The organism is Algoriella sp. (assembly GCF_036647415.1).
Classification (GTDB): Bacteria; Bacteroidota; Bacteroidia; order Flavobacteriales; family Weeksellaceae; genus Empedobacter.
On the sequence record NZ_JAVXKG010000004.1, the window covers coordinates 57,672 to 115,342 of the forward strand.

Below are 57,671 nucleotides of genomic sequence, written 5' to 3' on the forward strand. Positions count from 1 at the left end.
ATTTATGTTCAATAAATTGAAATTCTTTACGATTCTCTATAAGTTAGGTTTGGCTGATAATCAAACAAAACGTAAATATTGGATTCTCAACTCTATTTTGATGGGAATATACAACAAAGAATATTGGTTGTATATGTGGAAAGATTCTGTCAATTTGTTAGATGAAAAAATTCAACTTCGTAATGCTGGTGTATGGTTTGGTAAACATAAAACTAACAAAAATATAGTGGTTAGAACAAAGCAGGAAAAGATGAAAACGACATTCAAATCCTCTGCATCTGGTCATTATCATGATTATGAACTTAATTTATCAATTGACAAAGTGAATCACATTCTAAACGAAGCTTGGTTAAGAGAAGAGTTTGATGTGATGGAAAATTATCCAAAAGATTTTTCGGATGTTTATATCAAAAAGTTTTTAGAGCAAGAAAATCATCCTGATGCTCAATATGTAGAATGGGTAAAATGGGCAGATAAATTTCGCCAACAATACCGTAATTTAGGTGCAGAAGTAGAATAAAATATGATAAATAATAATAAAAATTTTATACCTGCACTGACAGGTTATAGAGCAATAGCAGCTTGGATAATTTTTATCTATCATTTTTTTCCATTCGCTAAAACTACTATACCAGATATAATCCGAAATGTAGTATCACAATTTCATTTTGGTGTTGATTTATTTTTTGTTTTAAGTGGATTTTTGATTACATATAGATATTATAATCAATCTAAAATTGATTTCAAACAATATATGGTAAATCGATTTGCTCGTATTTATCCCATGTATTTTTTGTTGACAGTTTTGGTTTTTTTAGTAGGATTTATTAAAACAAATACTTGGACTTTAGAGCAGACTAAAGAACTTATCTTTTCTGTTACAATGACAAAGGCTTTTTTTAGTGAATATTTTTTAGTAGGTGTTCCACAAGGCTGGACATTAACATTAGAAGAGATGTTTTATCTTACAGCACCAATATACTTCTTGTTCATCAAAAAAAATATGAAATGGCTTTTTATATTACCTGTTTTAATTTTTGTTTTAGGTTTTATATTAAAAAATATTACAGCTATTTCAATTAATGAGATTGGTTTTTTACAAACTGGTATTCATGTTTTTATATTTGAATTTTTTGCAGGTATTTCTTTAGCAGTCTTAATTCTACATAAAAAAATTGAGTTTAAATACTATTGGGTTACATATTTTGGACTCGGAATTATTATGATATATTTATTTGGAAAATCCTATATTGGTATGATAATCAATTCTAATTCATCTATTATAAGAGCAATAGAAGTTATATTTCTGTCTTATTTAGGCGTAATTCCATTACTGTGGGGGTTAATAAATGAAAAAACTTTTATTCAACGATTTTTAGCAAGTAAGCACATGGTTGTTCTAGGTAAAAGTTCTTATATATTCTATTTAATACACAAAGGTTTCATTCCTGTTTTTATTAATGATTATGTGATTGAAAATAAATTTATTTTATTTATAATTTTAAATCTACTTTCGGTGATTATGTTTTATACATTAGAAGAGCCAATTAATCGATATATTAGAAAAAAATATAAAAGACCTTAGGATTTTTCTAAGGTCTTTTATAATATTTAAAAAGAATGTAATGTTCTTATTCTTGTACCAAAAGGCGGAAACCTTCACCGTGAATATTCACAATTTCTACTGCAGGATCTTTCTTTAGGTATTTACGTAATTTCGCAATATAAACGTCCATAGAACGAGATGTAAAATAATTATCATCATGCCAAATACGCGTTAATGCGATTTCACGTGGCATTAAATCATTTTTATAAACAGCTAATAAACGTAATAACTCGTTTTCTTTTGGCGAAAGTTTTTGCGACTTACCATCAAAAATTAATTGTCTCAATTTAGCATTGAAAGTAAATTTACCAATCTTGAAATCTTCTTGTTCAAATTTTTCTTCTTCACCAGAATTACGTTGTAAAACGGCTTTTATTTTGTACAATAAAACTTCAGAATCAAATGGTTTTAATACATAATCATCTGCTCCAATTTTATAACCATTTAAAACATCCTCGCGCATGTTTTTTGCCGTTAAAAATATGATTGGTTGTTCGCTTTTTAATTCTTTGATCTCTTTACCTAATGTAAACCCATCTTTTTTGGGCATCATTACGTCTAAGATACATAAATCATAATCACTTTCTTTAAATTTGGTAAGACCATCCTCACCATCGATTGCGTGCGTTACGTCATAATCGTTTATAACCAAATAATCCTTTAATACGCTTCCAAAGCTTGGATCATCTTCTACTAAAAGTAATCTTTGTTTATCACTCATTGATTTATGATTTTAAAGGAATTTTAATGAAAAAGGTACTTCCTTTTCCTGGAGTGCTTTCTGCCCAAACTTGTCCGCCATGTAGCTGGACAATTTTTTTAACATAAGCCAAACCAAGTCCATGACCTTTTACATTGTGTACATTTCCTGTTTCTTCTCTATAAAATTGTTCAAATATTTTTTTCAGAACATTCGGGGACATTCCCATTCCTTTATCCGAAATTTCGATTATAAAGTTATTTTCCTTGTTATAGGTTTTTACTTTAATATCGGGTGTGTTTGGCGAATACTTTCGGGCATTATCCAACACATTAATAACGATATTTTCTAAATGAAAAGGATCTCCTTTAACAAATGAATGTTCTGCGTTGTATTCTTCAAATATTGTACCATTTCTTTCTTCGACAATAAATCTTATCGGCTCAACACTTTTTTGAACAACACCATTTAAGTTAACTTCCTGAAAATTCATATCCATTTGATTACGATCAAGTTTCGACATGCGCAAAACCATCTCTACGTGAGCATTCATACGCTTGTTTTCTTGTTTTATCAAATCGGCATAATATTTTACTTTTTCAGGATCATTGTATATTTTTTCGTTTCGCAAGGCATCTGATGCAATATTAATTGTCGCAATAGGTGTCTTGAATTCGTGTGTCATATTATTGATGAAATCCGTCTTTATTTCCGAACTCTTACGCTGTATTTGCATATAGTAAATGGATAATGAAAATACGGTAATAATAATCATTGTCAAAATAAATGTTAAAGAAATAACAGGTACAGTAGGTGCAATAATGGCTAATTTTCTGTTTTTGAAATTTGCAGCAAGATAATATTGTACATGGTCGTTACGGTCTAAAAATAAAGGAACCATAAATTCTACTTTATTTGGATCAAAATCTTTTGACTTAACAACTGTAATTGCCGAATCTTTTGTAAGAACTGCAAGTTGTGGATCTGCTTGTAAAATTCCTCTATTTTTTAATTCAATTTTAAAGATAGAGTCTAACATTTTATATGAAACACGCTTATCTATAGGTGTTGTTCCTGCATCCCAACGAGCTGCACTTTCTAGTGTAAATGTACCATCTTGTAAAGATTGTTCTAAATTAAGGTTAAGATTTGGAATTCCTTTAGAAGTTGAATCTTTATTTATTTTGAATACTCTCTCTTGCGAATAAATATTAGCTCTAGTTAAACTATCATTGTATTCGCCCGAAACTGGTAACATAGATTTTTCGACAACATAGCGTGTGACATACGCATAAGTAGTTCCCAAAGAATCTTTTATCACATGGTTTGTAACAACTTGTGGTTTATCTTTATTTGATTTTAAATCAGTTTGTATATTACTGAATTTCTTGTAATATTTATCTAATTCGTTTTTATTAACTTTCTCAGTTGTGAAATTCATGGCTTGATATACGCCATTGCTAAAATTATCTGTTCCTGTTTTTAAGGTTAGGTTTAACCAATAAAACTGAATGATAATTAAGCCGATAAGTGCAATACTCATCACTACAATTAAGATTTTATAAAATCCTTTTCTCATTTATTTAATTTGAATTTATAAAGTTATAGTAGTTTTTTTATTTTGATGAATGTCTTTTCAACTTCATTTTTTAAATGTGCCAAATCGTCATTATTGTCTATAATAAAATCTGATTTTTGGATACGTTCTTCATCCGAAATCTGATTATTAATTCGTGCCATAACTTGTTCTTCCGTAAAACCATCGCGCGCCATTATTCGTTGAATTCTTTTTTCTTTATTCATAAGAACACTAATTACGACATCACAATCTTTATAACTTCCACTTTCTATTAATATAGCAGCTTCTTTCATAATAATTTTACTTGTTTGCTTTTTTTTCCATTCTTCGAAATCGTTGAAAACAGCTGGATGAACAATTTGATTTAATTGTTTTAGTTTTTCATTGTTATTAAAAACTTGTTTTGCAATATAATCACGATTTAAACCTGATTCGTTATACGCTTCATGACCAAAAGCTTCTATAATTTTAACTTTTACTTCAGAGTTTTCGTTCTGAATAATCTTTGCTCTTGTGTCCGAATTGTAAACAGGTACACCTAATTCTTCGAAAAACTTTGCCGCAGTTGTCTTACCAGAGCCTATGCCTCCTGTGATTCCTGCTATAAATGGTTGATTGTTTTTCATGGTTTGAAGTTAAAAAAATGCCGAAGAATAATTTCTCCGGCATTCAGTTAAATATATGTTAACCTTATAATTAGTTTTTTTCCTCTACTGCTTTTTCTACTTTATCAGTAGTTTTAGCATAACGAGCAGCTGTTAATTCTCTAGAAATTGCAGCTTTTTCAAATTTGATTTTACCAGCTCCAGTCTCAATAACTACGGCATCATCATAAATTTCGTTGATTTTTCCGTGAATTCCAGATGTTGTTACAACTTGGTCACCACGTTTTATATCTGTTTGAAATAATTTTTCTTGTTTAGCTTTCTTTTGTTGTGGACGAATCATGAAGAAATACATAATTACGAACATACCACCAAACATTAAAATCATAGACATTCCGCCACCTTGAGCACCAGCTTGTAAAAAGATTGTTTGAATCATTTGTATATTTTATTGATTAAAATTATTGTCCAAATGCTTGTTGCGCATTTTGATCACTCGCTGTAGCACCAGTTACGTTTGCTGTAATGTCAAATTTTTCGTGACCATTTACAGTATTTGTAACTAAAGTAACAGTTTTTTGTTGTTTTCCATTCATATTACCAGCTGTGTATTGTACTTTGATAGAATCTGTACCACCAACTGGAATTGGTTTTGTAGGAAATTCTGGAACTGTACATCCACATGTTGCTGATGCATCACGAATAACTAATGGTGATTTACCATCGTTTTTGAATTTGATATATGTTTCTACTTTAGAATTTGCTGTTACATCTCCAAAATCATGGCTTGCTTCCGCTAATGTTAATACAGGAGCTGTAGCTGCGTCTACTACGTTTTCAGCTTGTTGTGCTGTTTCATCAGCAGTAAAAGATTCGCTTGCTTTTTTTTCTCCACAAGAACTAACTGCGAATGTTAATGCAATTGCACCTAAAATAAATAATTTGCTTTTCATTTTTATACTTATTTGTCTTAGTCAAATTTAAGAAAAATTAAGGACTATAATAAACCTCTACCGTATTTTGGTAAATTATTATTGTCTTTTAACTCTTTTAAAGTTTTATCTAAGATTCCGTTAACAAAAACACGCGATTTTTCTGTCGAATAATTCTTCGCTAATTCAATGTATTCGTTGATTGTTACTTTTGCTGGAATGTTTGGGAAATGTAAAAATTCTGTCAAAGCCATTTCTAAAATAATTAAATCGATTGTTGCAATACGATCTAATTCCCAGTTTTGTGCTTTTTCATCAATCATATTTTTTGTTTCTGATTGATGACGAATTGTTTTACGAAATAACTCTTCTGTAAATCTCTTATCGTCTGTATCTTTATATACTTTAAACAAAGAAATTAATGGAGAACTACTTTCACGGAAAGATTTTATAGTCGTATGTACCATTGCATTAGCAATATGAACATCATCTGCCCAAGTAATTTGTATACCTTCTAAGTAATCGTATAAATCTTCGTATTCTGCGATTAATTCTACAAAAAAGTTTAATACAAATTCTTGATCTTCTTCATAAGAATTTTTTCCGCTGTTCATGTAATCTTTGTAAAGATCACTTTCTATCAAGCTTTTGTAGATATTGTTAGGATAAGAATCATAAACATCCCAAAGTAAATTCTTGTTATCGCTTGAGTAACGATTTAACTCAAGATTACTTTCTAAAACTCTAAAAACTTTGTTATTCACAAATTTTAGATTTGGATTTAAATCCTCTTGTGTTGGAAAGTTTTTTGATTGTGCAAGTTGAATTCTGTGCTCAGCAATTTCTTTTTGAACTTTGATCAAGTTTAGTATGTAAATGTACAAATCATAGATTTGATCGATACTTTTCATCATATTCTTTTCGACCATTCTTTCCTCGCCTTCAGTTCCTAAACAATTGTAAGCATAGATATTCTGCATTACTTTTTCGCGTAGTTGTCTTCTTCCCAACATAATTTCAATAATATAACGTCTAATAAATTGATGCAAAGGTAAAAAAAAGAATGTAATTTTGTTTTGTGAAATCATTACAAAAATTAAATAAATTTTTATGGAAGTATAAATGGAGAATTATTTTGGGCTTCATTTTTACAATTTGTGCCAATTTTGTACAAGTTTTTTCTGTAACATACATTCGCGAAGCGATTAATACTGTAGAAGAATTATTAAGAAATTATAACCAAAAAGGTACTGATAATCTTGATTTACTGAAAAAAGGTTTGATGTATGCGAGTTTAGCTTTTTTTGGATTTAAAGTTCTTGGTGGAGCTTTGACGGTTGGTACACGACAAATGATAATTGTTGCATCTCGTTATATTGAGTTCGATTTAAAAAATGTGATTTACGATAAATATCAAAAATTATCGTTGTCATTCTACAAAAAACATAAGACTGGCGATTTAATGAATCGTATTACCGAAGATGTAGCGCTTGTCCGTATGTATCTTGGTCCTGGAATTATGTATCCGATTGATTTGGTTTCTCGGGTAATCATAATTGCATATTTTATGATTCAGATTGATAAAGAATTAACGCTTTATACATTGGCGCCTTTGCCTGTTTTATCTTTATTAATATATGGTGTTGCGCGAAATATTAATAAGAAAAGTAAACATGTACAAGAACAACAATCTACGATTTCGTCATCTGTGCAAGATACATTTGCAGGAATTCGTGTTATAAAATCATTCAATTCAGAAGAGTTTATAAAATCAAAATACGAAGTAGAAGCCGATGAATACCAAAAACGAGCACTTAATTTAGCTCAAGTTCAAGCTGCTTTTGGTCCATTGATGGTGGTTGTAGTTGGGGTAAGTAATTTGGTCATTTTATATTTAGGAGGATTAAAATACATTGCAGGAACAATGGATATAGGTTCTATAGCTCAATTTTTCTTATACCTTAATATGTTAATTTGGCCATTTACATCGCTTGGTTGGATTACGATGGTTGTACAACGTGCCGAAGCGTCTATGTTTAGGATTAATGAATTTTTAAATTTTGAATCTGAAATTGTAGAAGGAGAAACAAAAGATTTTCAGATAGAAGGAATAATCGAGTTCCGAAATGTAACATTTGTTTACGAAAATACAGGAATTAAAGCCTTAGATAATGTTTCTTTTATATTAAATAAAGGAGAAACATTGGCTATTTTAGGAAAAACGGGTTCAGGAAAATCGACGATAGCATTGTTAATAACTCGATCGTTAGAACCAACTTCTGGCGAAATTTTAATTGACGGTAAAAATATTCATGAGCTAAGTGTAGAATCTATTCGAAATAAAATTGGTTATGTACCGCAAGAAGCTTTCTTGTTTTCAGACTCATTAACCAACAATATATTATTTGGTTCTGATGAAGTAAACGAACAAATTGCAGAACAGTTTGCCAAAAAAGCTGTTGTACATGATAATATTGATAATTTTAAAGAACGATACGAAACCGTGGTAGGAGAGCGTGGTGTGACACTTTCTGGTGGGCAAAAACAACGTGTATCTATTGCTCGTGCATTGGTAAATGATCCGAGTATTTTAATTTTTGATGATAGTTTATCTGCCGTAGATACAGAAACTGAAGAACAAATTCTGAATAATCTTTCATCAGAGATAAAAAATAAAACAACAATAATTATCACGCATCGTGTTTCATCTGCTAAAAGAGCAGATCAAATTTTGGTGTTAGAAGACGGTCGTGTGCTTGAAAATGGTTCTAATTCTGAATTATTAAACAAACAAGGTTATTATTACGAATTATATAATAAGCAGTTGTTAGACTAAGCTTAGAATATTATTTTAACAAAAAAATAGAATTAAATTGCTTAAAGTGTTGTTATTTTCTTAAATTTTTTTAGATTTGTTAGGAAACATTTAACAATTAAACTCTATTTAGACTTATGAATGAATTAGAAAACCAGGAAAAGGTGGATGCAGAAGGAGTCTTTTCCAAGGTATTAAGAGCTGGCCGCAGGACCTATTTTTTTGATGTGCGCGAAACACGAGCTGGAGATTACTACTTAACAATTACAGAAAGTAAGAAAAACACACAAGATGATGGTGCGGTTTATTATAAAAAACACAAAATTTATTTATACAAAGAAGATTTTGAAAGTTTTAAAGAAATGTTAGACGAAACAACTGATTTTGTTTTTGCACAAAAAGGACAAGAAGTAATTTCGGAAAGACATCAAAAAGATTTTGATTTAAAAACTAAAGTTGAAAGTAAGGAGGACACGCAAGTAGAATCTTTTACCAATATCGATTTTGACGATATTTAGACTTATTAATATGCGTAAAATAAAACCTCCGTTCAAAACTGAACGGAGGTTTTTTATTGATTTATCGTAGAATGATATTTAGTATTAAAAATTCTTGAGGAAATTTCTATTTTATTAAGTAAAATATCAGCTTCAATTTTTAATTTTTTCCATTCATCATGAGTGTCTATATATTCCCAATCCCAAATTTCATTAGGAATTTTATCAACTTTTTCCTTAAATTGTAATAAATCATTTCTGAAAGATTCATCTATTAGATTATTATAAAAAACTGTTTCAAATAAAATAGGAATAAAAGCATAATCCAATTCTTCATATAGTTCGGTTAATGGATCAAATAATATAGGTGCCATTAAATCTAATTTACTTGTATCATAAGTAAAAAGTATAATCGAGTTAATTAAATTAGTGTAATAAAAATCAACATGTTTATCATAATTTTTTAATTCTTTGTTTGTGAAATTCGATCGAATAGAATTATTATCTATTTTCTTTTTATTAATGAATAAATTAAATATTTTCATATAGTTGATTTTTATAAAGATAAGGTTTGTTTATACAAATGTCAAGCTGAATTCATTTCAGCTTCGCATGTTGTGAGATTCTTCGATAAGCTCAGAATGACAATAAAACACAAAAAAACCTCCCAAAGAAATCCTTTGGGAGGTTTGATATTATTATAAATAAGTTAAATCTTAACCTACTAATTCTTCTACTTTATCAGCAGCATCTTTTAAAGTGATTGCAGAGTGAACAGCGAAACCTGATTCATCAATCATTTTCTTAGCGATTTCTGCATTTGTTCCTTGTAAACGAACAATAATAGGAACATTAATTTCGTCACCCATATTGTTGTAAGCATCTAAGATACCTTGAGCAACACGGTCGCAACGTACAATACCACCAAAAATGTTAATTAAAATAGCTTTTACGTTTTTATCTTTTAAGATAATACGGAAACCTTTTTCAACACGTTCAGCATCAGCAGTACCACCAACATCTAAGAAGTTAGCTGGATTACCACCAGATAATTTGATAATATCCATAGTTGCCATTGCTAAACCAGCTCCGTTAACCATACATCCAACATTACCATCTAATTTTACAAAGTTCAAACCAGCTTCACCAGCTTCCACTTCTGTAGCATCTTCTTCTCTTGTATCACGTAAAGCAGCGATATCTGCATGACGGAATAATGAGTTATCATCGATAGAAACTTTAGCATCAACTGCGATAATTTGATCATCAGAAGTTTTAAGAACTGGGTTAATCTCGAACATAGAAGCGTCAATTGCAACATAAGCATTGTATAATGCCGTGATAAATTTAACTCCATCTTTGAAAGCGTTACCTGATAAACCTAAGTTGAAAGCAACTTTACGCGCTTGGAAACCTTGGATTCCTACAGATGGATCAATTTCCTCTGTAAAAATTTTATCTGGAGTGTGCTCTGCAACTTCTTCGATATCCATTCCACCTTCAGTAGAATACATAATCATGTTTTTACCAGTTGCACGGTCTAATAATACAGAAACGTAATACTCTTCTGTTTCAGACTCACCAGGATAATAAACATCCTCAGCAACTAAAACTTGGTGTACTTTTTTACCTTCCGCAGAAGTTTGAGGTGTAACTAATTGCATTCCGATAATATCGTTTGCTCTTTCTTTAACCTCGTCCAAGTTTTTAGCAAGTTTTACTCCTCCACCTTTTCCACGACCACCTGCGTGTACTTGAGCTTTGATTACGTGCCAACCTGTACCTGTTTGTTCTGTTAATTGTTTTGCAGCTTCTACAGCTTCTTCTGGTGTACTTGCTACGATTCCTCGTTGCACTTTCACACCATATTTACTAAGAATTTCTTTTCCTTGATATTCGTGAAGATTCATTTTTTTTGATTTTTCAATTACAAAAATAAAAATATTGTTGATGAATTCTAAATTTTGACATATTAAATTTATCAGCTTATGTAAAATAAGCTAAAAAATTTATTTATTTAGAGAGTACAATATACGATAATTAATGATTTAAGAACGCAAAACAAATGTTATATAAATTTTAAATGGTACTTCATACACTAAAACTAGTTTAATTTAGGCATTTCTATTTTGAATTTATTTTTAAAAAACTTAGAACTTAAGACTTAGAACATAAAACTTAAATTATATATTTACCTCATGATAAAAGCAGAAAATATTGTAAAGAAATTTGGAGATTTAGAAGTATTGAAAAGTGTGTCTTTATCTATTTCTGAACGTGAAATTGTTTCGATAGTAGGCGCTTCTGGTGCTGGAAAAACAACATTACTTCAAATTTTAGGAACATTAGAAAAAAGTACTGATCCAAGAAAGTACAATACAAATATTTCTATTGCAGGACAAGATGTGACAAAATTGAATGACCGTGATTTATCTAAATTTCGAAACGAAAATATTGGTTTTATATTTCAGTTTCATCAATTATTACCAGAGTTTAATGCATTAGAAAATATTTGTATTCCTGCATTTATAAAGAAAACAAAAAAAGCCGAAGTAGAAAAACGTGCAAAAGAATTGATGTCATATTTAGGATTAACAAATAGATTAACGCATAAACCAAATCAACTTTCTGGTGGAGAACAGCAACGCGTTGCAGTTGCTCGTGCATTAATCAATCAACCAAAAGTTGTGTTTGCGGATGAACCTTCGGGTAATTTAGATTCTAAGAATGCAGAAGAATTACACGAATTATTTTTTAATTTACGTAATGAGTTTGGTCAAACTTTTGTCATTGTAACGCACAACGAAGAATTAGCAAATATGACAGACCGTAAGTTGGTAATGGCAGATGGTTTGTTTGAAAGTTTATAACAAATAATTATAAAGCAACAAAAAATAGCTATCAATATTTGATAGCTATTTTTTTATGTTATTGGTTAAACTCGATGATTAAATGTTCCCAAGGTCCACTCCATCCAGTAACTGCAGATGTACATGGGATATCGTTCCAATTACGATTAGAACTTTGATTTTGACTAATTATATGCACGCAACCTTCGTTGTTGTTTGAATTATTAGGTTCTCCATTATTAAAGAAATGTTCTGTCATTAAAGTTTCCCAATTTGTTTTAGACTTTTCACCTGTAACCCAAGTAAATTCTGTCGGATTTCCAGCGAAATCTACTTTGTTATATCCAATCCAAATACTTGTGTTTAGGTTATAACCAGTTGTATTATTAATCAAATTTGTTTTTACCCAATTCCATTCGTCAAGTGATGTGAAAGTTACTAAATATCCTTTTTGACTTTTAGAGGCATTAAAAGCTTCTTCCCAATTGAAAGGAGTATCACCTTTATAAGCACAATAGGTATGTCCATTTTCTGTCCATTTTTTACAACCTAAGGCTGTAAAAGTTTTAGTTCCTGATGTGAAATTGGTTGGTGTTTGCGGTGCAATACCAGTAGCTTCGTATCCTAATAATTCTACCAATTTTCCATTTGTTGTAACTTCTAAATTAAGAGTTGGATTAGAAGGCGTCCATTTATTGATAATCCAAACATAATAACCTGGCTGTAAGTCAGAGGTTGTATTGGTGTTGTAAACTAATAATCCGTCTGCAGGATTTGGAATAGTTGTTTTATCAGTGATAGATTGTAGAGAAATATGAGAGCCAGAAAAACCTTTTTCTGTTGAGACAAGATCAACCATTGCTGATTCTGATGGAGTTTCTGTTCCGACACCAATTTGTCCGAAAACAAAAGTGCTTAAACAGAATGTAAGAAAATATATTATTTTATTCATGAGATGCTTATTTACTAAATTCGATAATAAAATTTTGATGGTTTGTTGTAGTAGTACAATCAGAAGAACTCCATTGACGGTTAGCATTTATAGTTGTAGGTAAAATGTAAGTACATTTAGAATTTGTATTTAAACTCGCATTTTCTGGCTGATTTGCAATAAAACGCGCTTGTACATTAGATTCTAATCCCCAATTATAAACTGATTTTTCGTTGGTAATCCAGTTGTATTTTGCTGCATTTCCAGGAGTAGCTATTTTGGTATATCCCAACCAAATTGCATTGTTTAATTCTTTTCCTTTTGCTTTAATAATGTTATCATTAATAAAATCCCATTCTTCATCAGAAGTAATTGTGACAACATATCCACCATTTGTTTTGGCTGCATTGTAAACTTTTGTAAATGTTAAGTTAGTTGTTGCATTATTGTAGCCACAATAAGTATGTCCATTTCCACCATTTTTTATTTCCCATTTAGCGCAAGTAGTTAATTGTGCATTTTCTAAAGTGTTTGGAGGATTAACGGTTGTACCTAATTTGTATCCTAAATATTCTTCGTTAACATTCTGAATAATTGTGGCTTTGTTTTGTACAATTCCCATCTTATTCCATTGATTATTGCTCCAATAATATAGTCCTGAACTAAGCTCAGTATTATTCGTTGTATTATAAACTAACAATCCATTGATAGGTTGTGAGATAATTGGCGAATAATTATTGATTTTTGTCAAGGCTACTTGAGGCATTGCAAAACCTTTATTTTCTGAAGATATCTGAAAATCCGCAGAAGCTTCTATATTTTCATCTGCAACATTTAGTGTTACTTGTGCAGATGTAAAAACAGAGAATAAACATATTACTAAAGCTATAAATTTTATATTATTTTTCATATAGTTTTATTTTTGAAATTCTACGATAATGTAATTTAGATTAACCTTATAATCACATGTTTTACTTGTCCAAGTTTTATTGGTATCGTTCGAAATGTAGACACATTTATCTTTTAATGTTCCATCAAAATTTGCATGTAAATTAGAAGTGTTAGACCAATCAATCATAGATTTTTCTCCAGAAATCCATGTATATTCAGGATTGTTTCCTGGTTCGGTTATTTTATTATAACCAATCCAAATATTACTATTACTTGCTTCTGGTTGATCTATAAAATTAGATTTTATATTATTCCATTCGTTGTTGGTAGTAATAGTAGTTAAATAACCTTTTAGGCTTTTAGCAAGATTAAAGGCTTGCGACCAATCAATGTTATCAGACAATTTATAAGCACAATAAGTATGTTCTATCGCATCTTTATAAGTATCTGTATATTTTACACATGGTTTTACTTTTTTTGCTGTTACATTTTCAAAAGCAAACTCATCTGGTGTACTATTTCCTTCGCCACTTGGGTTATATCCCAATGCAGAAGCATGAATACCAGTTGATGTAAATTCGGCTACAGCGCGTTGTTCATTAAATACAGGCTCCCATTTGTTATTGTTCCAAACATAGTAAGTTTCATATAGACTATTGTTTTTAGTTGAATTATAAACAATTAATCCGTCTTTTACTTCTTTTACAGGTTCACTTGCTTGTGGAGTTTTTAATTCCATTTTAGATAATAAAAATCCTTTTGAGGATTTAGACATATCGAAAATAGTAGATTCGTGTGGGACTGTATTAATTCCTAGTTGTGCATAAGAAATGCAAGATAATAATCCTCCAACCATTACTAAGTAATTCTTCGTCATATTTTTTATTAATTATCATTTTCGGTCATTTTGTAGTGAGAGGGGGGCAAAATTACAAATTTCATCTACTTTGATAACATCATCAAGTATGATATAAGTCGCATATTTGAATTTAAAAATGAGTCTATTAACATGAAGAATAGTTATTTGTTTAGTGTTTTTGATAACTAATACTCGCGAAATAAGGTTTAACTCTGAATTATATTTTTAAGTTTTTATGTTTAATTTTGTACAATGAATCAACAAGAATTAAAAGATTTTTTAGACGAAAAAGTTCTTCAATATAATACACTCGATTTTATTGATTCTGATCCAGTTCAGATTCCGCACCGATTTTCGATGAAAGAAGATATTGAAATAGCTGGGTTTTTAGCTGCAACAATTGCATGGGGAAATCGTAAAATGATTATCAACAATGCAAATAAAATGATGAGTTTGATGGGAAATTCGCCTTATGATTTTGTGATGAATTTCTCTGAAAATGATTTAGATAATTTAGATGGATTTGTGCATCGTACATTTAATAGTGATGATTTAAAGTTTTTTGTGAAATCACTTCGTTATATTTATCAAAATCATGGAGGATTGGAACAGGTTTTTGCTCAACATCAATCTTCAGATTCTATGCAAGAATCAATCTCGAAATTTAAACAAACTTTTTTTGAAATAGAACATTTACCAAGAACAACCAAACACGTTTCTGATCCATTAAATAATTCGGCTGCAAAAAGAATCAACATGTTTTTGCGTTGGATGATTCGTGACGATCAACAAGGTGTTGATTTAGGAATCTGGAAATCACTTCCGACTTCTATTCTTTCTTGCCCGTTAGACGTACATTCTGGTAATGTAGCCCGTAAGTTAGGTATTCTGACTCGTAAACAAAACGATGCAAAAGCTTTGAAGGAACTCGATACAAAACTTCGTGAAATGGATGTGAATGATCCTGTAAAATATGATTTTGCTCTTTTTGGATTAGGCGTTTTCGAAGGGTTTTAATATGATTAATTCATAATTTTAAGAATAACTTATATCTTTTTTAACGGAAAAATTTAAATAAAAGCTCTAATTTCGATAAATATCTTACTTAGAAAAATAACTACTTCAAAGAAAATCTATAAAAAAATAATAAATGGTAAAAATACTTGTTGGGGAAGAATTTAGAGAAGTGAGCTTATTAGGAAATTTAAGAAATTTTTATGCAATTTCAAATTTTGGACGTTTAGTAAGTTTTTTATCTGGTATAGAAGAAGACGGAAAAGTTTTGAAAGGAAGTTATATAAACGGATACAAGATTTTAAGATATAGCTATAAAGATGAATCTGGACGAAAAAAATATACACAGAATTTAATATATCATTTAGTTGCCGAACAATTTTTACCAGCACCAACAGAAGATCAAACCTATTTATTACATCTCGATTTTGTAAAGGATAATGATAATGTAACAAATTTGAAATGGGCTACGAAAGACGAATTCCGAGATCATTTTATGAAAAGCCCACTGTATAAAGATGGAATAAAAAAATCGCAACAGACACGTCAAAAAATGGACGGAAATAAGTTGACTTCTACAGATGTAATTCGAATTAAAAAAATGTTAGCTAATCCAAATCGTAAGACTCGATTAAGAATTATTGCAAAACAATTCGGAATTAGTGAAATGCAATTATACAGAATAAAATCTGGAGAAAATTGGGGACATATTAAAATCTAAAATAAAATTAAACAAAATATAAATTTGCAACGTTTGTAAGTGAAAAACGGTATTCAGTTCTATTGAATGCCGTTTTTTTATTTAGAAATTAGAATTAAATTCGCTAAAAATAAGTTACAATGAAAGAATTAAATGAAATAAAATATATAGAACGTTTACCAGTTACAAAAACTGAAAAAACGCCTCTTTTTGTGTTGATTCATGGTTATGGGAGCAATGAGGAAGATTTATTTTCGTTTGCGCAAGACTTACCAGAAAATGCGCATATTGTTAGTGTGCGTGCGCGTTACGACATTCCTTACGGTGGTTTTGCATGGTATGACATCAATTTTGTGAATAATGAAAAATGGATGGATGAAGATCAAGCAATAGAGTCTCGAAATAAATTGGTTGATTTTATTGATGCAATTACGCAACAAGAAAATTTGGATGTGGAAAATGTAACATTAATGGGCTTTAGTCAAGGTGCGATTTTGAGTTATGCTATTGCATTGAATAATCCAGGAAAAATAAAAAATGCAGCTATTTTAAGTGGTTATCCAGAGCATAAAATCATAGGAGAATTTGATCAAACAAAAGATTTTTCTAACTTGAATTTCTTTGTTTCTCACGGAACAGAAGATGTTGTTTTACCAATAGAATTAGGAAAAATGGGAGAAGAATTTTTGCGAAATTTGAATATTAAATTCGAATACCACGAATATAGAAGTGGACATGGAATTGTACCACAAAATTATCATGATTTGATGGCTTGGATCAAGAATTTCTAAAACAATTAGATAAATTTTACTTCTATGGCGTCGCCGTGATATTCTTTTAGTGGTGCGTCATAGAACTCTATGTTGGTATAGCGGTATAGTAATTCTGTTAATTCACGTTTTAAAACACCTTTTCCAAAACCATGAATAAAAACTAATCTAATCTGACTCTCAAACATTGCACGTTCTACTTCATTTCGCGCAACATCTAGTTGTGTTGTAATAATTTCTGCATTATCCATATCACGCCAATTATCAACTAAATTTTCTATATGTAAATCAATTTCACGGGTAACGTATGGATGACGATGAGATTTTCTGAAAGTTTTGAATTTTGGTTTCGAGAAAATTTTCTTTTCTTCTTCTCGGTATTCATCATAATCAATATCAATATCTTTGATTATTTCGTCTTGTTGATATTCATATTCAAAACCAAATTCATCGTTAAAATAGATACAATCTCCCTTTACTTTGGTAATTGTACCTGAAATATTGTCATCTATTACTTTAACTTTTGTTCCGATTTTGAACATTTCTTCTACTTTTTTCCAAAATTAAGAATTTTTTTATGTGTTTTTAGATTATTGTATTATTTAGTTCAGAATCAATAGTGTATTTTTGCTTCTTCAAACTAACCAAATGTCAAATCAACCTAAAAAAATAAAAGTACTTTTTAGGCTTCGCTCGTTAGAAATGGGTGGAGTTCCGAGAGTAGTTTTAGATTTATTACGAAACTTACCAAAAGATAAATTCGATTTTACTTTGATGCTCAATCTGTATCAAGGCGAATTGATAAAAGAAATTCCATCTGATATTAAATTAATTGTAGTTGAAAAAGGAAAAGAACAAATGAGTTCTAATCCATTTATTCAAAAAATACAATTGATTTGGCGACGATTGAAATTAGAAGTTTACGAAAAATTTCCTTCAATTTTATATCAAATAAAAGTTCCAGAAAAATATGATATTGAAGTTTCTCCAGGTTATGCAGAATTTGATATGGTATTAAATTCTCCAGATAAGAATTCGAGAAAAATAGGTTGGTTCCATACAGATGTTGGTTATGATAAAGATCAACAGCGTGTTTTGAGTAGAATTGAGAAAATGAAATGTTTTGATTTCATGATTTTCGGATCCAAACAAACACGACAAGTAATTGATGATTTGTATCAAGTGAGCTATCCAAAATCAACGGTTATTTACAATGTAATAAAAGTAGATGAGGTGTTGAAAAAAGCAGAACTTTTTGAACACTCTTTTCAAACAGATTTACCTGTTTTTTCTTCGATGGGACGTTTGCATCATCGCAAAGGTTATCATACGTTAATGAAAGCTCACAAACGATTATTAGTTGATGGTTTTCCTCATAAAATTGCTGTAATTGGTGGTGGAAATGAAATGGAAAATTTAATCAATCAACGTAAGGAATTAGGAGTAGAAGATACTTTTTTATTATTAGATTCTCAGACAAATCCTTATCCTTATATCAAAGCTTCAAATTATTTTATTTTGCCAACGCAATCAGAATCTTATCCACTTGTAATAGGAGAAATAATGTGTATGCGTAAACCAATTATTTCGACAAATGTTGGTGGAATTGCAGAAATGATAGAGGATGGTATTGATGGAGTTTTGATAAAATATGACGAAGATGAAATGTATGATTCGATGAAAAATTTTATGACTAATCCAGAATTGGTGCAGAAAATAATAGATGGAACGGAAACAGCTTACAATAAATTTGATGAAAAAGAAATTTATCGTCAAGTTTCAGAAGTTTTTGAACAAGAATATCAATTAAAACTTGAAAATGAGCGAAATTAAAATTTCTATTGTAACACCTTCTTACAACCGTGCACATACATTATCTCGTGTTTATGAATCGTTAAAAAATCAAACTTTTAAAGATTTTAAATGGATTATTATGGATGATGGCTCTACAGATAATACAAGTGAATTGGTAAAATCCTTTCAAGCTGAAAATGTATTCGAAATTGATTATTTTTGGAATGAGAATCAACATAAATTCATCACTGTTTTTGAGGGAATAAAAAAGGTTACGTCAAACTATTTTATGATTGTAGATTCGGACGATTCTTATCCAAATAATGCATTACAAAATTTATTTGATGAGGTAGAAAAAATTACGAATCAAGATGAATTTATTTCTGTAATGGGATTATCACAATACACAGATGGGAAAATTGTTGGTCATCAATATCCTAATAATGGGTTTGATGGTTCTATTTTCGATATGCGTTACAAGTACAAAGTACGAGGCGATAAGTTCGGGATTTTTATAACAAAGACTTATCAACAATTGTTGAAAAACTTTGATTATTCACCTTACAAAAACAAAGGATATATTCCACAAGCTGTATTTTTTAATACTTATGATGCTAACGGATTGAAAACTAGATTTGTTAATAAAGTTGTTCGTAACTATCATTTGGACGATGATGATGCAAACTCAGTTTCTAATACACGTTTTACAGGAAAAAATACGTTTGGATTGATGGAAGGTTATCGCTCATTTCTAAATTCGTATGGTTCAAAACTTTTTGATTATCCAAAAGCTTTAATTCGTAATTTGGTTGGGTATCATACTTATTCATTGATTAATAATCGAAGTTTTTCAGAAATAAATAATGGTTTGACAAATTTCAAACTATTATCAACATTGATTTATCCGTTGTCTTATCTATATTATAAATTGAAATAAAATATGCTATTTAATTCTATTTCTTTTGCGATTTTTTTACCAATCGTTTTTGCGCTTTACTGGTTATTGAGAAAGAATTTGAAATTTCAAAATATCTTACTTTTAGTAGCGAGTTATTATTTTTACGGTTGTTGGGATTGGCGTTTTATGTTTTTATTGGGGTTTTCAACATTTTTAGATTATTATTCTGGAATTAAAATTGAAGAAGCAACTTCTCAACATCTAAAAAAAATCTGGTTAACCATAAGTATCGGAATTAATTTAGGATTCTTAGGTTTTTTCAAATACTATAATTTCTTTGCAGATTCTTTCGCTGAAATGCTGAATGGATTTGGATTTGAAGTTCATCCATGGACCTTACAAATTATATTACCAGTAGGTATTTCGTTTTATACTTTTCATGGTTTATCATATATTATTGATATTTATTATGGAAGGCTGAAAGCAGAACGTAATATAGTTGATTATTCAGTTTTCGTAAGTTTCTTTCCGTTATTAGTTGCAGGACCTATAGAAAGAGCGACGCATCTTTTACCACAAATTAAAAAGAAAAGAGTTTTTGATTATTCGCAAGCAGTAGACGGAATGCGTCAAATTCTTTGGGGATTATTCAAAAAAATGGTTATTGCAGATAATTGTGCAATTTATGCCAATGAAATTTTCTCAAATCCCGAACCACAATCAGGATCTAACTTAGTTTTAGGAGCTATATTCTTTACATTTCAGATTTATGGAGATTTTTCTGGATACTCTGATATTGCGCTTGGAGTTGCCCGTTTATTTGGAATTAATTTATTGAAAAACTTTAGTTATCCTTATTTCTCACGTGATATTGCAGAATTTTGGCGACGTTGGCACATCTCTTTATCTACATGGTTTCGCGACTATTTGTACATTCCGTTAGGTGGAAGCAAAGGAGGAAATTGGATGAGAGTTCGTAACACATTTATCATTTTTATTGTGAGTGGATTTTGGCACGGAGCCAATTGGACATTTATTTTTTGGGGATTCTTAAATGCACTATTTATAATGCCTTCAATTTTATTGAAAACAAATCGAAATAATTTAGAAATCGTTGCTCAAGATAAAATTTTACCAAATCTTAGAGAACTTTTTAATATGATTCTTACGTTTAGTTTAACCGTTTTTGCATGGATATTTTTCCGAGCAAATTCTGTAACTCATGCGTTCGAATATATTGGAGGAATTTTTCATCAATCACTTTTTACATTTCCAACATTACGCAAAAGTGCATTAGCAACATTAATTTTAGTAGCGTTTTTATTGGTTATAGAATGGATTGGAAGACAGAATAATTACGGTTTAGAAAAATTTTTAACCTCAAAACCAAGATGGATAAGATGGAGTTTTTATGCATTTGTTATCATGTTAATAGGTCTATTTTTACAAACAGAAGAAAGTCCATTTATTTATTTTCAATTTTAGATGATGAAGAAATTTTTAATTAATATAAGTTTATTTGGGCTATTTGCAATTGTATTTTATCTTGTAATCATGCCTCTTTGGAGTTCCGTTTTACCATTTTACATGTCCAAAAACGTCAGAAGTTGTATGGGATGTTACGGGCATACATTTACACGAATGCAAGACGCTCAGAAAACCAAAAATGTAGATGTTTTAATTATTGGTTCTTCTCACGCTTATCGTGGAATAGATCCAAGAATTTTACAAAAAGACGGAATTTCAGCGTTTAATTTAGGTTCAAGCGCACAAACACCAATTAATACAAAAGTTCTTTTACATCAATATTTAGAACAAATAAAACCAAAATTGGTTGTTTACGAAGCTTATGCAGGAACCATGAATATTGATGGTGTTGAATCTTCTTTGGATATTTTGAGTAACAATAAAATAGATATTAATTCTATAAAAATGGCAAATGAAGTTCATAATTTATTAGCATACAATACGCTTATTTTTTCTGGATTTCGCCAAACTTTTGGCTTAAATAAAACATTTAATGAAGTCGCTAATCAAGGTGTAGATACGTATATTTCACCAACGGGTTATGTAGAAACAAAGTTTAGAAATAATATATTTAATAATGAAAATATTTCGAAATGGGATTTGCGAGAAACTCAAAAAGAAGAATTTGAAAACAATATTCAATATATTAAAAGCAAAGGAATTGACGTTTATATTATTCAAGCGCCCATCACAAATACACTTTACAAATCCATCAATAATAATAAAGAAATTGACCAATTTTTAAGTAAATTGGGACACTATAAAAATTATCAAAACTTAGTAGAATTAAAAGATTCTACCGATTTTTTTGACAATAATCATTTGAATCAAATTGGAGTAGAAAAATTTAATTTAATTTTAAGTAAAGATTTAAAAAATATTCTAACGAAAAAATAAAATGACCAACCAATCACCTAAAAAAATACTATTTGTTTATTATAAACTCTTCAAGGCAGGAGGCGTTTCACGCGTTTTAGTGTCTTTAGCAAACGAGTTGGTTGCAAAAGGAAACGACGTTTCTATTGTGATTATGATAAATAATACGGACAGTTTTTTTGAGTTAGATAAACGTGTTAAAATTATTGTAATTGATACTTTTTCACATTGGGGATTTCAGAAAATAAATGTTAATCTGAACAAATATTTACCCAAATTACCATATAAGAATAACATCAAAAATTATGTTTACGATTTTGGTCAATGGGAAATGTTGAATAAATGGATGAATAAAAACCATCAGAATTATGATTTAATTATTTCTAGTTGGTACAAATTGTCTGCACAACTGGCTTTGAATAAAAAAGTACGAGATAAAACTATTGCTTGGGAACACGCAAATTTTCAAGTAGGAGGTAAACTTTGGTTTGATGTTTTACGAAAATATTATAAAAATTTAAGAGCTGTAGTTTGTATTAATTCAAACTCTTTGCAACATTATAAAAGCATCAATAAAAATTCATTTTTGATACCAAATCTTATTGGCGAACCTTTTGAATCTTTTGATCAAAATTTAATCAGTCAAAAAGAAAATACATTGATTTATGTTGGTAGATTGGATAATGATAAAAATGTTGCAGAAATTTTAGATATTATAAATCAAGTAGATTTAAACAATTTTCAATTGAAAATTATTGGCGATGGACCATCTAAAAATGACTTAGAGAATAAGTTAAATTCTATTGAAAATCTAAAAAATAAAGTTCAATTTTTAGGAAGTAAAACAATTCCTGAAATATATAATGAGTTAGAAAAGAGTAAAATTTTTCTTTTTACAAGTAAAACAGAATGTTTACCAACCGTTTTGATTGAAGCAACTTTGATGTCAAATGCCCTGATTTCTTATAATTGTAAATATGGACCATCTGATATTATTGATGAATCGAATGGATTTTTAATTCCGATGTCAGATAAAAATCAATTCAAAGAAAAATTACAATTTTTGATTAATCAACCCGAAGAATTGAATAAAATTTTATTTTCGAGTAACGATAATTCGTACAAATGGCGAAAAAAAGAAATTTTAGAACAATGGGATTTAATTTTTAATGAAAAATGAATCAAAAATTAAGATTAGCAAAACTAAAATTTAGACGTTTTCGTTATTTAATTAAATGGTTTTTACAGTTCAAAACCAATAAAATTAAACCATATCAAAACATGAAAGAAATGAATGTTGATTCAGTTTCTAAATCACTTGTTTTGGTTCCGCACGCAGACGATGAGTAGATTGGAAATAGTCAGATTTTAAGAAAAACGAATGCAACGGCTTACTATTTTCAGTTTTTAGGAAATAATTATAATCAGGCTAATAAAACAATTCGTAGAAATGAATTGGAAAATTTGCAAAAAGAAATCAATTTTGATTTAATTATTTCGGACAATTATGATGATTATTCAGATTTAGAGAAGCTAATTTCAACAAATAATTTTACAGATGTTTTTATTCCATTTCCAGTTGATTGGCACGAAGAGCATATCAAGGTAAATACGATTTTTCATTCTATTTTATCAAAATTAAAGAAGGATTTCAACTTGCATTTTTACCATATTTCTGTTCCTTTACCAATTGATATTAAAGGAAATTATTTAGCTTTATCAGAAAATGAAACTAAGTATAAACATAATATTTTTTCGCGAATTTATCAATCGCAATATAATACACCAATTAGTCGGTTAAATTATCAATTACGATTAAACGCAAAAAATAAAAATATTTTTGCATGCGAGAATTTTGCAGAATTAACATTTGTAGAATGGACAGATTTATTAGAATTTGTGACTCAAAATTATGAAACAAGAATGAAACCACTCATTTACAATATTGACGATTTGATTTTGATTAGAGAAAAGTCAAACCAAATTTATCAAGATTGGAAAATGAAAAACTAACTAATTAATTAATGCTAAACTATTTAAAACTTATACGTATCAATCAATGGATAAAAAACTTATTTGTTTTTTTACCCATATTTTTTTCAGGAAATTTACTCAACTCAGATTATTTTATTCAATCTTTTTATGGATTTTTAATCTTTTCTTTTGTTGCGAGTAGTATTTATATTATCAATGATTATGTTGATATAGAGAAAGATAAAAAACATCCAGAAAAGAAAAATCGTCCACTTGCAAGCGGTAAAATTTCAAAAAATAATGCACTTGTTTTATTTTTTATTTTAGTTATTATCACATCTATTTTAACTTATTTCTTTGCGAATAAACAAGTAGCAATCCTTGTTGCAATTTATTTTTTCATGAATTTAGCTTATTCATTTAAGTTGAAACAAATTGCAATTTTAGATGTTATGATTATCGCATTCGGATTCCTATTAAGAGTCTTTGTAGGCGGTTATATGACTGGGTTGGTTGTTACAGATTGGACAATTTTATTGGTGTTTGATTTAGCTTTAATTCTTGCTTTAGGTAAACGTCGAGGAGAATTGGTAAATGCAGATTTGGAGGGTGTTACACGCAAATCTCTTGACGGTTATAATCTTAATTTTCTTAACGCAGCACTATCTATCACATGCACAGTTGCAGTTATGTGTTATTTGATGTTTATTTTGTCACCAGACACACAGCAGAAATTTCATCATTATATTATCTATACCTTTGTCTTCGTTTTCGCTGCTGTACTACGTTATATGCAGCAAACTTTTGTATATTTTAAAACAGAATCTCCAACAAAATTAATTTTAAAAGATCAATTTTTACAATTGTTAATTATTTTGTGTGGAATCAGTTATGTATTATTGATTTATTATAAATAATGGAAAATAATAAACTTACTCCAGTTGCAAACTGGGGATTGTATCCATCTATAAAAGCTAAAATTATTTCGCCAACTTCGATTCTTGAATTTCAGGAAGCGATTTTGTCTAATGAAGAATTAATTACTCGTGGAAATGGTCGTTGCTACGGTGATGCATCATTACAGAATACAATTATTTCGACTGCTAAATGGAATAAATTTATCAATTTTGATCGCCAAAATGGTTTGATTGAAGTAGAAGCAGGCGTAAAATTGGACGAAATTTTAGAGGTTTCTATTCCTTCAGGATTTTTTATTTCTGTAACACCTGGTACAAAATTTATTACCGTTGGTGGTGCGATTGCCTCTGATATTCACGGAAAAAATCATCATGTTGATGGTTGTTTTTCAGATCATCTTATTTATTTTGATTTGATGATAGAAAATGGAGATATTTTACGTTGCTCTCGTCATGACTATCCCGAATTATTTTGGTCAACAATAGGAGGAATGGGACTTACAGGAGTTATACTTTCGGCTCAATTTATGTTAAAACCTATCGAAACGGCTTATATTAGAAATGAAGCAATTCAAGCAAATAATTTAGATGAAATATTTGAATTGTTTGATTCTTCAGAATCTTGGACGTACAATGTCGCTTGGTTAGATTGTATGCAAAAAGGAAAAACTTTAGGAAAGTCAATTATGTTGCGTGGTGAACATGCTACTTTAGACGAATTACCAAATAAATTGAAAAAATCTCCGTTGAAAATTAAGAAGAAATTAAATCTTAATATTCCATTTTTCTTTCCAAATTTCGCCTTAAATCCTTTATCAATCAAGATTTTTAATTGGATATATTTTAATAAACAAGGAAAAAAACATCTGAAGAATTATGTAGATTACGAAACATTCTTTTATCCGTTAGATGCTGTTCATAATTGGAATAGAATTTATGGAAAAAATGGATTTATTCAATATCAATTTGTAATTCCAAAGGAGCAAGGAAAAGAAGGAATGCGTCAAATTTTGGAGACGATTGCAGCAAGTGGAAATGGTTCTTTTTTGGTTGTTTTAAAATTGTTTGGAGAAAACAATAAAGAAGCCTATAATTCTTTTCCGATGAAAGGATATACCTTGGCTTTAGATTTTAAAGTAAATGATAAATTAGAGAAATTAATTGCCAATTTAGACCGGATTGTAATGGATTTTGGCGGACATATTTATCGTACAAAAGATGCGATGTCAAATCCAGCTCTTACAGATTATTTACAAAATGTTGATTCACCTAAATTTGAGTCAATGCAAAACGAACGTATCAATAGATTTAAATAAAAATGATAATATTAGGATCCAATTCAGATGTAGCAATAGCCTTTGTAGAAAAGGTTTTGAGTGAAGGACAACGTTTTCCGGAAGTTTATTTATTTACATCAAATGTTGAGAAAACAGAAAAATTAGCTCAACATTTTTTCGCAAAATATGAGCAAAAATGTGAAATTATTCATTTTGATTTAACACAAGAAAATGATTTTTCTAAATTAGATTATATCAACTCAGAATTGCTTTTTTGTGCATCTGGTTTTCTTGGAAAAAACTCTGAAGAAGGCTTGTATGATGATTGGAATACAAAGCAAATTGTAGAGATTAATTACTCAAAATTAATTGTTTTGATTAATTATTTTGCAAAGAAATTCGAAACGAGAGGTTCAGGAACTATAATTGGTTTATCATCTGTTGCAGGAGAACGTGGACGTCAGAGTAATTTTATTTATGGTTCTGCGAAAGCTGGTTTTACGGCTTATTTGGCAGGATTAAGGAATTATTTATTTCATAAAAAAGTACATGTTATGACTGTTATTCCAGGTTTTATGGATACGCAAATGACAGCTGATATCGAAACGCCAAAGCCTTTGACAGCGCAACCAAATCAAGCAGCAGATATTATTTACAAAGCATATCTCAAAAAACGAAATGTAGTTTATGTGACGTTTGTTTGGTGGGGAATTATGATGATTATTCGTAATGTGCCTGAATTTATTTTTAAGAAAATGAAAATGTAATGAATCGTAATTTATATTTATTCGATTTCGATGGAACATTGACAAGTAAAGACACCTTATTCGATTTTTTAAAATTCTCTTTTCCTAAAACGTATAATTTTAATTATCTTATATTTACTCCATTATTTGTCGTTTCTAAATTAAAGCTAATTGATGCTGGAAAAGTAAAAGAAAAGTTTATTTCGAAGTTTATGAAAGGTCTTTCCGTTTCAGAAATTGATAATTTGGCTCAGAATTATTTTGAACAAAATCATCAAACTTTAATTAATAAAAAAGCAAACGATTATATAAAACAAATTAGTAATTACAATGATAAATTTATCGTTTCCGCTTCTGTAGATTTTTGGGTAAAACCTTTTGCAGATTATTATGGAATGGGATTGATTTGTACCAAAGCAAAATTTGATGAACAAGGTATTTTTACTGGAATTTTTGCCACAAAAAATTGTAATTACGAAGAAAAAAAAGTTAGAATAGAACAAGAAATTGATTTAACTTTTTATGATGAAATTATCTCTTTTGGCGATACAAAAGGAGATGAAGCGATGTTTTCTATTTCTACAAAATCTAATTTTAGATATTTTAATTAAAGGTCTATATTTGCACAACCAAACTAATACTATGAAAGATACTTTGAATAAAAGTCAAATCTTTATTGCCTCAATTCTGATTATTTTATTAAAATCAGTTTTTTTCTTAACAAAACATATACAAGAAGATGCGCTTATTTCTTGGCGCGTTGCACGAAATATTATCGAACATGGTGTATATGGTTACAATGGAGTTGAGAAAATTTCAGCTTCTACAACACATTTGTATGTTTTTGTAGGTGTTATTTTTCAAACAATTTTTCCTGATAATTCTTTTATTTACCCATTATTGATTTTTAATACGATATTATTAACAATTGGTATTTATTGGCTGGCTAAATTATTTTTTGATAATACGACAAAAGTTATTTTATTTCTATTATTTGTTAGTTTTTTACCTCCAGTTATCAAAATGTCAATATTAGGAATGGAGTTCGGAATGCTATTTTTCTTTTATATGGCTTTAATCAAATTTGGTTTTGTAGAGCGTAGAAATTGGGCGTTTCTTTTATTACCTGTTTTGATATTATGGACACGTATAGACACAGTAATATTCCTAGGTTTATTATTTATATATGATGTAATTCAACAACGTAAATGGAATACAGTTTTTATGTTGGGAGGTATTTTAGCAGTTGTATCTGTCGTTTCATTTAATTGGTTTTATTTTGGAGAGATTGTAAATAATACAATAACCTCTAAAAAGAATAATTATTCAAGTCCATCTATTATTGAGAGATGGAATGCGTTTAAATTTTTTGCCCCAAATTATTTTGGAATGGTAAAATTTCCTACATCAATTTATAATTTTTCAACACTAATTCTTTTCATTATTTCTTTGATTAGTTTATTATTTTTGAATCGTAAATTGACGGTTGATAAAAGAAAAGTAATTACGTTTTTATTCCTTTTCGGACTTGTAAAATCTATTATTTTTGGCGCTGCAAATTCATGGTTCGATTGGTATTATTGGATTCCTCAAATATGTCTTTTTCTGCCAATTATTTTGATTATTTTAGATTCAGAAAAATATAAAATTTTATCAATAGCTTATCTTTTCATTTTTGGTTTCCCGTTTACTGCATATCAAGCCGTGCATTCTATTGCAACTGGTCATGGCGAGTGGAATCATGCGCGTAAAATTGGTTTATATTTAGACTCTATCGAGCCAAATAAAAATAATTATATTTTCTTAGAGCCAGCGGGCTATATTCCTTATTTTTCTAAACTTAAAGTGATAGATTATGTAGGTTTGGTTGATAAAAGGTTGACTGACGAAAATATTGCGAAAAATGGACAAGCAGTAGGTTTTTCTAATTTGATAAATAAAGCGAAACCAAAATATATACTTGAAGATCATCAGCCGATGTTTGAAGGTAAATTAGAGGATAAATCAATTTATCAAGAGTATGAATTGATAAAAGAATTTAAGATTGCAGATGTTACGAAATCTGAGAATACTATTTTAGATAAAATCTATAAATTCAAACCATCTGGCCGAGATTTTTATTTGTATAAACGCAAAGATTCTGCTAAATAATGGAAGCTAAAAAGAAAATATTAATACGTATTGGCTCGCTACGTCATGGCGGTGCCGAAAAAGTATTAGTGACTTTTTTGAAAAATTTATCGCCAGAGAAGTATGAAATTGATTTGTTATTAAATCTTTATTCGGGTAAGTATTTAAAAGATGTTCCATCTTGGGTTAATATTTATTATTTGAATAAAGGCGAAATGATAACTACAAATCGTCCACAAGATATCCCAGAAAAGACTTTCAGAGTAATTTATCAAAAAATTTTAAAGAAATTTCCCAAATTACTTTACAGGTATATTTTACCAAATAAAAAATACGATATAGAGTTTGCGGCAATTCATGGAATAAGTGATGAAATTCTTAATTCGCCTATCAAATCTTCCAAAAAAATTGTTTGGATACACAATGATTTATCAAATGTTTCTGGTTATACAGAAGAAAAATTAAAAAAGTTTTTTGAATTTGATAAAATATTAGTGATTTCTAATAAAATAAACGAATTATTTTTAAGTTTAGCAGATTCTGAAATAGAAATGCAAAAAATTGCTCGTATTTATAATCCGATTGATGTTAAGGAAATAATAAATTTAGCTAAAAAAACAGCTGAGATTTCTAAAAAAGAAGGAATTAAAACGTTTGTTTCAATCGGAACAGTTTTTCCACAAAAAGGGTTTGACCGTTTATTGCGAGTTCATCGACGTTTGATTGACGAAGGTTATCAACATAATCTTTGGATTGTAGGTGATGGCTATGATTTTCCGAATATTCAAAAATTATTTCACGAATTAAAAGTCGAAGAAACTGCTAAATTAATTGGGTTCAAAGAGAATCCATATCCCTATTTTGTACAAGCAGATTATTATATTTTATCATCTCGTTACGAAGGTTATCCTACCGTTTTGTTTGAGGCAATGGTTTTGGCAAAACCTATCATTGCGACTGATGTTTCGGGTGTTCGAGAAATTTTGAACGATGGAGAACTAGGTTATATTATTCCAAACGATGAAGATGATATTTATAATGGAATGAAATATTTTCTTGAAAATCAACAACAAGCCGAAAATTACACGAAAATTATTCAATCAAAAAGCTTACCTTTTGAATTGAAAAACGCTGTAGAATCAATCGAAAAACATTTTTAAATTATTTCTATGAAAACAATTATACAACAAGATTTTTATAGAAATTTTGGTTATTGGACAAATACTCCTTTTCTGAAAGGATTTATGAGTCCAGGTTTTCGTTTTATTTACTTTTTGCGTAAAGCTCAAAACTATTCATCAAGACATCCTTTAGGTTTTTTATATCGTTTGTTATTAAGAAGATATTCGATAAAATACGGTTATCAAATTTCTGCAAAAACAGAAATAGGAGCTGGTCTATATTTAGGACATTGGGGAACTGTGGTTGTAAATCCGAAATGTAAAATTGGGAAAAATTGCAACATCGCTCATGGTGTAACTTTAGGACAAACCAATAGAGGGAATAAGCAAGGTTTTCCGGTGTTGAAAAATGATGTTTGGGTAGGAACTAATGCGGTAATTGTAGGAGGAATTACGATTGGAAATAATGTTCTTATTGCGCCAAATAGTTTTGTGACGGACGATGTTCCTGATAATTCTATTGTGACGGGAAATCCGATGACAATTATTCCAAACGAAAATGCAACAGAGAGATATATTAATAATAGAATTGATTAATTGAAAACGATACTTTTTATATTGCCAGACCTTAATCAAGGTGGTGCGGAGCGTGTAATAACAACGCTTTGCAATGAATTGGATCGTACAAAATTTTGTCTGAAATTAGTCTTGTTCAAAAAAGAAGGATATTATCTGAATCATTTAAAAGATGATGTAGAAATTATAGAGTTAAATATTTCTCGAATACGATATTCTATTTTTAAAATTATTCCATTAATTAATAAGTTAAAACCAGATATTGTATTTACTGGTTGGGGAGAAATTTCGGCATTTTTATCACCTTTGATTCCTTTTTTCTCTAAAACAAAGTTTGTAACGCGTGAAACTAATGTTGTTTCAAAACATGTAACGCGTAAAGAAATCTTATTTTTTTATCGTTTTTATAACAATTTTCATCAGATTATTGCACAAAGTGATGATATGAAAAATGATTTGATTGATAATTTCAAAATTCATTCTTCTAAAATAATAAAAATCAATAATCCTGTTGATTTTGAGATGATTAATCGATTAAAAGAAGAAAATATAGAACAAGGTAATAACACGAGCTATAAAAATATTGTTTCGATTGGAAATCTTTCACAAAGAAAAGGTTTTGATTTATTATTAAACGTTTTTAGTTATCTGAAAAATGAACCGATTAAATTAACCATTTTTGGAGATGGTCCAGATAAAGAACAATTATTAATTCAAAAGAATGATTTACAATTAGATAATGTTTCGTTTTTCGGAAAAGTAAATAATCCATTTCCATTTGTAAAACAAGCAGATTTGTTTATTCTGTCCTCAAGATATGAAGGTTTTCCAAATGTTTTGTTAGAGGCTGGTGCGTGCGGAACGTATAGTTTGGCAAATAATGCGCCTGGAGGTATAAATGAAATTATACAAGAAGGGGTAAATGGAGAAATTTATGATATAAATGATACGGAAGGTTTTGCATCAAGAATTAAACAAATTTTGAATAAATCGTATCAAAAAGAACAAATTATAACAAGTATAGAATCAAGATTTAGTAAAAAAGTTATTATGAATCATTACGAATCATTATTTGAAAAATTGTGAATAATCAACCTAAAATATCAGTAATAGTACCAGTTTATAATACCGAAAAATATCTTTCGAAGTGTTTAGATTCTATTTTGAATCAAACGTTAAGAGATATTGAAGTGATTATTGTGAATGATGGTTCTACAGATAATTCGCAACAAATTATTGATGATTTTGCAAAAAGAGATACTCGAATTTCTTTTATTATGAAAAAGAATGGAGGTTTGAGTGATGCAAGAAACGTAGGAATTGAAGCGTCAATAGGTATGTTTTTAGCTTTTATAGATTCTGATGATTATATTGATCCGATAATGTTCCAAACGATGTTTGATTTAGCTGAAAAGCATCAGTCAGAAATTGTCATGTGCGATTTGGTAAAAGTTGATGAAAATGGAAATGAGTTTAGAGATTTACGACAATCTCCGCAATTGCCAGATAAAATTATTTTGAAGGAGAATTTTACAATTTTTGGAGAAATGAGTTGTTTTGCGTGTAATAAAATTTTTAAAAAATCGTTATTTAATCAACATAAATTTAAGAAAGGAATTCATTTTGAGGATATAGAATTGATACCGAAATTAGTACTCGATTCTACAATTATCTCGAAGATTAATCAACCTTTTTATAAATATTTTGAACGCCAAGATTCTATAACAAAAACACATACGGTAAAAGGTTTGGATATGTTCTTTGCTGTGGATGCGGTTTCAGATTATTTTAAGTTAAGTAATTACAATACATTTGCCGTAGAATTGGAGAGATTTCAGATTTTACAAGGCTATTATTCGTATTTAGCGTATGTTGCTTATGTAAAAGATAAAGTATTGAAGGATGAAATGATTTCGGAATTGAAAAATTTTCTAAAAAAATACAATATTTCTAAAAAATCTTTAAAAAACTATAAACGTTTTAAAGAAAACTATTTAAATTCATTATCACCAAAGAAAAAAATATTTTATTACATGTCTTTTATCAACCTTAATCTCCTAAAAAAAATATAAGTTAAGTGAGTTTAATCTATCTTTTGATATATGCGTTTCTTATAGTAGCATCTTTTTTGGAATTTTCTAAGAAAGAAGTTAGTAAACAGTTATACATTATGGTTGTTATCATAATGGCTTTAACTGCAGGCTTAGGATATGCTTTAAGTCCTGATTGGTTGGCTTATTTTAGGACATTTAGGATGTTGTCTGATGTGAGTTGGAGTGAGTTTAGTCGATTTGCTGAAATGGCAGGAATGGAAGAAGGATTTTTAGGTTTAAATAAAATTCTTGTTGATTATGGATTCGATTTTGGAATGTTGACTTTAATTGTAGCTACAACTTCACTAATCCTTAAAACCACAACATTTTATAAATATGGAGGTTTACCATTTTTAGTTCTTTTCATTTACTCAATGCCAAATTTTTTGTTCGAGGAGCATGTACATATTCGTCAAGGTTTAGCAAATGCGATAGCATTATATTCTATACGATATGTTATTGATAGAAATTTGATTAAATTTTTGATTTGTATAGCGATAGGTTATCAATTTCATGAATCTATTATTATTTTTATTTTGGCTTATTGGATTGCCCCAATGAAGTTTGATGAAAAATTTATTGGTTGGTTAGTGGTATTTGCTATTATAGGCTTTTACACAGGTTTAAACTCTGTAATAGAAGTTATAATGCAATACATGCCGATTGGAGGTGATAAATTTGAAGACTATCAAAGTCAATTATATGATCAAGGAGATGGAGTTGCTATTGGTGATTTTGTTAAAATTATATCCATCATATCCATTATTGTTTATAATAAATATGCAGTTGATGATAAGTTCTATAATTATTTCAGAAATTTATTTGTTTTTGGTGTCTTGTTATATTTTTTCTTAGGTAAAGGAATTTTCGGAGTACGTTTGCCTGGTTTTTATTTAGTTTTTCTTGGTTTAACTGTAGGAAGATTAGTTTATTCATTTAACGGAGATAAATTTAAAAGAAACTTTGTGTATTTAAGCTTTGTATTCTACACTATTTTTCTGATTTTTTGGTTTCAAATAAAACAGGGACATAAATCAAATTTTGGAAATTATCGTACTATTTTTAATCAAGAAGCAGTTTACGGATTATGGAGATGGGATTAGTTTCAATAATTACACCTTGCTATAATTCGGAGAAGTTTATAGCCGAAACATATCAATCAATAAGAAATCAGATATACACAAATTGGGAATGGATTATTGTAGACGATGCGTCTATAGATAAATCAGTAGAAATTATTAAATCTTTCAATGATGATAGAGTTAAATTACTTGAACAAAAAGTAAATAAAGGTGCTTCAGAAGCTCGTAATAAAGGATTGAATTTGGCAAATGGCCGTTTCGTAACTTTTATTGATAGTGATGATTTATGGTTACCAAATTTTTTAGAGAAAACAATTAATTATCTAGCTAATACAAAAGAAGAATTAGTTTATACAAGTTATAAAAGAGTAGATGAAGATTTACAACCATTGTTAACCGATTTTATAGCGATAGATTATATTGATAGAAATAGAATATTGTATAATTGCCCAATACCTATGTTAACATCTGTTTATGATACTGAAAGAATAGGTAAAATTACATTTCCAGAAGTAGAATTAAGAGAAGATCATGCGATGTGGATCGATTTATTGCAAAAAGTGAGATACGCAAGAGCTATTAAAGAAACATTAGCAATTTATAGAATTCGAAATAATTCTGTATCAAGAAATAAATTGAAAATTGCGCTAAAACAATATGAGGTTTATCGAAAATATCTTAAAATGAATTTTTTAAAATCCTCATATTACACATTTTTTTGGGCGTTAAATGGAATGAAAAAATATGGAAAACTTTAGAATATTAGATTATTTATATAGTTTAGATATTTCTCCAATCTATATAAATATGATTGGTGCATATTTTGTAGGATTAATACTAACATTAATTTCTATCCCTAAAATAATCAGGATATCTTATAAAAAACAATTAATGGATGTGCCAGGAGAAAGAAGCTCGCACATAGATAAAGTACCAACTTTGGGGGGAGTTGCTTTGTTTTTTGGTATTGTAGTATCAACCTCTATTTTTGCAACGGACTTAGGTGTTAATTATTCATTTTTCCTTTCTGCAATTACTATTTTATTTTTTATAGGTTTAATGGATGATTTGTTAGTTGTAGCACCAGATAAAAAACTATATGGACAGTTAATAAGTACAATTTTAATAATTTTTGGATCAGGAATAATGATTAATTCATTTTCTGGACTTTTTGGGATATATGAGATACCATATTGGGTGGGTGTTATTCTAACATTATTTGTATTTGTAGTATTAATAAATGCCTATAACTTAATCGATGGGTTAGATGGTTTAGCATCAGGATTAGGTATTGTAATATCTCTTTGTTTTCTTTATATTTTTTATCGAATATTTGACTTCGGTATTGGTATTTTAGCAATAAGTACAATAGCTGTATTAATGGGGTTTTTACGATATAATCTCTCAAATAAATTTAAAATTTTTATGGGAGATACAGGTTCTATGGTTATTGGTTTTATTTTAACCTTTATGGCTGTACGCTTTTTATATGTAAGTGAAAATTCTAATTTAGGTATAAAAACAGGTCCTGTCTTATTACTTTTTATTTTTGTCATACCAGTATTAGACACAATTACTGTTTTCACAATTCGTATACTTAAAGGCAAACATCCTCTAAGACCAGATAAGAATCATTTACATCATCAAGTATTAAAATTAGGATTTAATCATTTACAAACTTCTATGTTTTTAGTATTGATTAATATAATCTTTGTTTTTGTAGCTTATTATTTTAGAAATTTAGAAATTAATAAACTATTTTTGATATTCGTCATATTATCATTTAGTTTTGTATTTTCGCTTAGATATATTGTCAATAAAAAACTTAAAAATAAAATACAATAATATAAAATATGCATAACTTAAAATCAACTTTAACCAAAACTTTATTTTTTTTAGTGATTCTGAATTTATTTTCATGTATCTCTTTAAAAGATGTACAACTTATTCAACCTGATCAAAATCTAAAATTAGATAGTAAAGGAAAAATTGCTTTTAATAAACCTGAATACAGAATCCAAAAGGATGATCAGATTTTGATTAATGTTTCTTCTGTAGCTGGTGCATCTATGGGAATTTTAAGCGATTTTATTTCTGGAGGTAATAGTACTGACGGAGGAAATAGCGTATATGTTCGCGAAGATGGAAATATAGAATTGCCTCGTATAGGAAAAATAAAACTAGAAGGTCTTACACTTGAAGAGGCTAGAAGTGCGGTTCAAAAAGAGTTTTATAAAATATATGACGAAAAAGGAACATATATTGACGTAAATATTGCAGGAACAGAATATACAATTATAGGTGAAGCTGGACAAGGTGTTTTTCGTGCTCCAAAGAAAAATATTACTTTATTAGATGCTTTCGCTCAGTCGGGATCAAATAATATTTATGCAGACCTAAAAAATGTAAGAATTATTAGAACTGATGTTGATGGAACAAAACAAGTTTATGTAGATTTAACAAAAGAATCGATCATGAATTCTGAATATTATTGGGTACAAAACAATGATATTATAGTTGTAAATCCTCGTAAAGAAAAAGTATGGGGTGTTGGTTTAAATCCTTTAACAGTTGTTACTACAGTTATGGGAGCAATTGCTACAATTTTAGGTGTATACTTATTTTTTGATAATATTTAATAATGGCAAACAATAATATAGAACAAAAAACTAAAAAACGTCAATCAGATTTTATTGATATAGAAAGACTTATTCCTCGTATTTTAAATGCTTGGCCTTTGTATATAATATCTATTTTAATTGCATTATCAGTTGCTTTTTATCTTAATAATTGGAAATTAAATAAAATATACTCAGCAAATACAACTTTTAAAATAAAGGAAAATAATGCGGCTAATAATAATTTAGCATCTAATTCTATTAATTTTATTTGGGGAGGAAATGCGAATAAAATAGACGGCTTATCGTATACATTAACATCGCGTATACATAACGAAAAAGTTGTAAAGAAAGCGGAGTCTTATATTTATTATTTTGAAGAAGGAAAGCTAAAAAAGTCAAATGTTTATAAGCTTGACGCTCCTTTTCAGGTTCATATCGATACACTTCATACGCAAATAGCGAATGTAGAAGTTTTGGTAGAACCTAAAGATCATAATTCTTTTTATTTAAAAATAGAAAATAATTCTGGAAATTTATATAATTTTTCTAAGGATAGTTTGATGAATTCTGCTCAATTAAATTTACCGAAAATTGGATATTATAATCAATGGATTATTGGTAAAGATTTTAAGTTGATGTTGAAAAAATTGAACAATCAATCTTCTGGAAATAAATATTCATTCAAATTAGTTACGATAAAAGACGCTACACAAAGAGCTGTACAAAACTTCTCTGTTACTAATCCTTCTAAAATTGCAAGTATTATTTCTGTCTCTAAAAATGCAGAAAGTCTAAATGAAGCTGTTGATTTATTGAATAACTCAATCAGTGTATTGATAGAAAATGAACTCGCAGAACGTAATTTATCAGCCTATCAAACCAGAAAATATTTAAAAGATAGAATTGCATCTGTAAAGGTTAAATTAGATAGTGCAACAGATAATTTACAAGAACTTCAGAAAAAATCTGGTATATATAATTTCGATACAAAGAAAGGTGAGTTAATAGGTAAATTAACTTCATTAGATAAAGAGCGAATAGAAATTGAAGAAAGAATAGCAGCTTTACATCGTTTAATGCCTAAAAAATCGAGTAGTGTAGATAACTTGATTGCTTTAAATATTGCAGGACTAGAAGTTTCTTATTACATGTCTAATGTTGATAAATTAGATAATCTAGAGATTCGTAGACAAGAAATGTTGAAAGTTTACAAATCGAATACAGACGAAATCAGAGACATTGATAGACAAATAGGCAAAACACGAAACGACATTTCAAATGTTGTTAATGCACATTTACAAAAACTAAGTACAGACCTATCTCAAGTCAATGCGAAATTAGCAGAATCTGAATTCGAAGCAAAAGATTTACCATTTCAAGAAATAGAATTTGTAGAAGCAAATAGAGGTTTTGAGCTTAATAGTGTATTGTATTCTAATTTAATTAATCAATTAAATACAACAGACTTATCATTAGCATCAATTGTATCGGATATATCGATTATTGATCCTGCTAAAAATCAAGGACAAGGTTCTATTTATCCAAATCCACAGAGAAATTATTTAATTGCTTTAGGAATTGGTTTGTTGATTCCTTTAGTTTATGTGATAATTAAAGAGTTGTTAGACTTTAAAGTTCGTGTACTAAAAGACATTACATCACGTACAGGTATTCCAATTATTGGTTTAGTAGGTCCATTGGGAGATAATTCACCATTAGTCGTTATTAATAATCCAAAATCGGGAATATCAGAATCCTTTAGATCGATACGTTCTAATCTAAAATTTATTTACAAAGATCCGGGACTTAATCAATCTAATAAAACAATCTTAGTAACATCATTTATTGGTGGTGAAGGTAAAACATTCAATGCCATGAATATTGCAAGTTCATTGGGATCAATGGATAAAAAGACTGTTTTGATTGGTTTGGATTTAAGAAAACCAAAGATTTTTGACGATTTTAATATTAACAATAAAGTTGGTGTTACAGATTTTGTTGCAGGAGATTTAGAACTAGATCGTATTGTACAACATACTATATTACCTAATTTAGATATTATTACAGCAGGACCAATTCCTCCAAATCCATCAGAATTAATTCTGAGTAAGCGTATGGAACAATTGTTTGCTGAATTAAAAGATAAATATGAATATGTGATTATAGATTCACCTCCAATTGGTCTTGTTACAGATTCGTATGATCTAATGCGCTATGCAGATTGTACATTATATGTAACACGTTATAACTACTCGGAGAAAAACTTTATCACAGCTATTTCTAATAAATATGACGAAGGTGAAGTATCTAATGTAGGAATTATCTTTAACGATTTCCAAATCAAAACTGGTTATGGCTACGGCTATGGTTACGGCTATGGTTATGGCTATGGTTACGGCTATGGTTATTTTGCTGGTGACGAAGATTTTGATAATTCGTTTATAGGTAAAATAAAACGTTTAGGAGAAAGAATTAAAAGTAAATTCTTTTAATTAAAATGTTAATAAAGAATCTTTTCGACTATATACTTGCATTAATCCTACTAATTTTTTTAGTGGGATTAATCATTTTATTAATTACGATTAGTTCTATTGATACCAACCAATTCGGACTTTTTACACAAAATAGAGTAGGGAAGAATGGGCGAATTTTTAAAATTTATAAAATTCGATCTATGAAAGGTTCTCAAACATCTAGTATAACCACTAAAGAACATAATATAACTCCATTTGGACAATTTTTAAGAGATTATAAGTTAGATGAATTACCACAACTTTTTAATATTATAAAAGGAGAAATGAGTTTTGTAGGACCACGACCAGATGTTATTGGTTATGCAGATAAATTAGAAGGAAAAGATAGAATTATTCTTAGTGTAAAACCAGGAATTACAGGTCCAGCCCAACTTAAATATAGAAATGAAGACGATATTTTATCTAAAGTAGAAGACCCAATCAAATACAATGATGAAGTTTTATGGACAGATAAAGTTAAGATAAATGTAGATTATGTAATGAATTTGAGTTTTACAAATGACTTAAATTATATTATTAAAACAATTTATTCAAAATAAAAAATCGGTCATCTAAATGTAGATGACCGATTTTGCTTTATGTAATATTTATTCTTTTTTAAACTTGAATAACACCTAAATTAAATTGTTTTTCGATTGGAGCATGATTGGCTGCTTCAATTCCCATAGAAATCCATTTACGTGTATCTAATGGATCAATAATACCATCAGTCCATAATCTTGCAGCAGCATAATAAGGACTTGTTTCGTCATTATATTTAGCCGTAATTTCGCTCAATAATTCTTGTTTTTTCACTTCATCAACTTCTATTCCTTGACTTTTCAAAGAGGCTTCTTTTATCTGAAAAAGTACTTTTGCAGCTTGTTCACCGCCCATAACAGCCAATTGTGCCGATGGCCAAGCAGCAATCAAACGTGGATCGTACGCTTTTCCACACATTGCATAATTACCAGCACCATAAGAGTTACCAACAATTATTGTAAATTTTGGAACAACTGAGTTAGAAACTGCATTTACCATTTTAGCACCATCTTTTATGATTCCTCCATGTTCAGATTTAGATCCAACCATAAATCCTGTTACATCTTGTAAAAATACCAATGGAATTTTCTTTTGATTACAATTTGCAATAAATCGAGTTGCTTTATCGGCTGAATCTGAATAGATAACACCGCCAAATTGCATTCCATCTTTTTTAGATTTCACAATTTTACGTTGATTAGCTACAATTCCAACCGCCCAACCATCAATACGTGCGTAGGTACAGATAATAGATTTTCCGTAATCTGGTTTATATTCATCTAATTCAGAGTTATCAACAATTCTGTTAATAATCTCATACATATCATATTGTTCTGCTCTAGATTCTGGTAAAATACCATAAATTTCTTTTTCGTCTAATGCAGGTTGTGCAGCTTCGATACGGTTATATCCTGCCTTATCAAAATCACCAATTTTTCCTACAATAGATTTTATTCTATCTAGAGCATCTTTATCATCTTTTGCTTTGTAGTCTGTAACTCCTGATATTTCTGTGTGAGTAGTTGCTCCTCCTAAAGTTTCATTATCAATTTCTTCTCCAATAGCAGCTTTTACCAAATAACTACCCGCTAAAAATATAGATCCAGTTTTATCAACTATCATTGCTTCGTCGCTCATAATTGGCAAATAAGCGCCACCAGCAACACAACTTCCCATAACTGCAGAAATCTGAGTAATTCCCATCGAAGACATAATTGCATTATTGCGAAAAATTCGTCCAAACATTTCTTTATCAGGGAAAATCTCGTCTTGCATAGGTAAATATACACCTGCACTATCTACTAAATAAATGATAGGCAATTTGTTTTCCATTGCAATTTCTTGTGCACGCAAATTCTTTTTTCCTGTAATAGGAAACCAAGCACCTGCTTTTACAGTTGCATCATTTGCAACAACAATACATTGTTTACCAGAAATATATCCAATTTTTACAACAACTCCACCTGATGGACATCCACCATGTTCTTTGTACATTTCGTCGCCCGTTAAAGCACCAATTTCTATTGCAGGTTTTTTGTCATCTAAAAGATAATCAATTCTCTCACGAGCCGTTAATTTACCTTTGCTATGTTGAGCCTCAATACGTTTTTTACCTCCACCCAAATAAACTTCATTCAATTTATTGCGAAGTTTTGATAGTAAAAGTTTGTTATGATCCTCTCTTTTATTAAAAGTTAAATCCATTTGTGGTTTTCTGTTTGTTTACAGCCCTAAACTAATGAATTTTATCCAATTGTTAAAAAGAAATTTACTCGTTGATTTCGATAGATAAAAACTTTTTACAATGTGTAAAAAGTTGAGGGAAGAAAATTAAAAAATCATTTTCGAGTTCTGTATAATTTTTTTCAAATTCTGGAATAATTTCATGTAGATTATTCGAATATTTAGCTCGACTACCAATACCTTTCAGTGTTTGTTGAACGCCATCTATTGTCGAATAATTTTGAAACCAATCATATTTTAACAAATAGAAAATAGTTTCTTGAAGTTTTTTTGGAAGATTAGTTTGTTCGTCTTCGAAAAGTTGATAACATTCTATTTTGAATTCTTGAAAAGGTGTATTAGAAAAATTATTCCAATGTTTAATCAAAAAGTAATCGTAAATAACATCAATTATTATTGGAGAAAATTTATGTTGAGTAGCATGAAAATAGCTCGAACTTTGTTTTACAATTTCGTGAGAATCTGTAAAAGTGTCAATTTCTCTGTGCAATAAAATACCCGTTTGTATATCTTCTGGATAATTCAAATATTGATTTCCTTTGACAGTTTCTCCAAGTAAATTACCAATTTGCAAATTCTTTTTCCCGAAAGATAGATATTGATGCGCTACTAAATTCATATCGATTTGTTGACAATTAAAGATACATTATTTTTTTCTTGTCCTTGTATAAACTGAGATGAACTTATTGTCAACAATTTTTGATTGTTTATTTTAAATTTAATTGTGTAATTTTTTCTTGTAAAATAGGATAATTATCTAACATAGATTCTTTTAGAGATTTATTCAATAAAAGAGCATTTGTAAAGGCTTCATCTCCTAATTTATTTTGATCAGTCAGATAGTAAACATTACTTAATTGATAGAAAAGTTCAGCACGATTAAAATTTCTTAACGCTGCAATAATGATAGGTATTGCTTGCTCATACTCGCCAATTGCGATTAAAGTTTCGGAGTAAGCATACCAAGAATTAAAAACCAAGGGTTTCATTTCTACAATAATTGCTAAGTTTTTGATGGCTTCTTCAAATTTTAATTGTTTTAGATAATAATATGTTGCAGAACTGTAATATTCTACATTTTTATCATCTAAATCAATCGCGCGATTGATGTAATATTCTGCTTCTTCAAAATTTCCTAATTTATCATAAAGTGAAGCAGCTTTTGCCCAAGCTTTATCTAATTGTGGATCTTCTTTAATCGCAATATGATATGACTTTAATGCTTTTTGAGGTTTTTCTAATTGCTCAAAATTTTCACCAATTTTAAGATGTGTTACAGCTGGTGAATCATCAAAACTTAAAGTTTCTTCGTAGGTATTTATAGCATCACTAAATTGACCTAAACCTTCTAAAGCACTTGCTTTATTCGTGTGTCCACTAATGCTATTAGGGTTAATTGCGATAACATATTCAAATGCATTTATAGCATCATCATATTTCTTTTGATGTAAGTAAAGTAGACCTAATTGTAACCAAGAAACCTCGGAATAAGGATTATCTTCTATATAATCTTTTAAAAATTTTATACAATCTATATCATCGTGAATATCTTCATAACATTGAATGATTGAATAGAAAGAATAATCATTTTCAGGATTGAATTTTAAAGCACGTTTAAAGGCTTCTAAAGCCGATCGTATTTCATCTAGATTTAAATATTCGTTTCCAATACAATTGCAGATGAAATCTGTTTCTTCATCATCAATTTTTAAAGCTTCTTCGTAAAAACGAATCGATTTTCTGGGCATATTTTTCATGCCCCAATAACGTGCTTGGACTAATAAATAATCTAGTTCTTGCGCTGCAATTTCTTTAATTTCTTGTATTAATTTTCCGCCACGTTTCAATTCTCCAATAGAAAGTAGATATTCAATTCGTTTTATCTTGATATCTAAATTATCGGGATGCATTTTTTCTGCAAAATCTAGCGCACGCTTCGCGTATTCACTATCATTTACTTCGATGTAAAACTCAATAATTTCGCACAAATCTTCAGAATCGTAATAGGTATATTCACGATTATCAAGCATTTGCTCAAATTTCTCAATCAATTCGTTGTTAAAAAAATCTTCGTCCATAGTAACTAGACTAAATTACAAAATAAAATGTGCAAAATTCCTAACAAAATGTTAGAGTTTTGCACATTTATTAAACAATTAAAAATTTATATATTAAATAATATTTTTGATGCTTTCTATCATTTTATCAGCCAATTTATTTGCATTTTCTTCAGAAGTACTTTCTGTATAAATACGAATAATAGGTTCTGTGTTTGATTTGCGTAAATGAACCCATTCTGTTGGGAAATCTATTTTTACACCGTCTACAGTATTGATTTGTTCGTCTTTGTAAACTTCCTGAATTTTAACTAATAATTCGTCCACATTAATTTCTGGCGTCAATTCTATTTTCTTTTTTGCCATAAAATAAGCAGGATATGAAGCTTTTAATTCTGAAACCGATATATTTTGTTCTGCTAAATGTGTTAAAAATAAAGCAATACCAACTAAAGAATCGCGACCATAGTGTAGTTCTGGATAAATGATACCTCCGTTTCCTTCACCACCAATTTTTGCTCCAACATTTTTCATTTCTACGACAACGTTTACTTCACCAACTGCAGAGGGAGAGTATTTTTGACCATATTTTTCTGTTACATCACGTAAAGCTCTTGATGATGATAAATTGGAAACCGTAGCTGAAGGTGTTTTAGATAAAACGTAATCTGCAACAGCAACTAATGTATATTCTTCGCCAAACATTTCGCCTTTTTCATCAATAATTGCTAAACGATCTACATCTGGGTCAACAACAATTCCGAAATCTGCTTTTTCTTCGATTACTTTAGCACAAATATCTCCTAAATGTTCTTTTAAAGGCTCTGGGTTATGAGGAAATTGACCATTTGGTTCGCAATACATATCATAATGTACAACGTTTAGACGATCTAATAATTTTGGAATAGCAATACCACCTGTAGAATTTACAGCGTCGATAGCAACTTTGAAATTATTTTTCTGAATTGCTTCAACATTAACCAAAGGCAATGCTAAAATTTTGTCTATGTGAAGATCAATTGCATAATCAAAGGTTTCGTATGAACCTAAATCATCAACTTCTGCGAAATTATAATCATCTTGATCCACATAAGCTAAAATTTGCGCACCATCGTCTGCTGAAACAAATTCACCTTTTGCATTCAATAATTTTAATGCATTCCATTCTTTTGGATTGTGAGAAGCCGTTAAGATAATTCCACCGTCTGCGTGTAAATCTGTCACCATAACTTCTACGGTTGGAGTAGTTGATAAGCCAAGGTCGATAATATTAATTCCTAAACCTTGTAATGTAGAACATACCAATTGAGATACCATTTGCCCTGAAATACGAGCGTCACGACCAACAATTACTTTATATTCTGTTTTATCTGATTGATTTTTTAACCAAGTTCCGTAAGCTGCGGCAAATTTAACGGCATCAATAGGTGTTAAATTATCTCCTGGTTTTCCGCCGATTGTTCCACGAAAACCTGAAATTGATTTAATTAGAGACATATTTTTTTAATTTTTATAGTGATACAAAGCTACAAAATACGGAATATTATTCTTATCTTTTTGGTATGATTTTAGTTAAGATTTATTTAACAACTTAAAATGCTTAAAAAACAATTATTATGATGACAACAGGTTTTATTTTATTGGGAATTACAGGAATTTGGAGTTTCTTGGTTTATTTGGTTTTCGGACTTATTTGCGCGGCGATTGCTAAGGCTATTATGCCTGGACAAGATCCTGGAGGGTTTTGGGTTACTGCTTTAATTGGTATTGTTGGTGCTTATTTAGGTGCTTATATGAGAACACTTATAGGAATTTCTCATGATGGTGAAGTAAGTTTCTTTAGTCCGTTAGATTGGATATTTTCTATTTTAGGGTCTTTAATTTTATTATTTATCTGGAAAAAGTTAATTGCTCCGATGCTTAATAAATAATTATAAGAATGCGTTAAATTAAAAAATCCCTTTAGCTAAAATAGCTAAAGGGATTTTTTAATTTATAATGGAAGAATGTTCTTCTCATATTTTTTGTTAATCATAATTGCAGAAGCTTCATAAAACGCTATAAAACCACAAACAATTCCTGTGTAACCAGCAACGTGAATTATTTGTTCACTTCCTGTAAAGTTACCTGCGGCTAATAAAAAGAATAACAAGGTAAGCGATGCGAATAATAATTTACCAGTTAGATTTCCTTTTAATGTTTGTATAAAATTGATTAACGTAAATAATCCCCACATTCCTAAATAACATCCCATTGCATTACCATCTGGTTTTTCTACTCCAAACATTGGTGCAATCCATGTAAATACTAATGTTAACCAAAAAGCGCCGTATGCCATAAATGCAATACTTCCAAAATCATTTCCTTTTTTCCATTCCATAACTCCAGCTATAAACTGAGCTCCTCCACCAAAGAAAATACCCATTCCCATAATCATACTATTTACAGGGAAAAAACCTGCATTATGTATATTTAGAAGAATAGTTGTCATTGCAAAACCAAATAATCCTAATGGACCAGGATTCGCAGTTTGATCTGTAATTTTGTAAAAATCATTCATCTTTTTATTATTTAAAGACAATGATAATCTGAAAATAATAAATAACAAACTATTTATCAATAAAAAGTGTATGTTGTACACTAGTTAGCTGATTGTAATTGGATAAATTATTAATAATAAAATAATTAAATCAATAAAAAAATCAGTGTCCTGATTAAATAAAAAATCCGTTAATTATTATTAACGGATTTTTAAGATTATTTGAAAGAAATATTATTTCTTCTTATTATTTTTTTGTTGCTCTTGCATTTCTTGTGCTTGTTGCATCATGTTTTGCATTTTCGAAGCAAACTTACCTTGTTTTTTAGGTTTCGTTTTATTTGTTTCAATAATTTGATGAATCTTAGCTTCATTTATCATAAACTTCTTGATGTACAATACAATGAAGATATTAATAGCATTGGATACTAAGTAATACCAAGATAATCCAGATGCATAATTGTTTAAGAAAACAAAGAAGAATACTGGCATTACATACATCATGTACTTCATGAATTGCATATTTGGCATACCTTCTTGTTGTGGCATTTGGAAATTATCCATAGATCCTGAAATTTTGAAATAAATCATCATTGCTACAATATACAATACAGCAAATATACTTAAGTGTCCATTTAATAATGGAACCCATTCTGGTAATCTAATAATGTCATCATAAGCCGTTAAGTCATCTACAAACCAAAAAGGAACTCCTCTTAAATCAATCAAGTTAGGGAAGAAGCGGAATAAGGCATAAAAGATAGGAATTTGTAACAATGCTGGTAAACATCCTGCTAAAGGATTAATACCTGCTGTGCGATAAATTTCCATTGTCTCTTGTTGCTTTTTCATTGCATCTTTAGAGTCTTTGTACTTTTCGTTGATTGCGTTCAGTTCTGGACGAACTACTTTCATCAAAGCAGATTGACGGTATTGTTTGTACATAACTGGTGATAAAATTAACTTAACAACAATTGTCATTAAGAAAATTACCCAACCGTATGTGATACCTACAGAAGCTAACCACTTAAAGATATTTAAAAAGAAATATTTATTTAACCAACCAAATAATCCCCAACCAAAATCAATTAAGTTTTGAAATCCTTTGTCGTTATAACTTGTCAGCATTTTATAATCTAATGGAATAAAATCCCATGTAAATTTATAGTTCATTTCACTGTTTTTTAATTCCATTTGAGAATTTAAGTGAAAATGTTTACTGTGTGTTAAATCTTCTTTTTCAGAATTTTTAGATCCTCCATTTGTATTCTTAAAACCTTCGTCATAAGATAATACAGATGCAAAAAACTGTTGTTTATTTGCAACCCACGAAATAGATTCTTCTTCGTTCCACTCATCAGCTCCAAATAATTCATATTCGATGTCTTTGTTTCCTTTGAATTGAAAATAGGTATGTGACCAATATTTTTCTTGATCTTTTCCTTTTTCTGTACTAAAAGCATCCATAGTCCAAGCTAAGTCTACTTTGTTATCTGCCGTAATGTTAGATAAACCTTGTGTCTTAACTTCAAAATCAATTCCGTAAGCATTTCCTAATGTGTAGATATACTGAATTTGACTATTTTGTGCATTCGCAGTAAATGTAATAATAGTGTTATTTGCATTTTTTTGTACTACAGGTACAAAAACCAAATCGGCTACATTAAGAACAGCTCCCTGTTTTGTTTTGAATGACAAGTTAAATTTACTCGATCCGTTTTTTATTAAATGTAAAGGATCTTTGTTTCCGTCTTTTTTCGCGTCATAGGCATCAAATCCGATAATTTCTACATCAGAAATTTGAGCACCTTTTGGTGAAAACTTAACTTTTAATTTATCATTACTTACTTCAACATCTTTTGCAAGTGTAGAATCTACAGCTTGAAAAGCTTGTGTTGTAGCTGTTTTGTTTAATTGTGCTTGCTTTTGCTCTTGTTGCTGTTTCTGAACTAATTCTTTCTTTTCAGCTTCGATTTGTTCTTCCGAAGGCTTATTCAAGAAATAGAAAACACCAAAAAGAATGGCAATTAATACGAAACCAATCGTTTGGTTAAAATCAAATTTTTTCTCTTGTTGCATTTAATAAATCATTTTGTTTATTGGACAAAGCCGCTTCGATAAAACTTATAAATAAAGGATGTGGCGAAGCAACTGTACTCTTGTATTCCGGATGGAATTGTACACCAATATAATACGGGTGTTGTTTATGTTCTAAAATTTCGACTAAATCCGTTTCTGGGTTTTTACCAACTGGCATAAATCCATTTTCTACGAATTCTGAATAATACTCGTTATTAAATTCATATCTATGACGATGACGCTCTAAAATTGTAGTTGTGTTGTAAACATTCTGTATTTTAGAACCTTCTGTTAATTCACATTTCCAATTTCCTAAACGCATTGTTCCTCCTTTATCCGATACATCTTTTTGATCTTCCATCAAACTAATTACTGGATGTGGAGTTGTTAAATCCATTTCTGCAGAATCTGCTTTTTCGTAACCTAATACATTACGAGCAAATTCTATCGCCATAATTTGCATTCCCAAACAAATTCCTAACGTTGGGACATTGTTGCGACGTGCATAATTTGCTGCGATTATTTTTCCTAAAATTCCACGATCTCCAAAACCTGGAGCAATTAATACACCTGAAACACCTTTCAACATTTCGCCAACATTGTCTTCTGTAATATCACCAGAATAAACCCAACGTACTTTTACGCTTGTTTCACAAGTTGCAGCGGCATGTGTAAATGCTTCTGTAATTGATTTATAAGAATCGTGTAGCGAAACATATTTACCAACTAAGGCAATTTCTATTTCGTTTTTAGGATTTTTATGGTTGTTCAAGAATTTATTCCAAACTGTAAAATCTGGGTCTTGATCAGCTGGCAAATCTAAGCCTTTTAAAACAACTTCGTCAAAATTTTGTTCATGTAATAAAAATGGAACTTCATAAATTGTATCCGCATCCATACATTCGATCACATTTTCTTTGCGAACATTACAGAATTGAGCCAATTTAGCTTTTACATCTTTTGGTAAATGATGTTCAGTTCGTGTTACTAAAACATTCGCCTGAATACCACTTTCCATTAATGTACGAACAGAATGTTGAGTTGGTTTTGTTTTTAATTCGCCTGAAGCAGCTAAAAATGGAACTAAAGTTAGGTGAATAACCAAAGAGTTATGTTCTCCTAATTCCCAGTTTAGTTGACGAATAGTTTCGATATAAGGTAAAGATTCTATATCTCCGACAGTTCCACCAATTTCGGTAATAATGATATCATAATCACCTGTGTTACCTAATAATTTGATACGACGTTTGATTTCGTTTGTGATATGAGGAACAACTTGAACTGTTTTTCCTAAATAATCTCCACGACGTTCTTTTTCTATAACGGTTTGATAAATTCGACCTGTAGTAACAGAGTTAGCACGTGATGTAGCGCGGTTCAAAAAGCGCTCATAATGTCCTAAATCTAAATCAGTTTCTGCACCATCTTCCGTTACATAGCATTCACCATGCTCGTAAGGATTAAGTGTTCCTGGGTCTACATTTATATAAGGATCTAATTTTTGTATAGTAACCCTATATCCTCTTGCTTCTAGTAGCATTCCTAATGAAGATGCTACAATTCCTTTCCCTAACGACGATGTTACTCCTCCGGTAACGAAAATGTACTTTGCTGTTTTGCTTGTTTCCATTGAAATATTTAAATCAATGGTTGCAAATTTAAGAATAAATAATGGGGTAAAAAAAAGTGTAGTGTTATTTTAAGAAAAATAAAAATAGGCAAGCGATCTACATCACACCGCTACAACCGTATACCTTTGCTACGTTCCCGTCCTGGAGGATTAAACAGGAGCTGGTTGTGTAGGACTTGCCTATTGCAAAGGTAATAATGTTTTTTAAAAATAAAAGAATTTTAATGAAAGTTTTTCGTAATTTTAATAGATTTTTCTATTTCTATTTCATTTTGAATAGATTATGATAAAATAAAATTGTCTTAATTTTTTATATTTACTTTTCTAAATCATACAAATTAATAGATAAAGAATTAAGGGATATAATTATCTTTGCAAAATGATAAGTTTCAATAATATTTTTAAAAATGCATTAGTGCTAACGGGAATTACCTTAGTATTGTTTTTTGCACTATACTTCTATTTTTCGTTAAACGGAACTGTTTCTATAGAAGATTATTATACCTACAGTTTTATCATCTGTTGTTTTGTTGTTTTACCTATTTATGCGATTTATTGTTTCTTTACAATTTTCAAACTTGCAAAATCAAAAGCAATTAACTATACATCTGTTGATGATTTGATGACTTTTAAAGATGGTTTTAAAGTCGGATTTTACACTATTTTCTTTGCAGGAATTATTAGTTTAATTGTTATTTTTGTGTTTTTTAACACCTATGGATTATGGTTACAAGATGAATTAAAACAGTGGCTATGGAACACGATTACCTATAATCCGACAGATCCAGGCTTGAAAAAATATTTAGAATCAAAACCAGATTCATTGAGTTATAAAACGATTAATTTATTTACAATAAAAAATTTCTTCGGTTTATTTTCAATTTTCTTATCTTTCTACATTGCTATTTCGGCATTGTTTTCGCAATTCTTAAAAAAACGTGTTTTTTAACATATGGATATTTCAGTTGTAGTTCCTTTATTGAACGAACAAGATTCTTTGGAAGAGTTATTCTATCGAATCAAAAAAGTGTGTGAGCAAAATGATTTCTCATTCGAGGTAATTTTCGTTGATGACGGAAGTACAGATGATTCTTGGCAAATTATAGAATATATGGCCAACTTCAATCCAGAAGTAAAAGGAATTAAATTTCGTAAAAACTATGGTAAATCGCCAGCATTAAGTGCAGCTTTCAAAGAAGTGAAAGGTGACGTTGTGATTACTATGGATGCAGATTTACAAGATTTTCCTGAAGAAATTCCTTCTTTATATAATATGCTGAAAAATAAAAAAGCAGATATTGTTTCAGGTTGGAAAGAAAATCGTCAAGATAATAAATTGACAAAAAATTTACCTTCAAAATTATTTAATGGTGTTGCACGTAAAACTTCTGGCGTACAATTACATGATTTTAACTGTGGTTTGAAAGCATATCGTTGGGAGGTAACGCAGAATATAGAGTTGTATGGTGATATGCACCGTTATATTCCTGTTTTAGCTAAAAATGCAGGTTATTCGAATATTACAGAGAAAAAAGTAAAACATCAAGCACGTAAATATGGTGTTTCTAAATTTGGAGCAAATCGTTTTGTAAATGGTTTCTTAGATTTGATTACGCTTTATTTTACATCGAAATTTGGTAATAAACCAATGCATATTTTCGGTTTATTAGGAACATTGATGTTTATTTTAGGATTTTTTGCTTCATTTTATTTAGGAATAGAAAAATTATATAAAGTATATATTTCGCACACATCAGCGCCATTGGTTACAGAAAGTCCTTACTTTTATATTTCTATGGTCTTTATGATTTTAGGAACTCAGTTATTTTTGGCGGGATTTTTGGGCGAATTAATTGTTCGTAATAATCGCGAAAAACAATTATATTTAGTTCAGAAAGAAATCAATCTAAATTAATAAAATCAACCAACTATGAAAAAAGCTTTATTATTAGGATTATTAACTTTTGTTGTAACCTCATGTTCATCGTCTATTGACGGAGATGGCGTAGCAACAGCTCAAAAAGAGTACACAGCAAGTAGCATCAAAGATTTGAATGTTTCTTGTAATTGTAATGTAATTCTTGTGCCTGGAAATAAAACAGGTGTAAAAGTAGAATCGCATCAAAATATTATTGATAATTTGGTCGTCGATGCAAAAAATAATTCATTAGATATTACAGAAAAAAGTAATGTAGATCAATACAGTGCTTATGATATTTATGTTTATGTAACGCGCGATTTAGAAAAATTAAAAATAGACAAACAAACTTCTTTAACAACTTCAGGAACTTTAAATGTTGATGAATTGGCATTAGAAGTAAACGATCAAGCCAAAATAAATCAGACTTTTTTGATAACAAATAATTTTGATTTAAAAGCAGATGATCAATCTAATATTATGTTAGAAGGAACCGCAGGAACCATGAAAGTGAAAGCTTATGGTGAAGCAAAGCTTAATTTGTTTAAATATGAAGTAAACGAAGCTGATATTACAACAGATGACAATGCGTTATTAGATATCAATGCTCGTCAAACTTTATATGGTTCTGCAAAAGGAAATTCAATCGTAAATTTTATGGGTGATCCTAACAAGGATACAAAAATAACTGACCGCGCCCAAGTACTAAAAAAATAATAGACAAGAATGAATTCAAGTTTAGATAATGCTAAATTATGGCTTTCTGACGCTTATGATGCGGAAACAAGAAAGGCTGTTCAAGATTTAATCGATAATAATCCAACCGAATTAGACGATTCTTTTTACCGTAACCTTGAGTTTGGTACAGGAGGAATGCGTGGAATAATGGGAGTTGGTACAAACCGATTAAACAAGTATACACTTGGAGCAGCAACACAAGGTTTAGCAAATTACATCAATCAAACCTATCCAAATAAAGAAAAATCGGTTGCAATTGCATACGATGTTCGCCACAATTCGGATACATTTGCTAAGATGGTTGCAGATGTATTAACAGCAAATGGAATAAAAGTTTATTTGTTCGAGTCTTTTCGTCCAACGCCAGAACTTTCTTATACAGTTCGTCATTTAGGTTGCGACGCAGGTATTGTATTAACGGCTTCACATAATCCTCCTGTTTACAACGGATACAAAGTTTATTGGAATGATGGTGCGCAAATTGTTCCTCCACAAGATGGAGCAATTATTAATGAAGTTAACAATGTAAAAGTTGACGAAATCAAATTCAAAGGAAACGATGACTTACTAACTTATATTGGTAAAGAAATTGATGATGCTTTTATTGATGCATGTGTAGAGAATGGTAGTTTTACAGATGAAGGTAAAAAAGATATTAAAATTGTTTTTACTTCAATTCATGGAACTGCAGTTGCTATAACACCAAAAGCATTCGAAAAAGCAGGTTTTACACAAGTTCATCAAGTTCCAGAACAAGCAATTCCAAGTGGTGATTTTCCTACTGTGAAATCACCAAATCCAGAAGAACCAGAAGCATTAACAATGGCTGTTGGTTTAGCAAACGAAATTGGTGCTGATGTTGTTATTGGGACAGATCCTGATGCAGACCGTGTGGGCGTTGCAACACGAAATAACGATGGAGAAATTGTTTTGCTTAACGGAAACCAAATGAACACTGTTTTAACTTACTATTTATTAGAAAAATGGCAAGAAGCAGGAAAATTAAATGGAAAAGAATTTATAGGATCGACAATCGTTACTTCTGATATTTTCTATGATATTGCAGCTAAATTTAATGTTGATTGTAAAGTTGGATTAACAGGTTTCAAATGGATTTCCGATATGATTCGTCAATTTGAAGGTGTTGAGAAATTTATTGGAGGAGGAGAAGAATCTTTCGGATTTATGGTTGGTGATTTTATTCGCGATAAAGATTCTGTAACAACAGCTTTATTAGTATCAGAAATAGCAGCAGTTCAAAAAGCCAAAGGAAGTTCTTTGTATAATAAATTGATTGAAATTTATGCAGAACTTGGTAAATCTTATCAAGAAGATTTAATCAGTATTGTAAAACCTGGTAAAGAAGGTGCAGAATTAATTGCTAAAATGATGGTAGAATTTAGATCAAATCCACCAAAAGAATTAGCAGGATCTAAAGTTATTCGTACCAAAGATTTCCAAACTTCTATTGATAAAGATTTAATTTCTGGAGAAGAAAAAACAATTGATATTCCAAAATCTAATGTATTAATTTTCTATACAGAAGACGGGAGTAAAGTTGCTTGTCGTCCTTCGGGAACAGAACCAAAAATTAAATATTATTTTTCTGTAAATGCACCTTTAGCAAATACAGTAGATTATTTAAAAGTTCAAGAAACTTTATTAGGTAAAATTGATCAATTGAAAAATGATTTCAGTAACTAAACAATTCAATTAAAAAAATAGATTAAAGCTGTTCTTCGGAGCAGCTTTTTTTGTGTTTTAAGACTAATTAAGAATCTAAATTTTGAGAAATCAAAAAAGCAACTATCAAAGGATAATTGCTTTTAGAGTTATTTAGTTAAAATTATTTTTTTAGAAGAATAGCATAATAAGATGATAAAATGCTGTTGCAATTAATGCAGAAACCGGAATGGTTAAAATCCAAGCCCAAAGTAGGCTAATTGTAACACCCCAACGAACTGCAGAAACACGTTTCACCATTCCTACACCAATTATAGAGCCTGTAATAACATGAGTTGTAGAAACTGGCATTTTGATGTGTTCAGTGAAAAATAACGTTATAGCAGAGGCTGTTTGTGCTGTAAAACCTTCAATAGGTGTAATCTTAGTAATTTTGTTACCCATTGTTTTTAAGATTTTCATTCCACCACCTAAAGTTCCTATGGCAATTGCAGAGAAGCAAACGATCGGAACCCAATCATGAATATCTTTACTACTAGTCGTGATAAACCAATGTTTCCAATGAAAAACATCATTCAAAATCCAACTGTCCATATCTGTATTTAAGATTTCTGTCTGATTGGCTAATAAAGCAAACGTAATAACACCCATTACTTTTTGCGAATCATTAAGCCCGTGTCCAATACTTAATAATGCAGAAGAAACCAATTGCAATTTCTTGAACCAAGAATCTGCTTTGTGTGGTTTTGCATTCCGACAAAGATTAAGGGTAATAATGTAAATGATATTACCAGCAACCAAACCAATAATTGGTGCTACTAAAATAAACGCGATAATGGTAAGAATGATAGTACTGTTTATTGCAGAAAAATCGTAGCCTGTTGCTGCTAACGCTCCACCAGCTAGACCACCAATTAAGGTGTGTGATGATGATGAAGGAATACCTAATTTCCAAGTCAAAATATTCCATACTATTGCAGCTGATAAAGCAGCCATAACAACTACAGAAGGGTTTGCGCCAAAGGCAACCACAACATCTTCTTTGATAATTTTGGCAATTGTATCGGCAACGCCAAACTCTCCAATAATATATTTTGCGATGAAAAACGCAACGAAATTAAAAAATGCTGCCCAAATAACAGCTTGTAATGGTGTAAGAACTTTTGTTGTAACAACAGTTGCAATAGAATTTGCAGCGTCATGAAAACCATTTAAAAAATCGAACAAGATTGCAAGTCCGATAATGATAAATAATACAGTTAAATGCATGGCGCAAATTTATAGCTTTCTATTATTTATTATTAGTTTTTTTTAGATTTTTATTTCCAATAAAAAAGGAGCCTATAAAAAGCTCCTTGATATTTTATATAAATAATGTAATAAAATAGTAAATTAATGCTGCAACGATTGCTGAGACAGGTATTGTTAATATCCATGCCCAAAGTAAACTAATCGTTACTCCCCAACGAACCGCAGAAACACGTTTTGTTAATCCAACACCAATAATAGAACCTGTGATGGTATGTGTTGTAGAAACAGGAATTCCGAAATGCTCAGAAATATAAAGAGTCATTGCTCCAGCAGTTTCAGCAGCCACACCTTCTAATGGCGTAACTTTGGTAATTTTAGATCCCATTGTTTTGATGATTTTCCAACCACCACCCATTGTTCCTAAAGCGATAACAATGAAAGATGTAATTGGAACCCAACCCCAATGTCCAACAAAATATTGAAATTTATCTTCTGCATTTACATAAGCAGGGTCAAAATCAACATTCATATGATAGAAAATTACTGCAGCTCCAATAATACCCATTACTTTTTGTGCATCATTCATACCGTGTCCTAAAGAGAAAAGAGCAGATGAAACAAGTTGTAATCGTTTAAACCATCTTTCAGCTTTTGCAGGTTTCGTTCTTTTACAAATATTGAGAATAAAAATTGCTAAAAGCGACGCGATAATCATACCGATTAACGGCGCCATAAAGATGAATAATATAATTGGAATTACTTTGCTATAAACAATAACAGATTCTCCGTCAGCATTAAATCCACCTGCATGTGCAAGTGCTGCACCAATAAAACCTCCAATTAATGTGTGAGATGATGATGATGGAATACCGAATTTCCATGTTAATAAATTCCAAGAAATGGCAGCGATAATACCTGCTAAAATAACTTCAAGTGTAATGAAGTTTTCATTGACAGATTTTGCAATGGTATTACCAATTTTAAATTCTCCAATCCAATAAACAGAGATGAAGTAGGCTACAAAATTAAATGCAGCAGCCCATAAAACAGCCTGAAATGGAGTTAATACTTTTGTTGCAACAATAGTCGCAATAGAGTTCGCAGCATCATGAAAACCATTAATGTAGTCAAAAACAAAAGAAAGTATAATAATCGAAATTAAAATAACTCCTGGTGTCGACGACATCATATGCCCAAATGCATCAAAAAATTCAGTCATTTCTTAATTTTTTTGAGCTTATTTTATGAATATTTTACAGCTACAGCTTCTAAAACATTTGCAACACTTTTACATTTATCTGTTGCAGATTCTAAAGACGATAAAACTTCTTTATACTTAATAATGTTTTTAGCATCTGTTTCGTTTTCGAAAATCTCCTGAACGGCTTTATCAAAAATACGATCAGATTTATTTTCTAATTTATTGATACGTTCACAGATTTCGTAAACACGATTCAAATCTTTAAAATCTTTTAATTGATCAATTCCTTCACCAATCAATTGACAAGCCTCTAAATTAACCGCTGTAATTTTACGGATAGATTTTGTAATTTTATCTACTTGATAAATATTGATTCTGTTTGCAGCACCATTTAGGTTATCCGCAACATAATCTATAGATTTTACCAAAGAATAAATATCCTCTCTATCAAAAGGAGTGATAAAGTTTTTACTTAATTCTAAGTTTGTTTTTTGAGTTAAATACTCAATCTTACTTTCAAGTTTAGAGATTTGTGCGATGTAATCTTCGCGTTCTTCTAACGGTGCGTTTACGCATTCGTGTAGCAATTCTGCTAATTTGATTAAACTTTTTGAAGCTTCCTCAAACAAAGGATAGAAAACTTTATCCTTCGGAGTAAATAATTTAAAAAAAGAGTTTACTGACATCTACTAATGTTTTGTGGTGCAAAATTAATTTTTCTAATGTAAAATTAACATTAAATAAATATTTTCATAACAATAAGTTATTTATTTAAATATTTATTTTCCTTTTTTTTATTGATTTTGAATAAGATGTATATTTTTGTTGTGGTTATTATTTTTTACTTCTTAAGTTAAAAATAATAACCTATTTATTAAAAATAGAGAAAGATTACATAAGTCTGATGAAAATTAAAACATTCAACTTTTATTAATATCATTACTGTTTGAGTTTTTTTTAAACTTATTTCGATACTTTATTTTAGCTTATGTGTTGTTATTGAGAGTTATAAAATAAATAAAGGAAAAAATCTGAATAAATTTTTTAGAATGAAAATGGTTTAGTTTTTGTTTATTAATTACCACTACTAACCTGTAATTACTCGTTTATGAATAAGCAACCTAAAAAAATTCATATTGTAGATGATAATTCTGCAATTCTTGATTCGTTAGAAATTCTGTTGAAGATGGAAGGATATGAGGTAAAGAAATTTGAGAAAGGGTCCGAATTATTCCATAATTTGAAGTTGAATCAATCATTTCCTGATGTAGTTTTAATGGATGTATTCATAAATGACGAAGATGGGAGAGATTTTTGTCGTTTAATAAAAGCAGACAGTCATTTGAAAATAATTCCAGTTTTGATAATGTCAGCTAATAACGGCTTGTCTAATTCA

58 protein-coding genes and 1 other RNA gene (2 of these 59 cut by a window edge) are annotated in these 57,671 nt (G+C 29.7%); 36 read left to right on the top strand and 23 right to left on the bottom strand.

The features are described from left to right. Positions 1 to 520 carry the 3' portion of a glycosyltransferase gene (locus RSC72_RS02680; RefSeq protein ID WP_332545670.1) on the top strand. It extends 494 nt beyond the left edge of the window, so the window shows 520 of its 1,014 coding nt (coding positions 495–1,014); its start codon lies beyond the left edge, outside the window; the stop codon is at positions 518 to 520. Between the two features lie 3 nt (positions 521 to 523). After that, a complete protein-coding gene (locus tag RSC72_RS02685; protein WP_332545671.1) occupies positions 524 to 1,585 on the top strand; it encodes an acyltransferase family protein in 1,062 nt (353 codons plus the stop codon). Positions 1,586 to 1,631: 46 nt separating this feature from the next. On the opposite strand, the gene RSC72_RS02690 is transcribed toward RSC72_RS02685, so the two are convergent. From RSC72_RS02690 to nusB, 6 genes are all read right to left on the bottom strand, one after another. Continuing rightward, positions 1,632 to 2,327 (bottom strand): response regulator transcription factor, encoded by a 696-nt coding sequence (locus tag RSC72_RS02690; protein ID WP_332545672.1) that lies wholly within the window; start codon positions 2,325 to 2,327, stop codon positions 1,632 to 1,634. Between the two features lie 4 nt (positions 2,328 to 2,331). Then, positions 2,332 to 3,885, bottom strand: a complete 1,554-nt coding sequence (locus RSC72_RS02695) for a sensor histidine kinase (protein WP_332545674.1) — start codon at positions 3,883 to 3,885, stop codon at positions 2,332 to 2,334. Between the two features lie 23 nt (positions 3,886 to 3,908). Further along, on the bottom strand, positions 3,909 to 4,511 hold the full coding sequence (coaE, locus tag RSC72_RS02700; RefSeq protein WP_332545676.1) for a dephospho-CoA kinase: 603 nt from the start codon (positions 4,509 to 4,511) through the stop codon (positions 3,909 to 3,911). Between the two features lie 70 nt (positions 4,512 to 4,581). Continuing rightward, positions 4,582 to 4,929, bottom strand: coding sequence for a preprotein translocase subunit YajC (yajC, locus tag RSC72_RS02705; protein ID WP_332545677.1), 348 nt, complete (start codon positions 4,927 to 4,929; stop codon positions 4,582 to 4,584). A 22-nt stretch (positions 4,930 to 4,951) separates the two neighbouring features. Further along, complete coding sequence (locus RSC72_RS02710; RefSeq protein WP_332545679.1) at positions 4,952 to 5,443, bottom strand: DUF1573 domain-containing protein; 492 nt, start codon at positions 5,441 to 5,443, stop codon at positions 4,952 to 4,954. A 44-nt stretch (positions 5,444 to 5,487) separates the two neighbouring features. Continuing rightward, positions 5,488 to 6,510, bottom strand: a complete 1,023-nt coding sequence (gene nusB, locus RSC72_RS02715; RefSeq protein ID WP_332545681.1) for a transcription antitermination factor NusB — start codon at positions 6,508 to 6,510, stop codon at positions 5,488 to 5,490. On the opposite strand from nusB, the gene RSC72_RS02720 reads away from it, so the two are divergent. Beyond that, positions 6,501 to 8,258 carry an ABC transporter ATP-binding protein gene (locus tag RSC72_RS02720; RefSeq protein ID WP_332545682.1) on the top strand — a complete coding sequence of 586 codons (1,758 nt, stop codon included), beginning with the start codon at positions 6,501 to 6,503 and terminating at the stop codon, positions 8,256 to 8,258. The genes nusB and RSC72_RS02720 overlap by 10 nt on opposite strands. Before the next feature lie 116 nt (positions 8,259 to 8,374). Beyond that, positions 8,375 to 8,755 carry a PUR family DNA/RNA-binding protein gene (locus RSC72_RS02725; RefSeq protein ID WP_332545683.1) on the top strand — a complete coding sequence of 127 codons (381 nt, stop codon included), beginning with the start codon at positions 8,375 to 8,377 and terminating at the stop codon, positions 8,753 to 8,755. A gap of 53 nt (positions 8,756 to 8,808) precedes the next feature. Here RSC72_RS02725 and RSC72_RS02730 read toward each other — a convergent pair whose 3' ends face one another. Together RSC72_RS02730 and sucC are read right to left on the bottom strand one after the other, a co-directional pair. After that, positions 8,809 to 9,279 (bottom strand): hypothetical protein, encoded by a 471-nt coding sequence (locus tag RSC72_RS02730; protein WP_332566237.1) that lies wholly within the window; start codon positions 9,277 to 9,279, stop codon positions 8,809 to 8,811. A 171-nt stretch (positions 9,280 to 9,450) separates the two neighbouring features. After that, positions 9,451 to 10,644, bottom strand: a complete 1,194-nt coding sequence (gene sucC / locus RSC72_RS02735; RefSeq protein ID WP_332544819.1) for an ADP-forming succinate--CoA ligase subunit beta — start codon at positions 10,642 to 10,644, stop codon at positions 9,451 to 9,453. A 288-nt stretch (positions 10,645 to 10,932) separates the two neighbouring features. Between sucC and RSC72_RS02740 the strand changes: the two genes are divergently transcribed. Next, a complete protein-coding gene (locus RSC72_RS02740) occupies positions 10,933 to 11,604 on the top strand; it encodes an ABC transporter ATP-binding protein (RefSeq protein WP_332544821.1) in 672 nt (223 codons plus the stop codon). Positions 11,605 to 11,662: 58 nt separating this feature from the next. Here RSC72_RS02740 and RSC72_RS02745 read toward each other — a convergent pair whose 3' ends face one another. The 3 genes from RSC72_RS02745 to RSC72_RS02755 are packed head-to-tail and all read right to left on the bottom strand — an operon-like array spanning position 11,663 to position 14,282. Then, complete coding sequence (locus RSC72_RS02745) at positions 11,663 to 12,535, bottom strand: C-type lectin domain-containing protein (RefSeq protein ID WP_332544823.1); 873 nt, start codon at positions 12,533 to 12,535, stop codon at positions 11,663 to 11,665. 7 nt (positions 12,536 to 12,542) lie between these two features. Further along, positions 12,543 to 13,424 (bottom strand): C-type lectin domain-containing protein, encoded by an 882-nt coding sequence (locus tag RSC72_RS02750; protein ID WP_332544824.1) that lies wholly within the window; start codon positions 13,422 to 13,424, stop codon positions 12,543 to 12,545. 6 nt (positions 13,425 to 13,430) lie between these two features. Beyond that, a complete protein-coding gene (locus RSC72_RS02755) occupies positions 13,431 to 14,282 on the bottom strand; it encodes a C-type lectin domain-containing protein (protein ID WP_332544825.1) in 852 nt (283 codons plus the stop codon). A 234-nt stretch (positions 14,283 to 14,516) separates the two neighbouring features. On the opposite strand from RSC72_RS02755, the gene RSC72_RS02760 reads away from it, so the two are divergent. From RSC72_RS02760 to RSC72_RS02770, 3 genes are all read left to right on the top strand, one after another. Beyond that, entirely contained in the window at positions 14,517 to 15,281 is a 765-nt protein-coding gene (locus RSC72_RS02760; protein WP_332544826.1) for a TIGR02757 family protein, read from the top strand. A 133-nt stretch (positions 15,282 to 15,414) separates the two neighbouring features. Continuing rightward, positions 15,415 to 15,999, top strand: coding sequence for a hypothetical protein (locus tag RSC72_RS02765; RefSeq protein WP_332544827.1), 585 nt, complete (start codon positions 15,415 to 15,417; stop codon positions 15,997 to 15,999). 119 nt (positions 16,000 to 16,118) lie between these two features. Further along, complete coding sequence (locus RSC72_RS02770; protein WP_332544829.1) at positions 16,119 to 16,769, top strand: alpha/beta hydrolase; 651 nt, start codon at positions 16,119 to 16,121, stop codon at positions 16,767 to 16,769. 5 nt (positions 16,770 to 16,774) lie between these two features. Here the strand turns inward: RSC72_RS02770 and RSC72_RS02775 are convergent, their stop codons facing one another. Beyond that, entirely contained in the window at positions 16,775 to 17,290 is a 516-nt protein-coding gene (locus RSC72_RS02775) for a hypothetical protein (protein ID WP_332544830.1), read from the bottom strand. Positions 17,291 to 17,396: 106 nt separating this feature from the next. Here RSC72_RS02775 and RSC72_RS02780 point away from each other — a divergent pair, with 106 nt between their 5' ends. The 22 genes from RSC72_RS02780 to RSC72_RS02885 all read left to right on the top strand — a co-directional run bounded on the left by RSC72_RS02780 (position 17,397) and on the right by RSC72_RS02885 (position 39,453). Beyond that, positions 17,397 to 18,581, top strand: coding sequence for a glycosyltransferase (locus RSC72_RS02780; RefSeq protein WP_332544831.1), 1,185 nt, complete (start codon positions 17,397 to 17,399; stop codon positions 18,579 to 18,581). Continuing rightward, complete coding sequence (locus RSC72_RS02785; RefSeq protein ID WP_332544832.1) at positions 18,568 to 19,479, top strand: glycosyltransferase family A protein; 912 nt, start codon at positions 18,568 to 18,570, stop codon at positions 19,477 to 19,479. Before RSC72_RS02780 ends, RSC72_RS02785 begins: the two co-directional genes overlap by 14 nt. A gap of 3 nt (positions 19,480 to 19,482) precedes the next feature. Further along, positions 19,483 to 20,925: an MBOAT family O-acyltransferase gene (locus RSC72_RS02790; RefSeq protein ID WP_332544833.1), complete on the top strand. Its 1,443-nt coding sequence runs from the start codon at positions 19,483 to 19,485 to the stop codon at positions 20,923 to 20,925. A 3-nt stretch (positions 20,926 to 20,928) separates the two neighbouring features. Continuing rightward, positions 20,929 to 21,864 carry a hypothetical protein gene (locus RSC72_RS02795; RefSeq protein ID WP_332544834.1) on the top strand — a complete coding sequence of 312 codons (936 nt, stop codon included), beginning with the start codon at positions 20,929 to 20,931 and terminating at the stop codon, positions 21,862 to 21,864. Position 21,865: 1 nt separating this feature from the next. Continuing rightward, positions 21,866 to 23,023 (top strand): glycosyltransferase, encoded by a 1,158-nt coding sequence (locus RSC72_RS02800; protein WP_332544836.1) that lies wholly within the window; start codon positions 21,866 to 21,868, stop codon positions 23,021 to 23,023. Then, complete coding sequence (locus RSC72_RS02805; RefSeq protein WP_332544837.1) at positions 23,020 to 23,193, top strand: hypothetical protein; 174 nt, start codon at positions 23,020 to 23,022, stop codon at positions 23,191 to 23,193. Before RSC72_RS02800 ends, RSC72_RS02805 begins: the two co-directional genes overlap by 4 nt. A 105-nt stretch (positions 23,194 to 23,298) precedes the next feature. Next, entirely contained in the window at positions 23,299 to 23,856 is a 558-nt protein-coding gene (locus RSC72_RS02810; RefSeq protein WP_332544838.1) for a hypothetical protein, read from the top strand. 11 nt (positions 23,857 to 23,867) lie between these two features. Further along, entirely contained in the window at positions 23,868 to 24,734 is an 867-nt protein-coding gene (locus RSC72_RS02815; protein WP_332544839.1) for a UbiA prenyltransferase family protein, read from the top strand. Next, positions 24,734 to 26,050 (top strand): FAD-binding oxidoreductase, encoded by a 1,317-nt coding sequence (locus RSC72_RS02820; RefSeq protein WP_332544840.1) that lies wholly within the window; start codon positions 24,734 to 24,736, stop codon positions 26,048 to 26,050. The genes RSC72_RS02815 and RSC72_RS02820 overlap by 1 nt, the downstream gene beginning before the upstream one ends. A gap of 2 nt (positions 26,051 to 26,052) precedes the next feature. Beyond that, a complete protein-coding gene (locus RSC72_RS02825) occupies positions 26,053 to 26,778 on the top strand; it encodes an SDR family NAD(P)-dependent oxidoreductase (RefSeq protein WP_332544841.1) in 726 nt (241 codons plus the stop codon). Next, entirely contained in the window at positions 26,778 to 27,368 is a 591-nt protein-coding gene (locus RSC72_RS02830) for an HAD-IB family hydrolase (protein WP_332544842.1), read from the top strand. The genes RSC72_RS02825 and RSC72_RS02830 overlap by 1 nt, the downstream gene beginning before the upstream one ends. 31 nt (positions 27,369 to 27,399) lie before the next feature. Beyond that, positions 27,400 to 28,908 (top strand): hypothetical protein, encoded by a 1,509-nt coding sequence (locus tag RSC72_RS02835; protein WP_332544843.1) that lies wholly within the window; start codon positions 27,400 to 27,402, stop codon positions 28,906 to 28,908. Further along, a complete protein-coding gene (locus RSC72_RS02840; RefSeq protein WP_332544844.1) occupies positions 28,908 to 30,047 on the top strand; it encodes a glycosyltransferase in 1,140 nt (379 codons plus the stop codon). The genes RSC72_RS02835 and RSC72_RS02840 overlap by 1 nt, the downstream gene beginning before the upstream one ends. Before the next feature lie 9 nt (positions 30,048 to 30,056). After that, on the top strand, positions 30,057 to 30,605 hold the full coding sequence (locus RSC72_RS02845; RefSeq protein WP_332544845.1) for a serine O-acetyltransferase: 549 nt from the start codon (positions 30,057 to 30,059) through the stop codon (positions 30,603 to 30,605). Further along, positions 30,606 to 31,670, top strand: a complete 1,065-nt coding sequence (locus tag RSC72_RS02850; protein ID WP_332544846.1) for a glycosyltransferase — start codon at positions 30,606 to 30,608, stop codon at positions 31,668 to 31,670. Next, entirely contained in the window at positions 31,667 to 32,656 is a 990-nt protein-coding gene (locus RSC72_RS02855; protein WP_332544848.1) for a glycosyltransferase, read from the top strand. The genes RSC72_RS02850 and RSC72_RS02855 overlap by 4 nt, the downstream gene beginning before the upstream one ends. A gap of 98 nt (positions 32,657 to 32,754) precedes the next feature. Further along, positions 32,755 to 33,780 (top strand): EpsG family protein, encoded by a 1,026-nt coding sequence (locus tag RSC72_RS02860; RefSeq protein ID WP_332566000.1) that lies wholly within the window; start codon positions 32,755 to 32,757, stop codon positions 33,778 to 33,780. Then, positions 33,765 to 34,517: a glycosyltransferase family 2 protein gene (locus RSC72_RS02865; RefSeq protein ID WP_332578406.1), complete on the top strand. Its 753-nt coding sequence runs from the start codon at positions 33,765 to 33,767 to the stop codon at positions 34,515 to 34,517. The genes RSC72_RS02860 and RSC72_RS02865 overlap by 16 nt, the downstream gene beginning before the upstream one ends. Further along, positions 34,504 to 35,604: a glycosyltransferase family 4 protein gene (locus RSC72_RS02870; protein ID WP_332565999.1), complete on the top strand. Its 1,101-nt coding sequence runs from the start codon at positions 34,504 to 34,506 to the stop codon at positions 35,602 to 35,604. The genes RSC72_RS02865 and RSC72_RS02870 overlap by 14 nt, the downstream gene beginning before the upstream one ends. Positions 35,605 to 35,612: 8 nt before the next feature. After that, complete coding sequence (locus tag RSC72_RS02875; protein ID WP_332544957.1) at positions 35,613 to 36,398, top strand: polysaccharide biosynthesis/export family protein; 786 nt, start codon at positions 35,613 to 35,615, stop codon at positions 36,396 to 36,398. A 2-nt stretch (positions 36,399 to 36,400) separates the two neighbouring features. After that, the gene (locus RSC72_RS02880; protein ID WP_332544959.1) at positions 36,401 to 38,872 is read left to right on the top strand and encodes an exopolysaccharide transport family protein; all 2,472 of its coding nucleotides are present in this window, start codon (positions 36,401 to 36,403) and stop codon (positions 38,870 to 38,872) included. A gap of 5 nt (positions 38,873 to 38,877) precedes the next feature. Next, positions 38,878 to 39,453, top strand: coding sequence for a sugar transferase (locus tag RSC72_RS02885; protein WP_332544960.1), 576 nt, complete (start codon positions 38,878 to 38,880; stop codon positions 39,451 to 39,453). 58 nt (positions 39,454 to 39,511) lie between these two features. Here the strand turns inward: RSC72_RS02885 and RSC72_RS02890 are convergent, their stop codons facing one another. The 4 genes from RSC72_RS02890 to glmM form a co-directional block, all read right to left on the bottom strand. Beyond that, a complete protein-coding gene (locus tag RSC72_RS02890) occupies positions 39,512 to 41,140 on the bottom strand; it encodes an acyl-CoA carboxylase subunit beta (protein ID WP_332544961.1) in 1,629 nt (542 codons plus the stop codon). Positions 41,141 to 41,204: 64 nt separating this feature from the next. Then, complete coding sequence (locus RSC72_RS02895; protein ID WP_332544963.1) at positions 41,205 to 41,798, bottom strand: acyl carrier protein phosphodiesterase; 594 nt, start codon at positions 41,796 to 41,798, stop codon at positions 41,205 to 41,207. Between the two features lie 88 nt (positions 41,799 to 41,886). Next, positions 41,887 to 43,257: a tetratricopeptide repeat protein gene (locus RSC72_RS02900; RefSeq protein WP_332544964.1), complete on the bottom strand. Its 1,371-nt coding sequence runs from the start codon at positions 43,255 to 43,257 to the stop codon at positions 41,887 to 41,889. A 93-nt stretch (positions 43,258 to 43,350) separates the two neighbouring features. Further along, on the bottom strand, positions 43,351 to 44,733 hold the full coding sequence (gene glmM, locus RSC72_RS02905; RefSeq protein ID WP_332544965.1) for a phosphoglucosamine mutase: 1,383 nt from the start codon (positions 44,731 to 44,733) through the stop codon (positions 43,351 to 43,353). 119 nt (positions 44,734 to 44,852) lie between these two features. On the opposite strand from glmM, the gene RSC72_RS02910 reads away from it, so the two are divergent. Continuing rightward, positions 44,853 to 45,167, top strand: a complete 315-nt coding sequence (locus RSC72_RS02910; protein ID WP_332544966.1) for a GlsB/YeaQ/YmgE family stress response membrane protein — start codon at positions 44,853 to 44,855, stop codon at positions 45,165 to 45,167. Between the two features lie 62 nt (positions 45,168 to 45,229). Here the strand turns inward: RSC72_RS02910 and RSC72_RS02915 are convergent, their stop codons facing one another. From RSC72_RS02915 to ffs, 4 genes are all read right to left on the bottom strand, one after another. Then, positions 45,230 to 45,796, bottom strand: coding sequence for an acetate uptake transporter (locus RSC72_RS02915; protein ID WP_332544967.1), 567 nt, complete (start codon positions 45,794 to 45,796; stop codon positions 45,230 to 45,232). 213 nt (positions 45,797 to 46,009) lie between these two features. Further along, entirely contained in the window at positions 46,010 to 47,854 is a 1,845-nt protein-coding gene (gene yidC / locus RSC72_RS02920; protein WP_332544969.1) for a membrane protein insertase YidC, read from the bottom strand. Further along, on the bottom strand, positions 47,832 to 49,484 hold the full coding sequence (locus RSC72_RS02925; protein WP_332566261.1) for a CTP synthase: 1,653 nt from the start codon (positions 49,482 to 49,484) through the stop codon (positions 47,832 to 47,834). The genes yidC and RSC72_RS02925 overlap by 23 nt, the downstream gene beginning before the upstream one ends. Before the next feature lie 83 nt (positions 49,485 to 49,567). Then, an RNA gene (gene ffs / locus RSC72_RS02930) (signal recognition particle sRNA small type) lies at positions 49,568 to 49,666 on the bottom strand. 197 nt (positions 49,667 to 49,863) lie between these two features. Between ffs and RSC72_RS02935 the strand changes: the two genes are divergently transcribed. From RSC72_RS02935 to RSC72_RS02950, 4 genes are read left to right on the top strand one after another with little or no spacing between them, the layout of a single operon-like run. Continuing rightward, positions 49,864 to 50,433: a DUF4199 family protein gene (locus tag RSC72_RS02935; protein WP_332544971.1), complete on the top strand. Its 570-nt coding sequence runs from the start codon at positions 49,864 to 49,866 to the stop codon at positions 50,431 to 50,433. 3 nt (positions 50,434 to 50,436) lie between these two features. Next, complete coding sequence (locus tag RSC72_RS02940) at positions 50,437 to 51,399, top strand: glycosyltransferase family 2 protein (protein ID WP_332544973.1); 963 nt, start codon at positions 50,437 to 50,439, stop codon at positions 51,397 to 51,399. 15 nt (positions 51,400 to 51,414) lie between these two features. Continuing rightward, positions 51,415 to 52,119 (top strand): GIN domain-containing protein, encoded by a 705-nt coding sequence (locus tag RSC72_RS02945; protein ID WP_332544974.1) that lies wholly within the window; start codon positions 51,415 to 51,417, stop codon positions 52,117 to 52,119. Positions 52,120 to 52,128: 9 nt separating this feature from the next. Then, on the top strand, positions 52,129 to 53,844 hold the full coding sequence (locus tag RSC72_RS02950; protein WP_332544975.1) for a phospho-sugar mutase: 1,716 nt from the start codon (positions 52,129 to 52,131) through the stop codon (positions 53,842 to 53,844). A gap of 150 nt (positions 53,845 to 53,994) precedes the next feature. Here the strand turns inward: RSC72_RS02950 and RSC72_RS02955 are convergent, their stop codons facing one another. From RSC72_RS02955 to RSC72_RS02965, 3 genes are all read right to left on the bottom strand, one after another. Continuing rightward, positions 53,995 to 55,092 carry an inorganic phosphate transporter gene (locus tag RSC72_RS02955; protein WP_332544976.1) on the bottom strand — a complete coding sequence of 366 codons (1,098 nt, stop codon included), beginning with the start codon at positions 55,090 to 55,092 and terminating at the stop codon, positions 53,995 to 53,997. 94 nt (positions 55,093 to 55,186) lie between these two features. Next, positions 55,187 to 56,293: an inorganic phosphate transporter gene (locus tag RSC72_RS02960; protein WP_332544977.1), complete on the bottom strand. Its 1,107-nt coding sequence runs from the start codon at positions 56,291 to 56,293 to the stop codon at positions 55,187 to 55,189. A gap of 23 nt (positions 56,294 to 56,316) precedes the next feature. Further along, the gene (locus tag RSC72_RS02965; protein WP_092907604.1) at positions 56,317 to 56,961 is read right to left on the bottom strand and encodes a DUF47 domain-containing protein; all 645 of its coding nucleotides are present in this window, start codon (positions 56,959 to 56,961) and stop codon (positions 56,317 to 56,319) included. A gap of 422 nt (positions 56,962 to 57,383) precedes the next feature. On the opposite strand from RSC72_RS02965, the gene RSC72_RS02970 reads away from it, so the two are divergent. Next, positions 57,384 to 57,671, top strand: partial view of a response regulator gene (locus RSC72_RS02970; RefSeq protein WP_332578407.1) — the 5' portion only. It continues 102 nt past the right edge of the window; the window shows 288 of its 390 coding nt (coding positions 1–288); it begins with the start codon at positions 57,384 to 57,386; the stop codon falls past the right edge of the window.

Coding starts and splice junctions, on each gene's coding strand:
- RSC72_RS02685 (WP_332545671.1), top strand. CDS start 524: ATGATAAATAATAATAAAAATTTTATACCTGCACTGACAGGTTATAGA.
- RSC72_RS02690 (WP_332545672.1), bottom strand. CDS start 2,327: ATGAGTGATAAACAAAGATTACTTTTAGTAGAAGATGATCCAAGCTTT.
- RSC72_RS02695 (WP_332545674.1), bottom strand. CDS start 3,885: ATGAGAAAAGGATTTTATAAAATCTTAATTGTAGTGATGAGTATTGCA.
- coaE (WP_332545676.1), bottom strand. CDS start 4,511: ATGAAAAACAATCAACCATTTATAGCAGGAATCACAGGAGGCATAGGC.
- yajC (WP_332545677.1), bottom strand. CDS start 4,929: ATGATTCAAACAATCTTTTTACAAGCTGGTGCTCAAGGTGGCGGAATG.
- RSC72_RS02710 (WP_332545679.1), bottom strand. CDS start 5,443: ATGAAAAGCAAATTATTTATTTTAGGTGCAATTGCATTAACATTCGCA.
- nusB (WP_332545681.1), bottom strand. CDS start 6,510: ATGATTTCACAAAACAAAATTACATTCTTTTTTTTACCTTTGCATCAA.
- RSC72_RS02725 (WP_332545683.1), top strand. CDS start 8,375: ATGAATGAATTAGAAAACCAGGAAAAGGTGGATGCAGAAGGAGTCTTT.
- RSC72_RS02730 (WP_332566237.1), bottom strand. CDS start 9,279: ATGAAAATATTTAATTTATTCATTAATAAAAAGAAAATAGATAATAAT.
- sucC (WP_332544819.1), bottom strand. CDS start 10,644: ATGAATCTTCACGAATATCAAGGAAAAGAAATTCTTAGTAAATATGGT.
- RSC72_RS02740 (WP_332544821.1), top strand. CDS start 10,933: ATGATAAAAGCAGAAAATATTGTAAAGAAATTTGGAGATTTAGAAGTA.
- RSC72_RS02745 (WP_332544823.1), bottom strand. CDS start 12,535: ATGAATAAAATAATATATTTTCTTACATTCTGTTTAAGCACTTTTGTT.
- RSC72_RS02750 (WP_332544824.1), bottom strand. CDS start 13,424: ATGAAAAATAATATAAAATTTATAGCTTTAGTAATATGTTTATTCTCT.
- RSC72_RS02755 (WP_332544825.1), bottom strand. CDS start 14,282: ATGACGAAGAATTACTTAGTAATGGTTGGAGGATTATTATCTTGCATT.
- RSC72_RS02760 (WP_332544826.1), top strand. CDS start 14,517: ATGAATCAACAAGAATTAAAAGATTTTTTAGACGAAAAAGTTCTTCAA.
- RSC72_RS02765 (WP_332544827.1), top strand. CDS start 15,415: ATGGTAAAAATACTTGTTGGGGAAGAATTTAGAGAAGTGAGCTTATTA.
- RSC72_RS02770 (WP_332544829.1), top strand. CDS start 16,119: ATGAAAGAATTAAATGAAATAAAATATATAGAACGTTTACCAGTTACA.
- RSC72_RS02775 (WP_332544830.1), bottom strand. CDS start 17,290: ATGTTCAAAATCGGAACAAAAGTTAAAGTAATAGATGACAATATTTCA.
- RSC72_RS02780 (WP_332544831.1), top strand. CDS start 17,397: ATGTCAAATCAACCTAAAAAAATAAAAGTACTTTTTAGGCTTCGCTCG.
- RSC72_RS02785 (WP_332544832.1), top strand. CDS start 18,568: ATGAGCGAAATTAAAATTTCTATTGTAACACCTTCTTACAACCGTGCA.
- RSC72_RS02790 (WP_332544833.1), top strand. CDS start 19,483: ATGCTATTTAATTCTATTTCTTTTGCGATTTTTTTACCAATCGTTTTT.
- RSC72_RS02795 (WP_332544834.1), top strand. CDS start 20,929: ATGAAGAAATTTTTAATTAATATAAGTTTATTTGGGCTATTTGCAATT.
- RSC72_RS02800 (WP_332544836.1), top strand. CDS start 21,866: ATGACCAACCAATCACCTAAAAAAATACTATTTGTTTATTATAAACTC.
- RSC72_RS02805 (WP_332544837.1), top strand. CDS start 23,020: ATGAATCAAAAATTAAGATTAGCAAAACTAAAATTTAGACGTTTTCGT.
- RSC72_RS02815 (WP_332544839.1), top strand. CDS start 23,868: ATGCTAAACTATTTAAAACTTATACGTATCAATCAATGGATAAAAAAC.
- RSC72_RS02820 (WP_332544840.1), top strand. CDS start 24,734: ATGGAAAATAATAAACTTACTCCAGTTGCAAACTGGGGATTGTATCCA.
- RSC72_RS02825 (WP_332544841.1), top strand. CDS start 26,053: ATGATAATATTAGGATCCAATTCAGATGTAGCAATAGCCTTTGTAGAA.
- RSC72_RS02830 (WP_332544842.1), top strand. CDS start 26,778: ATGAATCGTAATTTATATTTATTCGATTTCGATGGAACATTGACAAGT.
- RSC72_RS02835 (WP_332544843.1), top strand. CDS start 27,400: ATGAAAGATACTTTGAATAAAAGTCAAATCTTTATTGCCTCAATTCTG.
- RSC72_RS02840 (WP_332544844.1), top strand. CDS start 28,908: ATGGAAGCTAAAAAGAAAATATTAATACGTATTGGCTCGCTACGTCAT.
- RSC72_RS02845 (WP_332544845.1), top strand. CDS start 30,057: ATGAAAACAATTATACAACAAGATTTTTATAGAAATTTTGGTTATTGG.
- RSC72_RS02860 (WP_332566000.1), top strand. CDS start 32,755: ATGGTTGTTATCATAATGGCTTTAACTGCAGGCTTAGGATATGCTTTA.
- RSC72_RS02865 (WP_332578406.1), top strand. CDS start 33,765: ATGGAGATGGGATTAGTTTCAATAATTACACCTTGCTATAATTCGGAG.
- RSC72_RS02870 (WP_332565999.1), top strand. CDS start 34,504: ATGGAAAACTTTAGAATATTAGATTATTTATATAGTTTAGATATTTCT.
- RSC72_RS02875 (WP_332544957.1), top strand. CDS start 35,613: ATGCATAACTTAAAATCAACTTTAACCAAAACTTTATTTTTTTTAGTG.
- RSC72_RS02880 (WP_332544959.1), top strand. CDS start 36,401: ATGGCAAACAATAATATAGAACAAAAAACTAAAAAACGTCAATCAGAT.
- RSC72_RS02885 (WP_332544960.1), top strand. CDS start 38,878: ATGTTAATAAAGAATCTTTTCGACTATATACTTGCATTAATCCTACTA.
- RSC72_RS02890 (WP_332544961.1), bottom strand. CDS start 41,140: ATGGATTTAACTTTTAATAAAAGAGAGGATCATAACAAACTTTTACTA.
- RSC72_RS02895 (WP_332544963.1), bottom strand. CDS start 41,798: ATGAATTTAGTAGCGCATCAATATCTATCTTTCGGGAAAAAGAATTTG.
- RSC72_RS02900 (WP_332544964.1), bottom strand. CDS start 43,257: ATGGACGAAGATTTTTTTAACAACGAATTGATTGAGAAATTTGAGCAA.
- glmM (WP_332544965.1), bottom strand. CDS start 44,733: ATGTCTCTAATTAAATCAATTTCAGGTTTTCGTGGAACAATCGGCGGA.
- RSC72_RS02910 (WP_332544966.1), top strand. CDS start 44,853: ATGATGACAACAGGTTTTATTTTATTGGGAATTACAGGAATTTGGAGT.
- RSC72_RS02915 (WP_332544967.1), bottom strand. CDS start 45,796: ATGAATGATTTTTACAAAATTACAGATCAAACTGCGAATCCTGGTCCA.
- yidC (WP_332544969.1), bottom strand. CDS start 47,854: ATGCAACAAGAGAAAAAATTTGATTTTAACCAAACGATTGGTTTCGTA.
- RSC72_RS02925 (WP_332566261.1), bottom strand. CDS start 49,484: ATGGAAACAAGCAAAACAGCAAAGTACATTTTCGTTACCGGAGGAGTA.
- RSC72_RS02935 (WP_332544971.1), top strand. CDS start 49,864: ATGATAAGTTTCAATAATATTTTTAAAAATGCATTAGTGCTAACGGGA.
- RSC72_RS02940 (WP_332544973.1), top strand. CDS start 50,437: ATGGATATTTCAGTTGTAGTTCCTTTATTGAACGAACAAGATTCTTTG.
- RSC72_RS02945 (WP_332544974.1), top strand. CDS start 51,415: ATGAAAAAAGCTTTATTATTAGGATTATTAACTTTTGTTGTAACCTCA.
- RSC72_RS02950 (WP_332544975.1), top strand. CDS start 52,129: ATGAATTCAAGTTTAGATAATGCTAAATTATGGCTTTCTGACGCTTAT.
- RSC72_RS02955 (WP_332544976.1), bottom strand. CDS start 55,092: ATGCATTTAACTGTATTATTTATCATTATCGGACTTGCAATCTTGTTC.
- RSC72_RS02960 (WP_332544977.1), bottom strand. CDS start 56,293: ATGACTGAATTTTTTGATGCATTTGGGCATATGATGTCGTCGACACCA.
- RSC72_RS02965 (WP_092907604.1), bottom strand. CDS start 56,961: ATGTCAGTAAACTCTTTTTTTAAATTATTTACTCCGAAGGATAAAGTT.